The sequence below is a fragment of the Vibrio ponticus genome (assembly GCF_009938225.1).
Taxonomy (GTDB): Bacteria; Pseudomonadota; Gammaproteobacteria; order Enterobacterales; family Vibrionaceae; genus Vibrio; species Vibrio ponticus.
This window is the reverse complement of the sequence record NZ_AP019657.1, coordinates 1,845,490-1,903,160: the sequence shown is the minus strand read 5'-3', so window position 1 is coordinate 1,903,160 and position 57,671 is coordinate 1,845,490. Positions and strand designations below refer to the sequence as shown.

The window sequence follows — 57,671 nt, the reverse complement described above, 5'->3', positions numbered from 1 at the left end:
CCTCTGTACATTAATGCCCATATGTCTTGCTTCTGCTTCGCCGAGTAACATGGCATTGAGTTTGTCAGCGTCGCGTTGGTAGCAAACAAACAAAATAAATAGGGTAGTGAAAGCCAGCACAATACCTTGCAAATTAGCCCCTGCGAGTGAGCCCATAGTCCATAAAGAAAGGTCTCGCAGAGCTTGGTCATCAGCAAAATAATTGAGCAGTCCCAGCCCCGCGTTAGCGGCTGCAGAGATAGCAATGCCAGCGAGCAACATCATGGTAACTGAGGTACCATTTTGATCAGTGCCGAGACGGTAGACAATAAATGTTACGACGACGCCACCAAGACAAGCGAAAAGAGGCACGGTGCCAATTAGCATCAGTGTAGGGTAATGAGTGGCTAACCCTCCGAGCAGGACAATCGCAATCGCCGCCCCGAGTGATGCTCCAGATGACACTCCAATGATGCCGGGATCAGCAAGAGGATTGCGGAATAATCCTTGTAACACTGCCCCACAAAGCGCCAAGATAGCACCTACAGAAATGGCGAGTAAGGTGCGTGGAATTCGAACCTGTTGGATAATCATTGCAATATGAGTCGGAGTGTCGACACTACTGATTGGTAACATGGATTTGATGCTATCCGTGAAGCTGATATCCATAGGACCAACCGTTATCGAGGCAACGGTTGTTAAGTAAAGCGCTATGGACGAAATAATGCATAGCGTCTTTGTTGAAAGTGATCTCGAACTGTTCATCAAAAGGCACTGCGTTTTAGTTGGTGTGACTGAATTCTTGGTAGAGCTGGTCAGCTAACTCTAGGCTCTCGATACCAAGCCCTCCAATAATGGCACTGCCTTGTACCGCAATGATTTGATTATTTGTTGCAGCTGGCGTGGCAACAAGCAGCGGGTATTCTTGCAAGATACCTTGTTTACCTCCCAGCTTACCCCAGTCTCGGTTACTCACTAAGATGTACTCAGGTTGCATTTCAACGATGGCTTCTTGCGAAAGTGGCTTATAAGACGTCATTGAGCTTTTAGCTGGATTACTGCCTCCGGCGAGCTCAATGATGACATCAATCGTGGTCTCATCACCCGCCACCGTCGCTGATCGACCTTTACTGAGCATGGTAAAGATGACTTTTGGTGCCCTTTGGATCTCTCGCTGTTGCATACTCTCCAGTTTGGCTTTTAGTGACGCTTTGAGTTCGGCTGCTTTAGTTTGTGTGGCGGTAATTTTAGCGACAGCGTCAATACGATTGAACAGGTCTTGTTCAGTATCACCAGATGGCACAGTTTCCACTTTCACGCCGCCATTTTTGAGCAATGTTAGCGTTGCCTCTGGTCCCATTTCATGTGAGCCAATCAGGTGTGTAGGTGAGAGCGCCATCAAGCCTTCAGGAGATAATCTGCGGTGATAGCCGACCACGGGTAGATCACCCTCAGTATTAAAGTGCTTACTGGTAAGGTCGAGTGCCACTAACTGATCTTTTGCACCCAATGCGACCAATAGTTCGGTAATACTGGACCCTGCACTGATAATTCGGTTTTCATTGGTTTGAGCATGAGTAGATGTCGCGCTGACCGTAATCAACATCGCTAACAGGAGAGTGAGGTTTTTCATAGTTGTTGTTCCATAAACAAGATCGATCGCTGCATATCTTTGCGAGAGAGAGTTAAAGCAGCGATCTGTATTCCACTGTTGGTTACAAAAGCTACGGTGTAATGAGTGAGCTAATGTGATGGTTTGAATGGATTAAAAACCGGTTGAGGCGAACACAATGATTGGTGCCAGCTGCCCCTTTTCAATAAATGCTATGTTCCAGATTTACAATAAGATAACGCTTTAAAACCATTCAAATAATAATGATATGAAATATCATTTGCATTATCATATCTTTTGTATAACATAATTTCCACCATTACTATTTACAAAAATATGATTCTAAGTTGCGAATAACAGGAAGAATTTCAGTTACGAAAATGAACAGCAGCGAATGAAAGCAAATCCAGCCGCATTTGCTACAGTTGAATTAAATCGCTGTTAGTTGCCTTTATCGGGATCTCAGTGGAATTAAAAAACAACAAAGAAAACAGGAGAGAGTATGTATACCTCTTGCTCTGAAAGGGAAGTACAAACGTTAGTCGACACGGCTCTTGCTAATGATGATTCGGTGCCTATTTCTGAAATGGCAAAGCAACTGAAACTGAGTGAGGGCGAAATCACATTTGCCTTACCTCATGTGATGCTGACATGTATTGGCGGTGAGCACGCTCAAAGCATTCTTGATCAGATACCTGCATGGGGTAGTGTCACGACTATCGTTCACTCATGTGGTTCTATTTTTGAGACTAAAGCGCCTTTTCCTCGCGGTAAGGTCGCTCATGGGTATTACAACCTAATGGGACGTGAGAGTGAATTGCATGGTCATTTACGCTTAGATGTCATTACGAAAATCGCGTTTGTCAGTAAGCCTTTTAGAGGTAAAGAGAGTCACTATATTGGCTTTTTTACTCAAGAAGGGGAGTGTGCTTTCAAAATCTACTTGGGACGCGACAAGCAGCGCCAGCTGATCCCGCAACAAATTGAAGCATTTAAGCAAATGAAACAGGAGTTTTCCGCATGAATTTAGAAAGTCAGTCGACTGAAATCGATCAGCAACAAAGAGAGGATGTTCGTCGTGAACGGTTACAGAACCGTTTGGAACCAGAGATCCAAGAATTTCGCGATAGCAGAAAAACGTTACAGCTAGCCACGATCAGTGAGCAAGGCATACCTAACGCTACTTACGCGCCTTTTGCGTTTGATAAGCGAGGCTATTACATCCTTGTGAGTGACATTGCCGCGCATGGGAAGAACTTAAAAACAAACCGTAACGTTTCGATTCTTATGATCGAAGATGAGAATGAAAGTAAGCAGATTTACGCGCGTAAACGACTGACTTTTGACACCAAAGCTGAGCTAGTCGAAAAGCAAACCGGTGACTGGCACGAAGGGGTGCATGCACTGAGAGAGCGTTTTGGCGAAATCATTGACAACCTCAGTCAGCTTGGGGATTTCAATCTATATCGCTTGGTTCCAGATTCAGGTCGCTATGTAAAGGGATTTGGTCAAGCATTTGAAGTATCAGGGAATGACCTTTTGGATTTTGTACATTTAACCGAAGGGCATATTCAGCCACAAAAATAAATGAGTAATGTCTAGAGCAATGGAAGCCTCAAAAGACCTGAAAACACAAATATAAGACTCATTCAGGTCATTCACCTTTAAATGGAATAAAAAATGTTAAAGCAAACGCCTTTAGCTCTAGCTATTGCTGGGCTTTTGTCTGCGCCAATTTATGCAGATGACTCTTCATTGCAAGAAACGGTTGTTGTTACCGCCACTCGTACCAATACCCAAGTGATTGATACCGCAGCTTCAGTCACGGTGATTACTGATGAGACGATTGAGCGCGATATGATCACCAGTTTGGATGACCTATTTAAATATACTCCAGGTGTGACTGTCGAAAGTAACGGTCGTCAAGGAGTGCAAAACATCAATATTCGCGGAATTGATGGCAATCGGATTAAAGTGCTAGTGGATGGCGTTGCCCAAGGCAACCAGTTTGAATCAGGCGGCACTTTTGTTAATTCATCGCGAGTAGAAGTGGATACTGACTTACTTAAGTCCGTGGAGATTGTTAAAGGGGCGGCATCATCTTTACAAGGTTCTGATGCGATAGGTGGTATTGTCGCATTCGAAACCAAAGATCCTGCCGACTTTTTACAAGGAAAAGATTTCGGCGGCCATACCAAGTTCAATTACTCATCTAAAGACAATACCTTCAGTGAATCTGTTGCGTTAGCAAATCAGGTTGGTGACCTTGAAACGCTAGTAGCATATACCCGTCGTGATGGTAGTGAGCTGGAGAATTTTGGCGATTTGGATCAACAGGATACAGAGGCGAATAACCTATTAGTGAAGTTGCAGTACCAACTCAACGATGCTCATCGTGTAGAGTTTAACGGTAATTATCTAAAAAACACCGATAAAGCTGATCAAGCTTATTCTGGATACAGCAACGGGACGTCTGAGGATGTCACGGAACAATATCAAGTAGGTATTAAACACATTTGGGATGTTCATGCCTCATTAGCTGACTCGGTGGTGTGGCAATTAGATTATTTAAGCAAAGATGAGAATGGGGTTACCCATCGCACTAAAGATAGTGATTCTAATCGTCAACGCAAAGACTATATCTATAACGATGAAGGTTATCAGTTTGACCTACAGATTGATAAAGAGTTTAGTTTAGGTAATACCGAACACTACGTAGTTTATGGTGGTTCTTTCCAAGACAAAGATATTGAAAACATCAATAAAGAGTACAATAGCGTTGGTGCTGATAAGGAAATTTTCTATATCCCTAGCGCATCCGAGCGCCGTTACGGCATTTTTCTTCAAGACCAAATTTCAATCGGTAACCTAACAGTCACGCCAGGTGTTCGTTATGATTGGTTTGAAACCGATCCTGGTGATACAAGTGATAACCCGAGCAATAATGATGCAAGCGAATATAAGAAATTTAGTGATTCAGCCTTTACCGCTCGTCTTGGTGCTGTGTATCGTTTAAGCCAAGAACATCGATTATTTGCTCAAGTGAGCCAAGGTTTCCGTGCTCCAGATTTCAAAGAGTTGTTCTACTCGTATGGAAATCCAATAATGAGCTATTACAGTAAGCCCAATCCAGATTTGAAAGCTGAAGAAAGTATCTCCTATGAGTTAGGCTGGCGTCATAATACAGATCGCTCTGACACTGAAATTGCGGTTTTCTACAGTGATTACGACAACTTCATTACTAGCGAAACTACTGGGCAATTCATGAACCCGATGAATCCGGCGATTGTGCAGTACAACAATATTGAATCCGCCAAGATTAAGGGTATCGAGTTTTCCAACCAATTGTCATGGGATGGCTTTATGCCCATCGAAGGCTTTAGCTCTCGATTGGCAGCCGCTTATACCGAAGGTGAAGATGGTGATGGCGAACCACTCAATGATGTGAATCCGTGGAATGCTATCGTTGGAGTGAACTTTGACTCGACAGACAATTGGGGCACATCATTGAACTTAAGCTATACCGCAGCTAAGAAGCAAGACGATATCGCCGAGGGTGAGCGAGGCGCGCAAATTCAACCCATTTCAAGCGCTACGGTGGTTGATTTAACCGCCTACTACAAACCAATTAAAGATCTAACACTTCGAGCTGGTGTCTTTAACCTCACGGATAAAGAATACTACAACTGGAATGACGTTAAAGGCGAAACGGTCGAGAACAAAGATCTGACTCAAGCTGGTCGAAACTGGGCTGTGACCGTCAAATATGACTTTTAAATAAATGTATTTGTTTGAGTTACCGAAGGGCACGCACAGTGCCCTTTTTTATGTCACCATTTATTCTTTAAAATCCCGTTTATCAAGCTCATATTTTTGCATTTTGTCGTAGAGGGTTTTTCTCGCCACTTGCAGCTGTTGCATCGTCTCGTTGATGCGCCCTTCATTTGCGGTTAACGCCTGCTCGATCAGCATTTTTTCAAATTCAGCCACTTGCTCTGACAGCGGCTGAATAGCCTTGTCGTGCTGGGGGGGATGAGAAAATTCACCCAATTTCCCGAGCAACACAAATCGCTCAGCGCAATTGCGCAGTTCACGCACATTGCCTGGCCAATCATGGCTTATTAAGCTTTGTAAATCGGCGTTAGGGATAGAGGCGGCGTCTTTGCCATAACGCGCAGCGGCAACCAGTAAAAAATGGTGGAATAGCGCGGGGATATCTTCTTTTCGATGACGTAGAGCGGGTAAATCGAGGGTGACCACGTTGAGGCGATAGTAAAGGTCTTGGCGAAAATCGCCTTCAACAGCGGCTTGGTTGAGATCCACTTTAGTTGCGGCGATTACGCGGATATCGATGGGAATAAGTTGGTTTGATCCTACCCGTTCAATGACACGTTCTTGAAGCACACGTAGCAAGCGGATCTGAGCTTGCATCGGCATCGACTCAATTTCATCTAAAAATAGCGTGCCGCCATTGGCGTGTTCAAATTTACCCACGCGCTGGCTGTCTGCACCGGTAAATGCGCCTTTTTCGTGCCCATATAACTCACTTTCAATTAAGTTTTCTGGTACTGCGCCACAGTTAATGGCGACAAAGTTACTATCACGACGCGAACTCTGTTCGTGTATTGAGCGAGCAACCAGTTCTTTACCTGTGCCTGTTTCACCAAATAACAAAATGTCTGCGTTGGTGTCGGCTATATGTGAAATAGTTTCACGGAGTTGTTGGATTTGGTTGGTTTCACCAATAATACGCGGACCAAGGGTTTGACTGGCTTTGAGACTGCGTTTTAGCGCATGATTCTCGAGCGTGAGGTTGCGTTTATCTATTGCGCGTCGGGTTGTATCAATCAATCTGTCTATGGCGAAGGGCTTTTCAATGAAATCATAGGCGCCTTTGTGTAATGCGTTGACTGCCATTTCGATGTCACCATGCCCGGTGATCAAGATAACCGGTATATCCTCATCTTGATGTAAGACACTGGTGAGCAGATTTTCACCGGATATACCGGGTAAACAGATATCGCTAATCACGACTTTAGGGAGTCCAGATTGCTTGATGGCGATAAGCGCAGTTTCTGCGTCGGCAAAGAAACGCGCTGAGATATCTTCAAGCTCAAAGCTCTGTTCAATTGCAATGCGAATATCGCTTTCGTCATCGATAAAGAATACGTCTTCCATTACTGATCCTTAAACTGCAAGGTGATAGTAAATCGCGCGCCGCCGAGTGGCGATTCACTTATAGTTAATTGCCCATCCATGGCTTGAAGTATCTGCTGAGAGATAGAAAGCCCTAAGCCCAGTCCATTTTTCTTGGTGGTATAGAAAGGCTCAAACAACTTTTCGCGTTGTGCTGCGGGGATACCTTCTCCGCTATCATCGACATGAATCATGACGAGAGATGGTTGTAACTCAACCGTGAGCTGTATTTCTCGCGTTGGTTGTTCGCTCACGGCTTGAATCGCATTACTGAGTAGGTTAACCATCACTTGCTCAAGCTGAATTGGGTTGACGATGACATGAATTGGCGTATCGGGCATTGAGATCGTCAACGTCGCTTGCTGTGATTTTATCTGCGGCGCAATAAGTTCTTTTACCGACGTGATCATAGGTGCCAAGGCGAGTTTTTGCTTTTCTTGAGTATCGGATTTACGCGTAAATGACTTCAGCTGTTCGCTAATTTTTGCCATGCGCTCAGTTAATGCAGATATTCGCGCAAGGTTTTCATCGACGCGATCTGTCTGCTGCTTGGCAAGGAAGCGTCTGCCGTTGTCAGCAAAGCTACGAATGGCCGCCAGTGGGTTGTTGAGTTCATGGCTAATACTTGCTGACATCTGCCCGAGTACCGCGAGTTTTGCCGCTTGGATCAGCTCATTTTGCGTTTGTCTTAGTGCCTGTTCAGTCTTGCTTCTTTCGTTGATTTCAGCATGTAACTCGGCAGTACGCTCCATTACGAGGAATTCGAGTTTTTGCTTGGCTTCAGATTGAATTTGGGTCAATTGCCGTTGTTTTAGTTGCGATTGATGGGCCAATTGAATTGAAAGAAATAGGATGGCAAACAGTAGGACGAGTACCAGAAGGAAACTAAATGTTGACCATAAAATGGTGTGTTTTGGCGTTAAAACGCGAATGGTTAACTGTAAGTCTTCTAGGTGCCGAGAGGTCACAATAAAGTCACCTTGACCACCCACTTTACGCAAATTGGTCAGTTCCGATTGGGCGCTTTCTAAGTCACCGCGCAGACCAAGTGATCGAATGTCAGTATCGAGAAATTGACGACTGCGCAGCACTTGCTGGCGAACCTCTGGCGACAAGTCGGCAAGACTGTGAAATAACCATTTGTGGTTGCTTGACATGAAAATGATGTTGTTCGGATCGGTAGCAACAAAAAAGTTGGTTTCACTTTGCCAATTATCCTCGATCGCAGAGAGATCCATTTTAATCACGATTACGCCGATGATTTCTGCCGCATACACCACCGGATAACTGTAATAATAGCCTCGCTGACCAGAGGTTGAACCGAGCGCAAAATACTGGCTTTTCTCTCCTTGCACAGCTTGAGAGAAATAAGGACGCCAGGCAAAATTTCGCCCGACAAAGCTGCGTTGAATGTTCCAATTGCTCGCCGCAATAGTGGTGCCTTGTGCGTCGAGTAGGTAAGTGTCTGCGGCATTTATGACTTGGTTAACGTCTGCAAGATAACGGTTAGTAATGTCTATTTGAGCCGAGTTATTGGGGTTGAGTACCGCGGAGATAACTTCGCGGTCTTGGGCAAGGAGACGGGGTAAATGGTCATATTTATCAAGCTTTGTGATGATATGACTTGAGAAACGTTCTAGCTGCGCTTGATGTTGATCGAGTTGGTTCTGATAGCTGCTATTCCACACCCAGCGCCCACCAAGGATTGCACATAACATAAACAACGCCAGCAAATAGAGAAAAGTGCGTCGGTTAAGCTGCATAAGGCATCCTTAGTCAAAAATAGAGTGTTCTAGACTAGCGTTTTTTGTTACTAAGGTGTTGTGGCAGGTTATCAAATTGGGCAGGAAAACCGGACTTAGATCTCCTTTTATTACTTGAATTAAAAAAAACGCTAGTTTCTCTTGAAAAACACATTAATGTCCCCATTTCTGACACGGTTAGCGATGATGAATGCTCAAATATGTAGCATTCAGTTGAGAATTTAGGATATTGAGGGATGTAAGCAGGGGTTCGGCTCGACACTGGTTGTCAAGGTCGTTAGAATGCTGCGTCTAAATCTATGTCCTGAGACTAATCGGAGATACCTTTCACCGTTTTATAACGAGAAAAAGATATCGCTAATTAGTTCGATTGCCTCAAAGTAGGTGGTCGATGCTCGAAATTAATAGGTGCTCTTAGAGTACAAACAAGGATGCAGTTACCAAGCCAAGCTTAGGTAACTCATACGCTCAGCCATGCTGAGCCAGTATTGAGGTTAATGAAGAATGCAAGTTACTGTTGAAACGCTAGAAGGCCTAGAGCGCCGTCTAAACATTACTGTTCCAGCTGCAAACATCGAAGACGCTGTAACAGCTGAACTACGCAACATCGCTAAAAACCGTCGTTTCGATGGTTTCCGTAAAGGCAAAGCGCCTCTAAAAATGGTTGCGCAGATGTACGGTAAAGCAGTACGTCAAGACGTGATGGGTGAAGTTATGCAACGTCACTTCATCGAAGCGATCGTTAAAGAAAAAATCAACCCAGCAGGCGCACCTACTTTTGCTCCAGTAGCAACTAAAGAAGGTGAAGATCTAGTGTTCACTGCGACTTTCGAAGTGTACCCAGAGATCGAACTTAAAGGTCTTGAGAACATCGCTGTAGAAAAACCACAAGCAGAAGTTAAAGATGCTGACGTTGAAGAGATGATCGAAACTCTACGTAAGCAACAAGCTACTTGGACTGAAGTTGAAGAAGCTGCAGAAGCTGGTAAGCGTGCAACGATCGATTTCGTTGGTTCTATCGACGGTGAAGAGTTCGAAGGCGGTAAAGCTGAGAACTTCCCACTAGAAATGGGCGCAGGTCGCATGATCCCAGGTTTCGAAGACGGTATCGAAGGTAAAACTAAAGGTATGGAATTCGAAATCGACGTAACTTTCCCAGAAGATTACCACGCTGAAAACCTAAAAGGTAAAGCAGCTAAGTTCTCTATCAAAGTGAACAAAGTTGAAGCACGTGAACTTCCTGAACTGAACGACGAATTCGTTGCTAAGTTTGGTGTTGTTGAAGGTGGCGTTGACGCTCTTAAAGCTGAAGTTCGTAAGAACATGGAGCGTGAACTTAAGCAAGCTGTTAAGAACCGCATCAAAGAGCAAGCTATCGACGGTCTAGTTAACGAAAACAACATCGACGTACCAGCTGCACTTATCGACCAAGAAATCAACGTTCTTCGTCAACAAGCTGCTCAACGCTTCGGTGGCAACCCAGAAGCTGCTGCTCAGCTTCCACGTGAGCTATTCGAAGAGCAAGCTAAACGTCGCGTAGTTATTGGTCTTCTTCTAGGTGAAGTGATCAAGACTGAAGAGCTAAAAGCTGACGACGCTAAAGTTAAGTCTCTAATCGAAGAGATGGCGACTGCTTACGAAGATCCATCAGAAGTTGTTGCTTACTACGAGCAAAACGAGCAAATGATGAACAACATGCGCAATATCGCTCTAGAAGAGCAAGCAATTGACGCAATCATCGCTAAAGCTCAGGTTTCTGAGAAAGAAGTTGGTTTCAGCGAGCTAATGAACCAACCTGCTTAATAAGCAATATCTTGCGTAGAAAAGTTGACTAAGCGTTAACTATTCTGCTAACAATGGTCCGTATGATTTAAATCATCCGGGCCATTTATTTTAGGGACATCAGAATATGAGCTACCAAGACCAAAATACTATTATGAACGCACTCGTGCCAATGGTGGTTGAACAAACTTCCCGCGGTGAACGTTCTTACGATATTTACTCGCGCTTGCTTAAAGAACGCATCATCTTCTTGACCGGTCAAGTTGAAGACAACATGGCAAACCTGATTGTTGCTCAGTTGCTTTTCCTTGAATCTGAAAACCCAGACAAAGACATTTACCTATACATCAACTCACCAGGCGGCAGCGTAACAGCAGGTATGGCAATCTACGATACTATGCAGTTTATCAAGCCAAACGTTGCGACATTGTGTACAGGTCAAGCATGTTCAATGGGTGCTTTCCTACTTGCTGGTGGCGCACCAGGTAAGCGTTTTGCACTGCCAAATGCACGTGTAATGATTCACCAACCGCTAGGTGGGTTCCAAGGTCAAGCATCAGACATTCAAATTCACGCCCAAGAAATTCTTTCAATCAAGCAAAAACTAAACACTTTGCTAGCTGAGCATACTGGTCAGCCAATGGAAGTGATCGAGCGTGATACGGATCGTGATAACTTTATGTCAGCTGCTCAAGCCGCTGAATACGGTATTATTGACCAAGTATTAACTCATCGTAGTTAAGCAAAAATTGACTTTGAGTCCGATTTAGCTGAATTGAGACAAGGTTTCGCTCAATTCACGGGGGCAATTTGCCCTAAATTGATATACACTCAAAGCGTATAGATTTAAGGCTAAGAGGTTAGCGAATGACAGATAAAAGCAAAGAGGGCAGTAGTAGTAAGCTGCTGTACTGCTCTTTCTGCGGTAAGAGCCAGCACGAAGTTCGCAAGCTGATCGCCGGTCCGTCAGTCTACATTTGTGACGAATGTGTCGACCTTTGTAACGACATTATTCGCGAAGAAATCAAAGATGTGCTTCCTAAGAAACAGTCTGAAGCGTTGCCTACGCCACGCGAGATTCGTGAGCACCTTGATGATTATGTGATTGGCCAAGATTACGCTAAAAAAGTGCTAGCCGTAGCCGTTTATAACCATTACAAGCGTTTACGCAATGGTGACACTACGAGCGAAGGTGTTGAGCTAGGTAAAAGTAACATCCTACTAATCGGTCCAACCGGTAGTGGTAAAACTTTGCTAGCCGAAACGTTAGCGCGTTTCTTGGATGTACCATTTACAATGGCTGACGCAACAACCCTGACTGAAGCAGGTTATGTTGGCGAAGACGTTGAAAACATCATCCAAAAACTGCTACAAAAATGTGACTACGACGTAGCGAAAGCAGAACGTGGTATTGTTTACATTGATGAAATCGATAAGATTTCACGCAAAGCAGAAAACCCATCAATCACACGTGACGTGTCAGGTGAAGGTGTTCAACAAGCGCTGTTGAAACTGATTGAAGGTACCGTCGCTTCGGTTCCACCACAAGGTGGTCGTAAGCATCCTCAACAAGAGTTCTTGCAAGTTGATACTTCGAAGATCCTGTTTATCTGTGGTGGTGCATTTGCCGGCCTAGATAAAGTGATTGATCAACGTGTAGCAACAGGTGCAGGTATCGGCTTCGGCGCAGAAGTGCGTTCAAAAGACGAGAACAAGACTGTTGGTGAGCTGTTTACTCAAGTTGAACCAGAAGATTTAGTGAAATACGGTCTGATTCCTGAATTCATTGGTCGTCTACCTGTAACGACGACGCTAACTGAATTGGATGAAGAAGCACTAATTCAAATTCTTTGTGAACCAAAGAATGCGTTGACGAAGCAATATGCTGCACTATTTGAACTAGAAAACTCAGAGCTTGAGTTCCGCGAAGATGCTCTACGTGCGATTGCTAAGAAAGCAATGGAGCGTAAAACAGGTGCTCGTGGTCTACGTTCAATTCTTGAAGCAGTACTTCTTGAGACCATGTATGAACTGCCATCAATGGACAACGTAAGCAAAGTTGTGATTGATGAATCAGTGATTAATGGTGAGTCTGAACCACTGCTGATTTACAGCAATTCAGACAACCAAGCGGCTGGCGCAGAGTCGTAACTCACTAAATAACAATCGTTATCAAAAAAGGAGGCTTTAAGTCCTCCTTTTTTTTATTCCTCCATTGATTCCAACCAATTAGCCCCCATATACTGCTCATAAGACTAAGCGGAAGAGAGAATAATATGAACTTGGAACGTTCCGAACGTATCGAGATCCCCGTACTACCTCTACGAGACGTAGTAGTTTACCCGCATATGGTAATTCCACTGTTTGTTGGTCGCGAAAAATCGATTGCGTGTCTAGAAGCCGCAATGGATGCCAACAAGCAAGTGCTGTTGGTTGCTCAGAAAGAAGCAGAAACCGATGAACCGACGAAAGAAGATCTATTCGAAGTTGGTACCGTTGCGACTATTCTACAGTTGCTAAAACTTCCAGACGGCACAGTAAAAGTGCTAGTAGAAGGTCAACAACGTGCACAAATCCATCAGTTTATTGACAATGAATTCTTCGTTGCTGACGCTGAATATCTAGTGACTAATGAGCTAGATGAGCGTGAGCAAGAGGTGATTGTACGTAGTGCGATCAACCAATTCGAAGGCTTTATTAAGCTAAATAACAAGATTCCACCGGAAGTACTGACTTCACTTAATGGTATCGATGAAGCTGCGCGCCTTGCGGATACAATTGCTGCGCATATGCCGCTGAAATTAGTCGATAAGCAAAAAGTACTAGAAATTCTTGATATTTCAGAGCGCCTAGAGTTCCTGATGGGACAAATGGAATCTGAAATTGATATTCTTCAAGTGGAAAAACGCATCCGCACCCGCGTGAAGAAGCAGATGGAAAAATCACAACGCGAGTACTACCTGAATGAGCAAATGAAAGCGATTCAGAAAGAGCTAGGCGAAGGTGAAGATGGCGTTGACGAATTTGAGACTCTAAAGCAGAAGATTGCCGAGTCGAAAATGCCGCAAGAAGCGCGTGAAAAGACGGAGCAAGAGCTGCAAAAGCTGAAAATGATGTCGCCAATGTCTGCGGAAGCAACCGTAGTCCGTGGTTACATTGATTGGATGCTGGGCGTGCCTTGGAGTAAGCGTAGCAAGGTTAAGAAAAACCTAGCGAAAGCGGAAGAGATCTTAAACGAAGATCACTACGGTCTTGAGCGAGTTAAAGAACGTATTCTTGAGTACTTAGCAGTACAAAACCGTATCAACAAACTCAAAGGCCCGATCCTTTGTCTTGTTGGTCCTCCGGGCGTAGGTAAAACTTCACTAGGTCGTTCTATTGCTTCGGCAACAGGTCGTCAGTACGTACGTATGGCGCTTGGTGGCGTGCGTGATGAAGCGGAAATCCGTGGTCACCGCCGCACTTACATTGGCTCAATGCCAGGTAAACTTATCCAAAAAATGTCGAAAGTTGGCGTAAAAAACCCACTGTTCCTTTTGGATGAAATTGACAAAATGTCGTCGGACATGCGTGGCGACCCATCATCGGCACTGCTGGAAGTACTCGATCCTGAGCAAAATAATGCGTTTAACGACCATTATCTAGAAGTGGATTACGATCTGTCAGATGTGATGTTTGTTGCGACGTCAAACTCGATGAATATTCCGGGTCCACTACTTGACCGTATGGAAGTGATTCGCCTTTCGGGTTACACCGAAGACGAAAAACTGAACATCGCTAAACGTCATTTGGTTGAAAAACAAGTTCAGCGTAATGGTCTGAAACCAAATGAAATCGTTATCGAAGACTCGGCTATCGTCGGCATTATCCGTTACTACACACGTGAAGCGGGTGTACGTAGCCTTGAGCGTGAGATTTCAAAGATCTGTCGTAAAGCAGTGAAGAATATATTGCTGAACAAAGAGCTGAAATCAGTAACGGTATCGATGGATAACCTAAAAGAATACCTAGGTGTACAACGATTCGATTACGGTAAAGCAGATGACAGCAACCGCGTTGGTCAAGTGACAGGTCTTGCATGGACAGAAGTTGGTGGCGATCTATTAACGATTGAAACTGAGTCGATGCTAGGTAAAGGTAAACTAGTTCAAACGGGCTCGCTAGGCGACGTGATGCAAGAGTCGATTCAAGCTGCAATGACTGTGGTTCGTACTCGCGCAGAAAAACTGGGTATTAATCCAGACTTCTACGAAAAGCGTGATATTCATGTGCACGTTCCAGAAGGTGCGACGCCAAAAGATGGTCCGAGTGCTGGTATCGCAATGTGCACCGCACTAGTTTCAAGTCTTACTGGTAACCCAGTGAAAGCTGAAGTGGCGATGACTGGTGAAATTACTCTACGTGGTGAAGTTCTACCTATCGGCGGTCTAAAGGAAAAACTGTTAGCGGCACACCGTGGCGGCATCAAAACGGTGCTAATTCCTAAAGACAACGAGCGTGATTTGGAAGAGATTCCTGAGAACGTGATCGCAGACTTGAAGGTGATTCCAGTTCAGTGGATTGACGAAGTTCTGAGTGTTGCGCTGGAAAGAGACCCGTCAGGCGTTGAGTTTGCTGTAGAAAAATAGTGATGTGCAGCAAAAATAAGTAAAAGATTACGCTGATAAGCCTAAAAGTGCTTGTCAGCGTTTTTTTTGGAAGCTAACGTTAGCCTCTGTAGCTTGAAGCCTTATATAGCAAGGCTTCAAGCTGAATTTTAAAATGAAATGGAACGAAAAGTCGTCTCACAAAATAATAACAGGCGACGTAAAGGGGAATCACCGTGAACAAAACTCAACTAGTAGAAAAAATCGCTGAGAATTCAGACCTATCTAAAGCAGCAGCAGGTCGTGCACTAGACGCATTCATCGAAGCTGTAAGCGGTACGCTTCAGTCTGGTGACCAAGTTGCTCTTGTTGGCTTCGGTACTTTCAGTGTTCGTACTCGTGCAGCTCGCACTGGTCGTAACCCAAAAACTGGCGATGAGATCCAAATCGCAGAAGCTAAAGTACCATCTTTCAAAGCTGGTAAAGCGCTAAAAGACGCTTGTAACTAATCAAACACACTACTTTTTTAAGTAGTTTGTTAGAACCTTTTTAATTTATGCGCATCATACTGATGCGCATTTCTTTTTCTGATATTATCGCGCTACTGAATTTTAATTTAATAATGAACATCGTAGTACCTCGTCCTGAGGTCATTGCGTGTCATACGCGGAGAGTAACAAAAGTATGATGGATCGATTGCGCGAAGGCGTGAATAGCATCGCGGTTAAAATTATCCTTGGCCTGATTATTCTATCTTTCGTATTCGCAGGTGTAGGCAGCTACATCGTTGGCGGTAGCAACAATGTTGCAGCGAAAGTAGGTAATGTCGAAATCAGTCGTGGTGAATTCGAGCAGGCATACCAAAACGAACGTAATCGTATGCAAGCTCAGCTTGGCGACTACTTCTCAAATCTACTAGCTGACCCTAGTTATGTTGCATCTTTCCGCCAGTCGGTTCTAGACCGTATGATTAACGATGCGCTACTAGAGCAACATGCAAAAACCTTAGGTTTGCGTGTAAGTGACGCGCAAGTTCGTGAGTTGCTATTGTCTATGCCACAATTCCAAGTAGACGGTAAGTTCAGCTCAGACGTGTACCAATCAGCACTTCGCCGTGCAGGTTACAGCCCTGAGAGCTTTGCGGAATATCTACGTCGTGATTTAGTTCGCAACCAACTACTGACGGCTGTTCAAGCAAGTGATTTTGCACTACCAGGTGAAGTTTCTGCACAAAGCAAGCTGATCATGCAAACGCGTGAAGTTAAGACAATCGATCTTGCTCTGGCTGATTTTGCTGAAAAAGTACAGCTAACAGATGAAGAGATTGCTGACTACTACAAGCAAAATCCAGATCGTTACACTCGCCCTGAGCAAGCAAAAGTCGCTTACATTGAGCTTTCTGCTGAGGCATTGAAAAACTCAATCACTATCAGTGATGAGCAAGCGAAGCAATACTACCAAGAGCACTTAGACAAATACTCTTCTGAAGAGCAGCGCAAAGTGAGCCATATCCTTATTCAAGGTGATGACCAAGCAAAAGCGCAAGCGATTTTGGATGAACTGAATGCGGGTGCAGACTTTGCAACACTTGCTGAAGAAAAGTCAGAAGATATCGGCAGTGCAGAAGAGGGTGGTTCTCTAGGTTGGATTGAGCGTGGCGTGATGGACCCAGCGTTTGAAGAAGCAGCATTTGCTCTACAAACTCCAGGTGAAGTGACAGGTCTAGTGAAATCAGATTTCGGCTACCACATTATCAAACTTGATGAGCTGAAAGACTCAGTTGCTAAGCCTTACGCAGAGGTAGCAGACACCATCAAGCAAGAGCTTCGTGATCAAAAAGCTGTTGATGAGTTCTACGAGCTGCAAAGTGAACTTGAGCGCGTTGCGTTTGAATACCCGGATTCATTAGATGATGCGGCAGAAGCCGTAAACGCGAAGATCGTTACGACTGACTTTATCTCGCAAGCTGATGCGCCTGAGCTATTGAAAACACCAGCAGTGATGCAGGCAATTCTTAGCCCAGAAGTTCGCGAAGATGGTCTAAACTCGGAAGTGATTGAAGTCGCTCCTGAGCATGTAGTGGTTGTTCGCGTAGAAGATATGCGTGATGAAACGGTTCTGCCTCTAGAAGAAGTGCGTGAACAAGTGGTTGCTCAACTATCTCGTGTGAAGGGTGAGCAAAATGCGATTGCACTAGCAACTAAAGTTGTGGATGAGCTAAAAGCAGGCAATACAGCAATTCTTGCTGAAAACGGCTTAGCATTTGGTGATGTTCAAACTATCGACCGCAGCTCGCCACTGGCTCAAGTGGTATTTGCAATGCCGAAACCAGTTGAAGGCAGCGTAGGTTACGCACAATCTAAGTCATTCAATGGTGATATTGTTGTGGTTGAGCTAGATGCGGTATCTGATGTATTTAATACTCAGTACAACGATCAAATTGCAAGTCAAATGACGCAGATGAATGCGCAACAAGACCTGCAAGGTTTGATTAGCATCTTACGTAAGACGACCGATATTGAGTACTTTGCTGTGACTCAATAAAGGATAGAAATGTAAGTTACATTCTTATCAAAACGGGCTGCTTCGGCAGCCCGTTTTATTTCTAATTGTTGCGTATAACAAAGGCTTTTTGTCCGATGTATGGTGGATTTCCACTTCCCTTTACCAAGGAATCGCAATGAAAATGAAATCTTTACTAATAACACTATTGCTTGTACTCACCTCTACGTTTGCTGTGGCATCGGATCAAGACGTCAAAGATCCCAAATATGATGGGATTGAGATAGTGGTCAACGTTAATCAAGCTTCTGCGCAAGAGATTGCCGATATGCTCAAAGGTATCGGTCTAAAAAAGGCGCAAGCAATCGTTGAGTACCGCCAGCAGCAAGGTCCTTTTAAACAGGTCGAAGACCTGGCTAAGGTGCAGGGTATCGGTGAAGCTACGGTGGCAAAAAATATCGCCAGAATAAAACTGTAGTGTTACGCCCAAGGGCTCATCTCGAGCCCTTGAATCAATTCGTCATACCGCAGTATTTCTTTTCATCTCTGTTAGTTTTAGTTTCATACCTAGGTAAGCGATGTTATCTGTTCTGACAGAGGATTTATTTGCAAACTTCCCTAGAACCTGACTCCATTTAGCTCTATAATTTCACGCCGAAAAAGTCAGAGCCGTTTGCTCTGGTGGCAAGCAACTTGGAGTATTTCATGTCCTCTCATACGCCGGTTATTACCGTAGATGGACCAAGTGGTGCAGGTAAAGGCACGCTTTGTATGCAACTAGCGAACAAGCTCGGTTTTCACTTGCTTGACTCGGGCGCAATCTATCGCGTACTAGCGTTAGCCGCGATTCACCATGGTGTTGACCTTGAGTCAGAAGATGCATTGGTGGCACTAGCGACTCACTTAGATGTTCAGTTCATCGCGGAAGGGGACTTGGTAAAAGTTATCCTTGAAGGCGAAGATGTCTCAGGTGAACTGCGTAAAGAGCAAACTGGTATGGCAGCGTCTAAAGTCGCGGCACTACCACGAGTACGTGAAGCGCTTCTGCGTCGTCAACGTGCTTTTGCCGAAGGTGTTGGCTTAGTTGCTGATGGTCGCGATATGGGCACCGTCGTCTTCCCGCAAGCAGAAGTGAAAATATTCCTAGACGCTAGCGCAGAAGAACGAGCGCAGAGACGCCTTAAACAGTTGCAAGATAAAGGGTTAGATGTTAAATTTGCTGACCTTTTGAGCGAGATCCAAGAGCGAGACGACCGAGATCGTAATCGCCCAGTGGCGCCACTACGCCCTGCAGAGGATGCGCTATTGCTTGACTCTACGTCGATGAGTATCGACGAAGTAGTAGAAAAAGCACTACAATATATTGAATCTAAACTGACTGCGTAATTTACGGGGTCGGCTCAGAGCGTTGGTCGCAAGGATGATGACTGGCGAATTTAATAACCCCATGAGGTAGGATACCCGTGGACGTTTAATTTATTGAAGATTAAATAAATGACTGAATCTTTTGCTCAACTCTTTGAAGAGTTTCTAAACGAGACTGAATTCCAACAAGGTACTATCGTTAAAGGTACTGTAGTAGCTATCGAGAACGGTTACGTTCTTGTTGACGCTGGTCTTAAGTCTGAGTCTGCAATCCCTGCTGAACAGTTCAAGAACGCTGCTGGCGAACTTGAAGTTGAAGTTGGTTCTGAAGTTGATGTTGCTCTAGACGCAGTAGAAGACGGTTTCGGTGAAACTCAACTTTCTCGTGAGAAAGCGAAGCGTCACGAAGCTTGGATCGTTCTTGAGAAAGCTTACGAAGAAGCTGAAACTGTTGTTGGTATCATCAACGGTAAAGTTAAAGGCGGTTTCACTGTTGAACTTAACGGTATCCGTGCGTTCCTACCAGGTTCACTAGTAGACGTACGTCCTATCCGTGACACAGCTCACCTAGAAAACAAAGAACTTGAGTTCAAAGTTATCAAGCTTGACCAGAAGCGTAACAACGTAGTTGTTTCTCGTCGCGCAGTTATCGAATCTGAAAACAGCGTAGAGCGTGATGAGCTACTAGAAAACCTACAAGAAGGCGCAGAAGTTAAAGGTATCGTTAAGAACCTTACTGACTACGGTGCATTCGTTGATCTAGGTGGTGTTGACGGTCTTCTACATATCACTGATATGGCATGGAAACGCGTTAAGCACCCATCAGAAATCGTTAACGTAGGTGACGAAATCCTAGTTAAAGTTCTTAAGTTCGACCGTGAGCGTACTCGCGTATCACTAGGTCTTAAGCAACTAGGCGAAGATCCATGGGTAGCAATCGCTAAGCGTTACCCAGAAGGTCACAAGCTTTCTGGTCGTGTAACTAACCTAACTGATTACGGCTGCTTCGTTGAAATCGAAGAAGGCGTTGAAGGTCTAGTTCACGTTTCTGAAATGGATTGGACTAACAAGAACATCCACCCATCTAAAGTTGTTAATGTTGGCGACGAAGTTGAGGTTATGGTTCTTGAGATCGACGAAGAACGTCGTCGTATCTCTCTAGGTCTAAAACAGTGTAAAGCTAACCCTTGGCAGTCTTTCGCTGAAGCGCAAGCTAAAGGCGACAAAGTTACTGGTAAGATCAAGTCAATCACTGACTTCGGTATCTTCATCGGTCTAGAAGGCGGCATCGACGGTCTAGTTCACCTATCTGACATTTCTTGGAATGTTGCTGGCGAAGAAGCTGTACGTGAGTACAAGAAAGGCGACGAGATCTCTGCAGTTGTTCTAGCAGTAGACGCAGAGCGTGAGCGCATCTCTCTAGGCGTTAAGCAAATGGAAAATGACCCATTCAATGCTTACGTTGCAGAGAAGAAGAAAGGCGTTCTAGTTAACGGTACTGTAACTGCAGTAGACGCTAAAGGCGCAACTGTTGAGCTAGAAGAAGGCGTTGAAGGCTACATCCGTGCATCTGAAGTTGCACGTGACCGCGTAGAAGACGCAACTCTAATCCTAAGCGTTGGTGACAGCGTTGAAGCGAAATTTACTGGTGTTGACCGTAAGAACCGCGTAATCAACCTATCTATCAAAGCTAAAGAGCAAGAAGCAATGGCATCTATCAACAAGCAAGATGACGCTGCATTCGGTAACGCTATGGCAGACGCTTTCAAAGCAGCTAAAGGCGAATAATTTAATTCCCTTTAAGCAAAAAGGAGCCGAAAGGCTCCTTTTTTATTTTTGTGGGCTAATACCAATTTCTGCAACTGGTTATTATGAAAGCGATTCATAGTTGCAAAAACTGTGCAAATTTTGACTAAAATTTTTAGCAAGTGTTTGTTGGAATTGGTATTAGTTACTATAATAAATGACAAATCACTCTACGAGGGAAACTATGACTAAGTCTGAATTGATTGAAAGACTTTGCGCTGAGCAAACTCACCTTTCAGCTAAAGAAGTCGAAGATGCGGTAAAAGACATTCTTGAGCATATGGCATCAACACTTGAGAACGGTGATCGTATCGAAATTCGTGGTTTTGGTAGCTTCTCACTACATTACCGCGAACCTCGTGTCGGTCGTAACCCGAAAACGGGCGACAAGGTTGAACTTGAGGGTAAACATGTTCCTCACTTTAAACCAGGCAAAGAATTACGCGAACGTGTAAATATTGGCTAACATTGTGAAATTATATTGACAGAAAATGTAATTTCTTCGACCTGTCGACAAACGGCACTCAGATTGAGTGCCGTTTTTTTATGCAAATAATCTCCAAATAACCCTTTAACTGCTGCTTTATTATTCAAATTCGCTAATTAAGATTTCACCCATTTCCGACAAAAATTATTGATGAATTTGACAATTTATATTGAGTTGTTATGATTTTTCGCGCTTAAATTCGGAATTAATCTTGAATTCCATCGGTAAAGTCCTGCATTTCTGTATTTAAATAGTCATTTAACTTATTCGCTAAATTTCATAAGCGCAGCGAGCAGAAAGCGGTGCTTTGTCTTATTTCCGTGCACATTGCACGTCTAAATCTTAATTTCATCTTGGACCGATTTGGTCCTACTCAACATCATAATCCAGAGGTTTAATTTGGAAGTAGTTAACTTTTGTCTGGAAAACTGGGAGATCATTGTCACTAGGACTGTAGAGCACCTTTCTTTGGTTAGCTTAGCAGTCGGTTTAGCCATTTTGACAGGCGTACCTATTGGTATTGCAATCACCCAGAACCAGCGCGCGGCAAACATCGTGTTATACCTCGCCTCTATTGTTATCACTATTCCGTCGATCGCTTTGTTCGGCATCATGATTCCAGCGCTGTCCTTAATTGGTCAGGGTATTGGTTATCTTCCCGCGGTCATTGCGGTATTGCTTTACTCGCAATTGCCGATTATTCGCAATACATACACAGCAATTAATAATGTCGATCCGTCGCTTCGTGAGGCTGCGCGAGGTATTGGGCTGACCAGTATGCAGCGTTTACGTTTAGTGGAAATTCCTTTGGCGATTCCGGTCATCATGGCAGGTGTCCGAATGGCGGTGGTGATGAATATCGGTGTCATGGCAATCGCAACCTATATTGGTGCGGGGGGACTTGGCTCTTTCATTGCGCGGGGCATTAGTCAATCTGACCCACGCCAACTCATCGTAGGGGCACTGGCAGTAAGTTTACTCGCCATTATTGCCGATTTAGGGCTAGCGAAGATCCAAAAGAAATTAACACCAAACGGTGTTGTAGTTTGCAGCTAACCCTGTGTAAGACGACTATTCGAAGAGACAGACTTTATGATCCAACTTGATAATTTGACCAAGATTTTCGAAACGCCTCAGGGTGTGATTACAGCGGCAGACCGCATCAGTATGGAAGTCCCTACTGGAGAAATTTGCGTTTTACTTGGTCCTTCAGGCTGCGGAAAAACCACGACGCTTAAAATGATTAATCGTCTGGTGACACCAACGTCAGGACGCGTGCTCATCAATGGTGAAGATACTACGGATATCGATACCGTGACATTGCGTCGCAACATAGGCTATGTGATCCAGCAAACTGGCTTATTCCCCAATATGACCATAGAAGAGAACATCTCTTTAGTACCTAAGCTCATGGGCTGGGACGTACAACGCTGCAAACAGCGAGCTAAAGATCTGTTAGATATGGTTGCGCTTGACCCCAACACCTTTATGAAACGCTACCCGAACGAATTGTCCGGAGGGCAGCAGCAGCGCGTCGGTGTTATTCGTGCATTAGCGGCTGACGCACCAGTACTGTTAATGGATGAGCCTTTCGGTGCGATTGATCCCATCAATCGCGATGCGATTCAAGAAGAGTTCCTCAAGATGAATCGCGAGCTCAATAAAACCATTATGTTCGTTTCGCATGATATTGATGAAGCAGTGAAGATGGCTGACAAAATCGCCATCTTCCGCGATGGCAAGTTGGAGCAATTCTCTAGCCCTGACCGCCTGTTAGCGAAACCCGAAACGGATTTTGTTGCCGATTTTGTCGGTAATGATCGCACGCTCAAACGCCTTCAATTAGCCACAGCGGCAGATGTGATGGAAACTCATGTTCCCGTTGTCACTGCTGGCGAGACATTGCAACAAGCGGCGAAAAAAATGGAAGAGTATGGTCATGGCATGATTGTGAAAGTAAACAAACAACATCAGCCAGTGGGCATTATTACCCGTGAGATGTCGCTCTCTTATCGAGGTCTTTGCGGTGAACATTATGCAGGGATTCAACTGGTGATTCAGCAAGACGAAGATTTACGCGCCGTAGTATCCAAAATGTTTGCCTATGACTTGTCTTGGTTGCCAGTGGTTGATGCTCAAGGTCGATTGTGTGGCGAGGTGTCGCAACGCGGCATTACTCACCACTTGGGCGCGAAATATCAAACTAAGGGGTAAGTTGTGAAACAGGAACAAATTCGCAATGCTTTGCTGTTTGCTTTAGTCCTGAGTGCCTTTTTGCTTGGTGCGACGCTTCAAGCGAATGGCTTTATTGAAGAGTTCATGTACTACAGCGAAGACATTGTTTACTTAGCGGGTGAGCATATAAAGCTGACCCTGATCTCCGGAACAATCGCGATCGTGATTGCGATACCTGCGGGTATTTTAATCAGCCGTCCGTCAATGCGCCGTTACTCAGAGCCAGCGATGCAAGTGTTTAATATTGGCACCACAGTGCCAACACTCGCGGTATTGGCGTTGTCGATGACACTGCTGGGTATTGGTAACGTGCCGGCGATTTTTGCTCTCGCCATAGCGACGATTTTACCGATTGTGCGCAACACCTATACCGGATTAATAGCGGTACCCGAGTACTTAAAAGAAGCCGCAACCGGTATGGGGTTAACACCCACTCAGCAGCTTTTTCGTGTTGAGTTACCCAATGCCATGTTTGTCATCATGGCGGGGATACGCACCGCATTTGCTATCAACATTGGTACCGTGCCATTGGCGTTTTTAATCGGCGGTACCGGGTTAGGTGAGCTGATTTTTACCGGCATTGATTTAGATGAGCTAAGCATGATGCTGGCAGGTGCATTGCCAACGGCTGGGTTAGCGGTCGTGGTTGATATGTTACTGGGTATGCTGACTTTTGGGGTTGTCAGTAAAGGGGTTAACCCTTTGCGACACTAGTTCGCATACTGATATGAATTACATTAGCACGCAAAAACTACAACAGATAGGAATGGAATAGAATGTCTAAACTTACAACTTTATTTGGTGCAACGATGCTTGCGTTGACCGCAACTTTCTCTCACGCTGCGGACTTAGTGGTTGGGGGCAAAGGCTTTACCGAGCAATTAATTGTTGCGTCGATGACCGAGCAATACCTGGCGGATCAGGGCTACGATGTGGACAAGCGCGATGGCATGGGCTCGACAGTACTGCGTAAAGCACAACACAACGGACAAATCGATCTTTACTGGGAGTATACCGGTACTTCATTGATCACGTTTAACAAGATCAAACAACCGATGTCAGCCGATCAAGCCTACGCCAAAGTAAAACAACTCGATGGTGAAAAAGGACTGGTTTGGCTCGAGCCATCAAAGGCAAACAATACCTATGCGCTTGCGATGCGAGCAAAAGACGCAGCAGCAAAGAACATAGTGACGATCTCTGATTTTGCCGACTACGTAAAAGCGGATGGTGATGAGCTATTGTTTGCCTCTAACGTCGAATTTGCCGCTCGCCCTGATGGCCTAAAGCCATTACAAAAGAAGTACCAGTTCAAATTGGCGCGTAAAAATCTGAAAAAGATGGATTCGGGTCTGACTTACCAAGCACTCAAAACTGGCAATGCTGATGTGGCATTAGTTTTTGCAACCGATGGTCGAATTAAGGCGTTTGATTTCGTGGTACTTAAAGACGACAAAGGCTTTTTCCCAAATTACGCATTGGCACCGGTTGTGCGTCAAGAGACGCTCAATAACAACCCTAAGCTTGCCGCGCAACTCAATACGCTTTCGGCTCTTTTGAATGATGAAGTGATGGCGACGTTAAACGCTAAAGTGGATGTTGACGGTCAAAGCATTGAAAAAGTCGCCAAGCAATTTTTAATCGATAATCAACTTATCTGATTCATTCAATGACTTGATTACTGCGAGTGACGTTAACTGTCACGGCTTTAAGTAAGGGGCAACAAACACGTTGCCCCTATTGATTGCAAGGTTTGGAATACCATGAAACAAAAATTAAAGGTAGCCATCGCGCAAATTGCCCCAGTGCTTGCCGATGTGGCACAAAACACCACGAAACATATTGAGTACATTAGCCAAGCGAAGCAGCAAGGCGTTGATGTATTACTTTTTCCTGAGTTGTCTCTTACTGGTTACAGTCTGTTTGCCAGTGTTCCGCGCGTAGCTTTACCACGGGTAAATGAGATATTCGAACGCTTATCGAACGTTGCTCCAGAAATGGTGATTGCGGTAGGTTTTGTCGAACAAGCTGCACCGGGTGAATTTTATAACGCGCAAGCTTTGCTAACTAAGGGGAAAGTGATTCATGTGCACCGTAAGCTAAATCTGCCAACCTATGGTGGTTTGGAAGAAGGCAAGTGGTATGGACAAGGCGAAGCGCTAGTAATGTGTGAGCATATTGACGGCTGGCCAATCCATACCTTGATTTGCGCCGATTTATGGAACCCGGCACTGCCTCATTTGGCAATGCTCGATAGACCATCATTACTGCTAGCTCCTGTCAATTCTGCCGCAGATATCGTTTCCGATGAGTTTTCGAATCCTAACGGTTGGAAAACTAACACCGACTTTATTGCTATGACCTATGGTGTACCGTTGTTGATGGCAAACAGCTGTGCGGTAGAAGGTAACAGTCGATTCTGGGGGGGGTCGCGTATATTAGATGCGTTTGGTCAGGTACTGGTAGAGGCTGGTCAAGAAGAGCAGTTGCTCGTCGCGCAGTTACAACTTGAAGATATCAACAGCGCAAGATTTCAGTTGCCGACGATCAGAGATGCAAATAATTCACTGGTTGCTAAATTGCTTAGTGATCGGTTATAGAGTTAATGCTCTAAATTTTGTGAGCAACCAGTGATATTCACTACAATGCTCGAGTAAGAGACTTTTACTTACTTGGATATAAGATAGCCATATCACACTGAAATTTGAGAATATCGTTAATATCCGTGGTCTGAATGGTGATTTTGCTGCATAATCTTACCAGTCGATTTTAAGATGGGTAATGGAATATGAAAATTATAAAAATCGTTATCGTACTGGCTTTGTTCCTTGTAGCTTTAGCGTTAGGTTCTCAAAATCAAGCAGTTGTCACTTTTAACTATCTGCTGGCTCAGGGCGATTTCCACTTATCTACATTGTTAGGTGTAGTGTTTGTGACAGGCTTTGTTATTGCATGGATCATATTCGGTAGCCTACACATGAAATCAAAACTGCAAATTCGAAAACTTAATAAGCAACTTAAAAAGCTAACTCCAGCTACCTCGACTGAGGTCGAACAAAGTAAAGCATAATCGAGTTAGGTAGGCCTTTTTCTCAATGCTAGAAATACTCTTCTTGTTATTGCCGATCGCTGCAGCCTATGGCTGGTACATGGGTAATCGTAGCGCCCAGCAAGACAAGCAGAAGCACTCAAACCAGATCTCTCGTCAGTATGTGACGGGTCTAAACTTGCTGCTTTCAGATCAGTCTGACAAAGCGGTGGATCACTTTATTGAGTTGCTTCAAGTTGATGATGACACCATAGATACGCATCTAGCATTGGGTAACTTATTCCGATCGCGTGGTGAAGTTGATCGCGCAATTCGTATCCACCAAAACCTCATTTCACGATCTGGTCTCACCATTGACCAAAAAAACATCGCCCTGCAACAACTTGCCAAAGACTATATGGCGTCGGGCTTTTTAGACCGTGCGGAAAAGATTTTTGAGCAGTTAGTTGAAGAGCCAGATCACCGCGAAGCGGCTCTGCACCAATTAGTTGCTATCTATCAGCAAACTCGCGAATGGCAAAAAGCGATCTATTATGCTAATCAACTGCTTAAGTTAGGTCGCAAGCGCATGCGAGTCAGTATCGCTCACTTCTACTGTGAAATGGCGATGCAAGATCAAGCTGACGGTGACCGTAGCCAAGCGATTAGCCACTTCAAGCGAGCTTTAAACGAAGATCCTAAGTGTGTTCGAGCAAGTATTGCATTAGGTAAGTTGTACTTAGATAGCGAAGATTACCTTCATACGATTAAGTACATGACGATGGTATTGGATCAAGACACTGACTTTGTTAGTGAAGTTTTGCCCATTCTAGCCGATTGTTATCACCACCTTGGCCAAGAAGATGAGTTGCTTGATTTCTTACGTCAATGTATTGCGAGTAAAGCGGGTGTATCAGCAGAACTGATGTTGGCACAATTAGTCGCTCAGCATGACGGCTCTGAAGCCGCACAAGAACTACTTACGCGCCAACTAGTGAAAAATCCAACCATGAAGGGCTTCTTCCGCTTGATGGATTACCATTTGATGAACGCAGAAGAAGGTCGCGCGAAAGAGAGTTTGGCGACGCTGCAAAAACTGGTTGGTGAACAGTTAAAAGTAAAACCTCATTACCGTTGTCGTAAGTGCGGTTTCTCAACGCACTCTATGTACTGGCACTGTCCTTCATGTAAAGGGTGGGGAACGATCAAGCCAATCCGTGGTTTAGACGGCGAATAAACTATTTTTCAATGCAGCTAATTTATTAGCTGCATTTTTTTAAGCACAACAAAGTTGATAGAGATAAGTTAATTAGGAGATGAGATGATCGACCAAAAAGTCATCGTAGCACTGGATTATGACAATAAAGCGGATGCCTTAGCTTTTGTTGACCGTATTGACCCTGCGTCATGCCGTTTGAAAGTAGGCAAAGAGATGTTCACTCTGTTTGGTCCTGATTTCGTCAAAGAGCTTCACCAACGTGGTTTCTCGGTATTCCTAGATCTGAAATTCCATGATATTCCAAATACATGTTCTAAAGCGGTACGCGCAGCGGCTGAGATGGGTGTTTGGATGGTTAACGTTCACGCCAGTGGTGGTGAGCGTATGATGGCAGCATCTCGTGAGATTCTAGAACCTTACGGTAAAGACCGTCCACTACTGATTGGTGTGACAGTGCTAACCAGCATGGAACAGCCAGATCTAGCGGGTATCGGTTTGGATATGGCGGCAAAAGATCAAGTAATTCGTCTAGCAAACCTGACTAAGAATGCCGGACTTGACGGTGTAGTGTGTTCAGCACATGAGTCTTCAATGTTAAAAGCTGAATTGGGTCAAGAGTTCAAGTTGATCACACCAGGAATTCGTCCAGCAGGTGCTGATCAAGGCGACCAAAAACGTATCATGACACCAGTAGAAGCGATTCAAGCGGGCTCTGATTACCTAGTTATCGGTCGTCCAATTACTCAAGCGGCAGATCCAGCTGCGGTTCTAGCGGCAATCAACGCGACACTGGCGTAATTAAGCGCTTAAGCTATTCAAAAGGTCAGCAAATGCTGACCTTTTTTCGTTTCCGGAGTGCTGGCTGGTAAAGTGTTGGCTGGTAAAGTGCTGGCTGGTCAACCGTGCACTTTGCTGACTTAAGCCGTCATCGGCACGCCACTATGGAACTTGAAATCCTGATCCGCTGTAGAGATAAGTGCAGCTTCCACTTGTCCGAACATCGCGACGCGGTCCGAGATATCTTTACCCGCGATTTCCTCCGCGAGCACGAGGTAATCTTGATAATGTCTTGCTTCTGAGCGTAGTAGCGAGATATAGAACTTGGCGATATCTTCTTCCATGTATGGCGCTAGCTTCGCAAAGCGTTCACAAGATCGCGCTTCAATATAAGCGCCAATGATCAGCTTATCGATGAGCGTTTGCGGCTCATGGGTTGCCATTTTTGACAATAAACCTTTCGCATAACGGCTAGCAGGAATAGGGTGGTATTCGATTCCACGACTATCCATGATTTCGAGCACTTGGTAGAAGTGATGCAGCTCTTCTTTGATGAGCAGCACCATTTTATCAATCAAATCTTGGCTATATGGTGAATCGGATTTCGCCATAATAGATTTGGAAATGTTGCTTTTACCTTTGAGGGTGGCAAGTGAACCAATGTCCCGGTAAGCGAAGTCTTCGTAAGGCTTAAACCAGTCCAACAGGTTATGAGCACTGCTTTTATCCACGGCATATTTGCGGATTAGGTACATAGCCGATTGACCTGCTTTGAGTTCACAAAGTAAGTGGTCGATCAAAACAGTGGAGAGGTTTTCAGGCTTACGCGCTTCTTCAATCCATTCATCTGGCGTTGAGCATTGCAGAAATTGATTAATGGGTTCGAGTAGTTGTTTGTATTGTTCTAGCATGACTTTACTGGCTAACAAAAAAGGTCGCATGTGCGACCTTTTAACAGGGTTATGGGTATTATATTACCACTTTTTCTTTTCACCAAAGAGCGCATCCATATCTTCTTCACGCTGCTTATCGACAATTTGTTGCTGCTCGGAAGCGCTTTGTGTTTGACGACGTTTTTCAATATCGTCATACATTGATTGCAGCTTGTCACGTGCTTGAATTGAGTAAGGATCGTCTTTAGTGCTCAGTACATGCAACCCTTTACGCAGCAGCTGGATAGCGGTGCCCGGTTGTCCTCGTACGATGGCATCATTCGAACGCTTAATCACGTTTTCAATATTGATACGAATTTGGATGGTTTCGAGACGCGCATTTTCCGCGACATAAGCTTCAGTATCGAAACGACCTTTGTTGTGTTCATTGCGAATGGTATCACGCAGGCGTTTGACCAGCTTTAACATCACCAACGCTTGTTTGTCGTTACTCGGCGCTTTGAAAACCGCACTTTCACCATTCTGAAAGTTCTCTTTCAAGTTTTCTATCTGCTGTTTAACGTGCTCAACACGTTGTTCAAGCTGTTTGTTTTTAGGATCAAGCTCGTACATGTTTTGTACCGCATCTAAGATGCGGTTGTTCAAACACAGTAAAAGGTTTTTACTGTATGGCATGTGATGAGCATGACCGATCAGTTCTTCAGTGGCATCGATAATGGCAATGTATCGCGCACTTTCTTGCTTTTTAGCGGTAGCGATTTTCGCGTTGTATTGCAAAATCATGTTATAGCCCAGTACGAGGACCAACAAAATCGCAACTAGAGCAATGATTAAACCAATATTCATAAATTCCATTATCTTATGTTTACGACGGCTAGCCGATAAGGATACACGATTCTGTAGACTGACGGCACCAAATATTCCTGCATTGAGCCATTATTACTTGTTGGGTCTTTGATTTACATGGAAAACAAAAATTGTGGCTAGAAACTGAGCTTTCGATAGCAAAAATTGTTTTTGTAAAGTCAATTTGCGCTTTGTGTTGCGGCTAAATTACCAATTTTGCTATCAATTTAACTAAAGAGGCGTTATAACTAAATATTATAAACTATGTAATGAAGCTTTTAACTAAATATAGTGCTTATACCCAAGTGACCTTTGATCTCGCGTTTAGTTTTTCGAGGTTGCTTGGGTATAGCCACCTACCAGCATTTCGATAAGGGATTACGAGGCAAAGAATGAAGTTACAACAACTGAAGTACATTGTTGAAGTCGTCAACCATAATTTAAACGTCTCTGCGACGGCGGAGAGTTTGTACACTTCGCAACCTGGTATCAGTAAACAGGTTCGGTTGCTGGAAGATGAATTAGGCATCCAAATTTTTGAGCGTAGCGGCAAGCACCTGACACAAGTGACCTCTGCCGGTGAAGATATTATTCGCATTTCGCAAGAGATCCTGGCACGTGTGGAAAGCATTAAAGCCGTTGCAGGTGAGCACACTCACCCTGAAATGGGCACGTTGAATATCTCGACCACGCATACTCAAGCCCGTTATGCCTTGCCTGATGTTATCAAAGGCTTTACCGCGCGTTATCCAAAAGTTTCGCTACACATGCACCAAGGCACGCCGAGCCAAATGTCAGAAGCGATTGCTAAAGGCACGGCAAACTTTGCTATTGCAACCGAAGCACTCCACCTTTACCAAGATGCTGTGATGCTACCTTGTTACCATTGGAATCGTTCAATAGTGGTGCCGAAAGATCATGCATTGGCGCAAAAAACACAAATCACGATTGAAGATCTTGCCAGTTACCCATTGGTGACTTATGTCTTCGGCTTTACTGGGCACTCTGAGCTTGATACCGCGTTTAATAAAGTGGGCTTAACGCCACGTGTGGTGTTTACTGCTACCGATGCCGATGTGATTAAAACCTATGTACGTATGGGCATGGGGGTTGGTGTGATCGCGAGTATGGCGATTGATAGTGATCAAGATGATGATTTAGTTGCAATTGATGCCAGCCACATTTTTGGTGCGAGTACCACCAGTATCGGCTTCCGTCGCGGTACTTTCTTGCGTTCTTACATGTTCGATTTTATGGAGCGTTTTGCTCCGCATTTGACCCGTCCAGTGGTGGAGCAGGCATTATCGCTAAAATCTAATGCTGAGATCGAAGAGATGTTCAAAGACATCGTCTTGCCAGTACGATAATTTACTACTCAAATGACCTACTTCCTTCTAGAATTGGCGCTCGCTACGCGCGCAGCTAAACTGAGGGAAGTATGCTCACATCATTTCAATTTATTGATTCTTACCTGACTGAACACCAACAATTTTGGCGCTTTGAGCCATTTTTGGTTTCTGAGCAGTCGCAACTTCCTTGGTTATCAGAACAGCCTGCATTATGTCAGTGGTTAGATTCGCTCACGCCTGAACAAATTGAAGAGTATAAGCAGCACTTTGATCGACTCGTATTGGCGTGCCAGCCATTTTTTCCAAGTCTAAATGCCTTTCTTAAACAACAGCAGTTGAATATGTTGCCGTTAACTGGGCTGCAATTAGAGCGCGGAATTGATTCAGGTGTACCGGGGCGCAAGCTTGAGCAAATCGTCGCAATGGGTGAATCTGCTTTACAAGCGGAAAGTGGTAGCGAGTGGCTTGAGTGGTGCTCGGGGAAAGGTTTCCTTGGGCGAATTCTTGCCAGCCAAAGCCAACAAAAGGTCACCAGTTTTGAGTATCAACAAGCACTGTGTGAAGCGGGGCAGATTGAGGCGGATAAGCAAGGTTTGCCAATGCAATTTGTGCAAGGTGATGCGTTTGCTGCTGAATCTGAGCAAGTCTTCAACATCAATCAACATGCGGTTGCTTTGCATGCCTGTGGCGACCTTCATGTCAGCCTGATAAATAAAGCGGTAAAGCATCATTTACCTGCGATGAGCATTTCACCTTGCTGTTACCATCTCATTCAAGCGGAGCGTTATCAAGCCCTCTCGGATGCGGCACAACAATCGGTTTTGAATCTGACGAAACAAGAGTTGCGCATTCCTTTGCAAGAGTTAGTCACTGGCGGTGAGCGAGTTAAACGCCATCGTTTTGAGGAGATGAGCTATCGTTTGGCTTTCGATATCCTGCTGCGCGAAACGCTCGGTTATCAGCACTATCTGCCAATCCCAAGCATTAAGAAGTCGCAACTTGGTGAGGGCTTTGCTGCATTTTGCCTTTGGGCGGCAAAGCAAAAATCAATCGAGTTACCACAGTTTGATGCTGATGAGTATTTAGCTAAAGGTGAGGCGCGCTTTTGGCGCATGGAAAAGCTCAGTTTAATTCAGCAATTGTTTAAGCGTGGTATTGAGCTTTGGTTAGTTCTCGATAAGGCGCTTTATCTCGAACAGCATGGCTATTCTGTGGCTATCAGTGAGTTTTGTAGCCGAGAAGTCTCACCGCGCAATATATTGTTGCAGGCGAAAAAACTGAGTTAAATCGAGAGATAAATTCTTTAGCAGTAAGTGTAGTGAAATGCGCTTACTGCGCTCCAAGTCTCGGTTCTATTCACCATTAGTGGTGTCTCTATCTAGAGTAATTCCCCATCTGAATAACAAAACTACGTTTATTGCTTTCCCACCCCTCTCTGTTGCAAGTCTGCTTTTGTTGCTTTGATGTTAAAACCTACTTCCCATTTGTTTTACGAATTGGTAATAATGGACGAAGTGCACAAAAAGTGTACGTATAAAAATTAAAACTAGCCGTTGCCCACAGGGCGTAGGCAACTCACAACATCCCCCATCATTGCTTAAATCAAGGAGTTAAGATGAAAGCAGGCAAAGCAATTGCAACCGCCGTTCTTGCAGGTGTAGCACTACTATCTTCCAACAGCATTATGGCGAAAACGGCTAAAGTGGCTGTTTCTCAAATTGTCGAACACCCAGCATTGGATGCGACTCGTCAAGGTCTAGTTGATGGCTTAAAGGCGAAAGGGTACGAACAAGGTAAAAATCTCGAGTTTGATTATAAGACTGCGCAAGGTAACCCAGCAATCGCGGTACAAATCGCGCGTCAATATGTGGGCGAAAGACCGGACGTTTTAGTTGGTATCGCGACACCAACAGCGCAAGCTTTAGTGTCGGCAACCCGCGATATTCCAGTGGTCTTTACGGCGGTGACCGATCCTGTTGGTGCTAAGCTGGTGAGCCAAATGGAGCAACCGGGCAAGAACGTGACGGGTCTGTCGGATCTTTCTCCAGTTGGACAGCACGTTGAATTGATTAAAGAGATCTTACCGAATGTGAAATCAATCGGTGTGGTGTTTAACCCAGGCGAAGCCAATGCCGTGACTTTGGTTGAACTATTGAAAGAAAACGCGAAAAAACAAGGTATTGAAGTGGTTGAAGCGACGGCGCTGAAAAGTGCTGATGTTCAATCAGCGACTCAAGCGATTGCGGCAAAATCGGATGTGATTTACGCGCCTACGGATAATACAGTGGCGAGTGCGATTGAAGGTATGATCGTCGCCGCTAACCAAGCGAAAACTCCGGTACTCGGCGGTGCAACTTCTTATGTTGAAAAAGGGGCGATCGCGAGCCTAGGTTTTGATTACTACCAAGTAGGCGTGCAAACGGCAGACTACGTGGCAGCGATTATTGAAGGCAAACAGCCAGGCACACTCGACGTTAAAGTGGCGAAGGGTTCTGATTTAGTGGTGAACACAGGGGCAGCCAGCAAGCTGGGTATTGAGATCCCTCAATCTGTTCTAGACCGCGCAACCAAAAGCGTTAAATAAGTTGTCATCGCTCAACTAGGGCAGCACGCGCTGCCCAGTTATTAAGCAGAAAAGGGAGTTTGTATGTCTGCTTTTGCTTTTTTTGGTGCGCTTGAAATAGGTCTGGTTTATGGCTTGGTCGCGTTGGGTGTTTACCTAACGTTTCGCGTACTTGATTTTCCTGACTTGAGTGTCGATGGCAGCTTCCCAATGGGTGCTGCAGTGGCTGCAACCGCGATTGTTGCAGGTATTGACCCTTGGGTTGCTACAGGCATGGCGATAATTGCTGGTGCGATGACAGGCTGGGTGACGGCGTTTCTTGCAGTGAAATGCGGAATATTGCACCTTTTAGCCTCAATTCTCACCATGATCGCGGCATTTTCTATCAATATTCGTATTATGGGGCGTCCTAATATGGCGCTGCTTGGTGAAGAAACTATCCTTACTCCATTTGAAACCTTGGGTGATCCAGTACTTATTCGTCCGCTGGTGGTTGGTGTATTGGTGTTGAGTTCCGCTTGGTTTGTGGTGCGTCTACTTAACAGTGACTTCGGTTTAGGCTTACGTGCCACAGGCGTCAATGCGCGCATGGTTTCGGCGCAGGGTGCCAGTACTTCTTTCTATACCTACTTTGGCTTGGCATTATCCAATGGTTTCGTTGGTTTTGCCGGTGCGTTATTTGCACAAACTAACAGCTTTGCTGATGTGACCTCTGGGGTGGGGACGATAGTAGTCGGTCTAGCCGCGGTGATCTTGGGTCAAACCTTGATCCCAGGTCGCAAGATCTGGGTTGCTGTTGTGGCGGTTATCGTCGGTTCAGTGCTGTATCGTCTCGCGGTCGCGTTCGCGCTCAGTACCGGAATGTTTGGTTTGCAAGCCTCAGACTTGAATTTAGTCACCGCCGTCTTGGTCGCGTTTGCGCTGATAGCACCTAAGGTGAGGAGCCATCTTCGAGCAAAAAAGCCAATTAAGGTTAGCGCTTCAAATCGTCAAAGCAGTAGCCAAAATAAAGGATCAGGAGAAGCGGTATGATTCGGTTAGAAGATATTCAAGTTACTTTTAATCCCGGTACAATCTTGGAAAATCGTGCGCTAAAAGGCGTCTACTTGGAGGTTCCGGAGCATCAGTTTCTTACCGTTATTGGCTCTAATGGCGCGGGTAAATCGACGCTATTGGGTGCGGTTACTGGAGAGACGCCGATGGTGGGCGGACGAGTACTGATTGATGATCAAGATGTGACTCGACAAACCGTAGCTCAGCGAGCGACACAATGTGCCAGGGTGTTTCAAGACCCTCTTGCGGGTACTTGCGGTGATTTAACCATTGAAGAGAATATGGCGCTGGCTTACATGCGCGGTAAACGTCGTGGCTGGAGTCACTCACTTTCGTCTAAGCGTCGTCAGTTGTTTCAAGAACGCATCAGTATTCTTGGCTTAGGTCTAGAAGATCGTTTGGGTGATAACATTGGCTTATTGTCGGGTGGGCAACGTCAGGCAGTCAGTCTCGTAATGGCGACGCTTTCAGACAGTAAGTTATTGCTACTTGATGAGCATACAGCGGCGCTCGACCCTCGCATGGCAGCGTTTATTATCGATCTCACTAAACGAATCGTGCAGGAGTTTAATCTTACAGTGATGATGGTAACTCACTCAATGAAAGATGCATTAGCTTGTGGTGACCGCACGGTGATGTTGCACCAAGGTGAGATTGTTCTTGATGTTGCCGGTGAACAACGCGCCAATATGGGTGTACCTGACTTGTTAGAGATGTTCTCTAAAGTGCGGGGTGAAGAGCTGGCGGATGATAGTCTGCTGTTGAATTAGATAGTAGTCTATATGCCCGTGACTAAAGACAATAAAGCCCATCGAGTGATGGGCTTTATTTGTTATGCGGCGACGAGTTGATCGCGGTAGCGTTGCAGATGCTCAACGATCGGCGCAGCTTTATTGAAGGTGCGAATTTCGCGGAATAACTCGGCAGCTTCTGGGTATTGGTTACGCAAGTAAGCGAACCATTGTTTAATACGGTTCGGGTAGTAGAGCCCTTTGTCGCCTTTGATTTCGTATTGTGAATAGACCAACATCAATTCGACAACTTCCGACCATGGCATCACCGTGGCGTTATGTTTCACCACATTGCCAAGGTTTGGCACATTGAATGCGCCGCGACATACCATCAGTGAATCGACACCGGTCGTGGCAATGCAGTTCTGACCATCTTGATAATTCCAAATCTCACCATTAGCGATGAGTGGAATAGAGCTGCGTTGACGAATTTGGTTGATGTAATCCCATTTGATTTCACTTGCCTTGTAACCGCCTTCTTTAGTGCGAGCATGCACCGTCAGCTCATTCGCACCTGCTGATTCGATAGCACTTACGATTTCAAAACAGTCATCTGGGTTTTCCCAGCCAAGGCGAATTTTCGCCGTTACTGGAATCGTATCATCCACTGCATCACGACACGCTTTGACCACGCGATGAATTAATTCAGGGTGTTGCAATAGCGCCGCGCCACCTTTGCTCTTGTTCACCAGTTTGGCAGGGCAGCCAAAGTTAAGGTCGATACCTCTCGCACCCAGCTCAGCTGCCATTACCGCATTCTCTGCCATCCAGTGTGGGTCTTGACCAAGCAATTGCACGTGTACAGGTACCCCTGACTTGGTTTGAGAACCTTGGTCGAGCTCAGGGCAAAGACGTTTAAATACGTGTTCTGGTAAACGTTGGTCGACCACGCGCACAAACTCAGTGACACACAAGTCGTAGTCATTGATGTCTGTAAGGATCTCACGCATTAGGTGATCTAAAACGCCCTCCATAGGGCCCAAAACTACTCGCATAAAAAACGCCTCCAATTAGGGAGGCGTGATTTTAATGATTTCTTGCATTGAAGTCACGTTTAAGGGGCAGTGGGAGTATTGTTACGGGTTCTGCCAAAAGTGATATCGCCGGTAATCGGTGAGTAAAACATGCTTGGCATGTGTTCATCCTCGGCAAACCCAGAAGTGTAGTAATAGGTGCATTCATGTTTACCACGGTACCAAGATACGATATCTGTATCTGAAGGTAAGATTACCCCTGTGCCGCTTAAGGATCGGATAGTGAGGTCATTATTTGTTAAAGCATGCCATAAATCTACGCAGTCCTCGCCATTGACCGGGTAATCTGAGTCTGTAGGAGGTTGATTATCCCCTACGGAAATAGGATATCCCGTAATTGAGGGGTGAATATCGTTATTTCCATAATCAACAGTCTCTGTTGGCTCTGGCTCTCCTTGCGTAAGCCATTTTGAATGAAACAATTGGACGGCACTGGCGAAACTTGAAAAAGCACCGTCTGCACGTGCTTCATGCGCTTCACGTGTAAAGCTGGTAAACCTTGGTAATGCGACAACCGCTAATAGCGCTAAGATGACGATAACGACCACTAGCTCGATTAACGTAAAACCAGAATTTTTATTGTTTTTCATAGTAAATAATCAGCAAGAAAGGTAAATGTAAGAAAATATTTCCTGGTTGATTATGCAACAATTGCGAGGCATCTCACAGTGATATTTGTGTCAATTTTGCTGATTCATATTGAATTCATTAACAAAGTGTTAGTTTGAATTGAGGTCAGGGTAGGGGGTGTTACGTATGAGTCGAACTTGTTACTTGGTATTGTCAGTGACCCCAAACCTTTGTCAGGGTATAATCGCCGCCTTAATTTTTTAGATAGATTGCGACATGAATTACCAACTTATTGCTTTAACTGATACACAATGCCAAGAATCTCAGCTGTTTATTGAAGGGGTTACCCTCGCTGCCAATATGGCGACGAAACCTTTGCAGCCAGAAGAGTGGCTAGAGCAAGTGTTTGGTGATAATGCTGAGCAGCTAAATAAGCCAGTGGTTGGACAAATCAATCACCAATACAGTTTTTTAAAACGCAATGAATACTCATTGCTTGATTTAGTTGCCGGTGACAACCAAGCTGAAAACTTAGCGGATTTTGCAGAAGGCTTCATGTCGCTATGGCCTACGATTGAAAATCAGTGGCTAGAGACCAATATTAGTGATGGCACTCTGCGCATGCTGCATGCCATGTTGACGACGTTTATGCTGGCAATTGATGAAGAGCAGACGCGCACTGAAATGCAACAAGCAGGTATCGAAACGCCTCCGACGCTTGCGGATTTTATTGAGCAGTTAGATTTGATGATCAACGAAGTGGCTCAAGCGGCTGATGAAGCTTTAGTTGGTGCGAAAGGTCAAAGTGTTAACCCATATAAAGAAGTTGGGCGTAATGACCCTTGTACTTGTGGTAGCGGCAAGAAATTTAAACAGTGCTGCGGAAAGTAGCTCTGCAACTAAGTTGACTTCGCTCGGTCATAACCTCTTAGATAACAAGATATAAAGTCATAGTCGAACAGATTCAGGAACGAAATTAATGAAGAAAGCACTAGTATTACTTTTGGCGAGCTTTTCCGTCTGGGCATCTCCGCAACAAGAGTTGAGTGAACGTTTACAATTGACCGATGGCTTTAGTGCTGATTTCGCACAGCGTGTCACTAGCCCAGAAGGCGATGTGGTGATGGAAGGTCAAGGCGAAGTCGAAATCGCTCGTCCAAGCTTGTTCCGTTGGACGACAACGCTACCGGATGAGAACGTATTGGTTTCGGATGGCAAAACCTTGTGGTACTACAGCCCGTTTATTGAGCAAGTCAGTATTTACTGGCAGGAGCAAGCGACAGAGCAAACGCCATTTGTTCTGCTGACTCGCAACCGTGCGAGCGATTGGGATAACTACAATGTGGTGCAACAAGGTGACACCTTTACCTTGACGCCAACCGCGGTTGATAGCAATCAAGGTCAGTTTAGATTAGAGATTAACGATAAAGGTGCAGTGAAAGGCTTTAGTGTGATTGAACAAGATGGTCAAACAAGTGCCTTTACCTTCTCTAATATTGATTTAAGTAAACCAAAGGCTAATCGCTTCACCTTTACCATTCCTGAGGGTGTTGAGGTTGATGACCAAAGGAACTAACAAGTGAGTAATTACTCGTTTGATTTTGCAGGGGACGAAGATTTTCGTCCCCTCGCTGCTAGAATGCGTCCACAAACGCTAGACCAATATATTGGTCAGCAACATATTCTCGGAGAAGGGAAGCCGTTACGTCGTGCGTTAGAAGCGGGACATATTCACTCGATGATCTTGTGGGGACCACCTGGAACCGGTAAAACCACCCTCGCCGAAGTGGCGGCGAATTACGCTAACGCGGAAGTCGAACGAGTGTCTGCGGTGACATCAGGCGTGAAAGAGATCCGTGCTGCGATTGAGCGTGCGCGTGAGAATAAGTTAGCCGGTCGACGCACGATTTTGTTTGTCGATGAGGTGCATCGCTTTAACAAATCTCAGCAGGATGCGTTTTTGCCACACATTGAAGATGGTACCGTCACCTTTATTGGTGCGACGACAGAAAACCCATCTTTCGAGCTCAATAATGCACTGTTGTCGCGCGCCCGAGTGTACAAGCTGACCTCTTTGGCTACTGTGGACATCCAACAAGCGCTGCAACAAGCGATAAATGATAAAGAGCGTGGCTTGGGTAATGTTGCCGCTCAGTTTGTTGACAATGTTCTCGATCGTTTAGCCGAGTTAGTTAATGGCGATGCACGCATGTCACTTAACTACCTTGAACTGCTTTACGATATGGCAGAAGACAATGCGCAGGGTGAAAAGCAAATCACTTTGCAATTGTTAGCCGAAGTCGCTGGCGAGAAGGTCTCGCGCTTCGATAACAAAGGTGACATTTGGTACGACTTAATCTCAGCGGTGCACAAATCAATACGCGGTTCTAACCCAGACGCGGCGCTATATTGGGCTGCGCGCATGATTGCCGCGGGTTGTGACCCGCTTTATATCGCACGCCGCTTGCTTGCTATTGCCTCGGAAGATGTCGGCAACGCCGATCCGCGCGCCATGCAGGTTGCATTATCCGCTTGGGATTGTTTTACTCGTGTTGGTCCGGCAGAGGGCGAGCGAGCCATCGCTCAGGCAATTGTCTATTTAGCCTGCGCACCGAAAAGTAATGCCGTGTATACCGCTTGGAAGCAAGCGTTAACGGATGCGCACAATTTACCTGAATATGAAGTGCCTCATCACTTGCGCAATGCACCGACCAATCTAATGAAAGATTTGGGTTACGGAGCAGAGTACCGCTATGCCCATGATGAGCCGGGTGCTTACGCAGCAGGTGAGCAGTATTTACCACCGGAAATGTTAGGAACCCGTTACTATCAGCCAACAAATCGAGGCTTGGAGACCAAAATTGGTGAAAAGTTAGATTACTTGGCTAATTTAGACGCAAATAGCCCACAAAAGCGCTATGAAAAATAGTAATTTTTGGATACATTTGTTCGGTTAATTATTTAGTGTGCACGCATGATGCGAGCACGCGATTTCACAACTCAAAGCATAGGATTAACAATGCTGGATTCTAAATTACTTCGTACAGAGCTGGATGAAACAGCTGCTAAACTAGCGCGTCGTGGCTTTAAGCTAGACGTAGAGACAATCCGTACACTTGAAGAACAACGTAAGTCCATTCAAGTAGAAGTTGAAAATTTACAATCCACGCGTAACTCGATCTCCAAGCAAATCGGTCAAAAAATGGCAGCTGGTGATAAAGAGGGTGCTGAAGAGATTAAGAAGCAAATTGGCACGCTTGGTAGCGATCTAGATGCTAAGAAAGTAGAACTAGATGAAGTGATGGCGAAACTTGATGAAATCACGCTATCTCTACCAAACATCCCTGCGGATGAAGTGCCAGACGGTAAAGACGAAAACGACAACGTAGAAATCTCTCGTTGGGGTGAGCCAAAGTCATACGATTTCGATCTGAAAGATCACGTTGATCTAGGTGAGATGGGTGACGGTCTTGATTTTGCTAGTGCAGTTAAAATCACGGGCGCACGTTTCATCGTAATGAAAGGTCAATTTGCACGTCTACACCGTGCGATCGCTCAGTTCATGCTAGATCTTCACACAGAAGAGCACGGCTACACTGAAATGTACGTGCCTTACCTAGTGAACGCAGACAGCTTGTTTGGTACAGGTCAGCTACCAAAATTTGGTAAAGACCTATTCCACACTGAGCCACTAGTTGAGAAAGTGAACGACGAAGAACCTCGTAAACTATCACTGATCCCAACAGCGGAAGTACCAGTAACCAACCTAGTACGTGACACTATCTCTGAAGAGGCAGATCTGCCATTGAAGATGACGGCGCACACTCCATGTTTCCGTTCAGAAGCAGGTTCTTACGGTCGCGATACTCGTGGTCTGATCCGTATGCACCAGTTCGACAAAGTTGAGCTAGTACAAATCACTAAACCAGAAGACTCAATGGCTGCGCTTGAAGAGCTAACAGGTCACGCTGAGAAAGTTCTACAACTTCTAGAACTGCCTTACCGTAAAGTGGTGCTATGTACAGGTGACATGGGCTTCGGTTCACACAAAACTTACGACTTAGAAGTGTGGGTACCAGCTCAAGAGACTTACCGTGAAATCTCTTCATGTTCAAACATGTGGGACTTCCAAGCTCGTCGTATGCAAGCTCGCTTCCGTCGTAAAGGCGAGAAGAAACCTGAACTTGTACACACGCTAAACGGTTCTGGTCTAGCAGTTGGTCGTACTATGGTTGCTATTCTTGAGAACAATCAAGAAGCTGACGGTCGTATCCGTATCCCAACAGTACTGCAGAAGTACATGGCGGGCGCTGAGTACATCGGCGGCTAATCAGCGATAAATGAATTTAAAAACCGGCTTGCGAGCCGGTTTTTTTGTAGCTTGGTTCTAATATTGTTAATTGTGTTATTTAGCGAGCGATTGCACGCAGGAAAGAAAATATGACCGAATTTGAAAAGATGGTAGCGGGTTTGGCATTTGATGGTGGTGATGAGTCTATCAATCAAATTCGTGATCGCGCCGCGCTGTTATTGGCGGATTTAAACAAAGCTACCGCTGAGGATTGCCGTGAAGCACTCTATCAAGCGCTGTTTGCTCAGTATGGTCAAGGTAGTATTATTCGCTCACCGTTCTCATGCGAGTTTGGTCAAACGATTAAAATTGGTGCAAAAACCTTTATCAACATGAATGCGACATTCCTAGATGGCGCGCCAATTACCATTGGTAATCATGTGCTGATTGGACCCAATGCCCAATTTTATACTGCGGGGCACTCATTGGATTATATGAGTCGCCGTAACTGGGAAACATTCTGCAAACCAATTGTGGTCGAAGATGATGTTTGGATTGGTGGCAACGTGGTGATTAACCAAGGCGTAACCATTGGTGCTCGCTCAGTCATTGCGGCTAACTCGGTAGTGACAAAGGACGTTGAGCCCGATTGTCTTTATGGCGGCACACCTGCAAAATTGATTCGTCGTTTAGAATCTGGTGAGTAATAATTTCGAGTTGGTCACGTTATAGTTGCATTGTTTCTCAACTGGTGAGAATTTTAATGGGACCTAGCTCGCGCATGTTTGGTTGAAATGGCATCATTTCTAGCACGACCTCATTCTATTGGTCACTGGCGTTACTCAGTCAGTGACTCCGCAAAAATAAAGAGCAACCGATAGTGAAATCAGAACGAAAAGCCGCGACCATTTTAATTCTGGCGACCATTTTGTCGGCTTTTGGTTGGATCTTTTCTAAAGAAACCATTCAAGGTTTACCGCCTTTTGGATTTGTTGGACTGCGCTTTTTGCTCGCGTCGTTATGTTTGCTGCCATTTTGTATTGGCGCACTCAAGCGTGCCAGTTGGCGAGATATTCGTTCTGCGGCGATGGTGGGGTGCTTACTTGCTACGGCATTAATGAGTTGGATTCACGCCATTTCAATCAGTGATACGCTGGGGGAAGGGGCATTCATCCTTAGCCTCTCGATGTTGATGGTGCCCTTTGTCGCTTGGATACTATTTGGGCAACGACCGAAGCGTATTTTCTGGGTGTCATTGCCCGTTGCGATAAGTGGCTTAGCGTTTCTTTCGCTAAAAGATGGTTGGCAGAGTTCAACCAGTCAATTGTGGTTTCTTTTCAATGCTGTCGTGTTGGCATTGCACTTCAATGTAAACAGCAAGTATTCACAAACTTTACCGATTCTGCTGCTTACCTGTATTCAATTGTTTGTTACGGGTGTTATTGGTTTGACTGCCAGTGCGATTTTTGAATCGGTCCCTGTACACGTGGAACCCTCGATTTGGGGATGGTTTGCTGCCAGTACGATTTTAGCCACGGCATTGCGTTATGTGATGCAAACCACGGCACAGAAACAGATCATTCCGGGCAATGCCGCCTTAATCATGATCCTCGAACCTGTTTGGACGGTTTTCTTGAGTATTGCTTGGTATGGTGAACAAATTTCGTTGAATAAGATGATTGGCTGCGGTTTGATTTTATTCGCGCTGATCCTCTACCGCACCGATGGTAAGTTTGCCACATTGTTTCGTCGCAGTTAAAAATCGATTTTTTTGGCTGCACGGTTAGCGCAGCTTTTAAGTCCCACCTCTTTCGCTTCAAAGTTATTTCTCCCGGCTAAATAAGTTCAGCTGATATTTAAAGCTAACATTCCGATGTTAGTTGGAATTCTATCTGGCAATAGTGTGATGCACATAAAATACGCATTACATGATTGTTGCAATATTTGCAGTGCTAAGTGATCAATGTTTTATTGTGATGTTTGAGTTGTGAGTGAAAAGTGAACAATTGATTTCCATCAAATTTGTAGGGTTTTGCTGTGTTAAGTTGGTCGCAATTAGCACTTATTTGCATGCACAAGGCAGTGGTGTTTTTTCATGCAATTAAGACTAAAAACACGCCCTACAAGGAAATAACAATGAAAAAAGCAATAATCGGTTTAGCCGTACTTACAGCCCTCACTTCAGCCTCAGCATTTGCCCATAAAGAAGGCGATTTTATCGTTCGTGCCGGTTTGGCGTCGGTTGTACCCAATGATGATAGTGGTTCGGTTGCAGACGTGGATGCGTTTGGTCTAGAAGTTGATTCTAATACGCAGTTTGCATTTACGGTTGGCTACATGTTTACTGACAATATTAGTTTTGAAGTCTTAGGTGCCTCACCTTTTTCACATGACATCTCTGCCAATTCAGCTCTTAGTGATGCATTGGGCGAAGGCAAAATAGCAGAGACAAAACATTTGCCACCGACGTTCATGGTTCAATACTATTTTGGTCAGGCTGACAGCAAACTACGACCTTATGTTGGGGCTGGTATAAACTACACCGTCTTTTTCGATGACAAGTTTACAAATAGTGCAAAAAGTAAAACCTTAAATAATCTATCGTTGGATGATTCATGGGGATTAGCGGCTAATGTAGGGCTAGACTACATGTTGAATGATGATTGGTTTATTAATGGCTCTATTTGGTATGCAGATATTGATACCGAAGCTAGTTATGATTTTGGCGGGACTAAGTACACTACTGACGTCGACATCGACCCATGGGTATTTATGATAGCTGGTGGTTACAAGTTCTAAACGCTTTTACCGGTAATCCAATTAAAAAGCCGACATTGCTGTCGGCTTTTTAGTGATTAGTCTTGGTGATTACGTGCGTTAAATACTCATTTCACCGCGTAGGATTTGCTGCATTTTCTCTTTGATCTGCTCATAGCTTAGATCTTGGCTGAGTAAGTAATGCAACTTCGCCAGTGCCGCTTCCGGTGTCATGTCATAGCCACTGATCACGCCTGCTTCCGCGAGTGCACAACCTGTTGCGTAGCCGCCCATATTGACTTTACCCGCTAAACATTGGGTTAAGTTCACCACAATCACGCCTCGTTCAGACGCTTCTTTTAGGTGCGCAAGTAGCTCTGGGTTTTGCGGAGCATTACCCACACCAAAGGTCAGCAAGATCATCGCATTAACGGGTTGCAGCAGCGTGTTGCGGATCACTTCATGTGAAATGCCCGGGTACATGGTGATCACGCCAATTGGCTGCGGTGTAATATCATGGACTTTGAACTCACCTTCTGGCTCTTCGCCAACCGTGACATGATTGCTCACTTGAATGTTGATACCTGCTTCAAGCAGTGGTGGCAGGTTTGGTGACGTGAAGGCATTGAAGCCGTCAGCGTGCGACTTAGTGCTGCGGTTGCCACGCATCAACTTGTTGTTGAAGAACAGCGTAACTTCATTAATTGGGTAGTTCGCCGCAAGGTGTAGCGCATTGAGCAAGTTAGCTTGACCGTCAGAACGTAGCTCTGCTAATGGGATCTGCGAGCCTGTAATGATGACCGGCTTACCTAAGTTTTCCAGCATAAATGACAGTGCCGATGCTGTATACGCCATGGTATCAGTACCATGTAAGATCACGAAACCGTCGTATTTATCGTAGTTATCACGGATATCGTCGGCGATCTGTTGCCAATCTGCAGGCGTCATGTCAGAAGAGTCGATCAGTGGATCATACTCATGGATAGTGTATTCCGGCATCTCTGGACGATGGAATTCTGGCATGCTTGCTAACTGTTTCTCCATGAAACCTGCCACCGGTACGTAGCCGTGGTCATGGGATTTCTGCATACCAATGGTACCGCCAGTGTAAGCGATGTAGATGTGTTTTCTTGCCATTGCTTGAAACCAGTTTTGTTGTAGGGGGGAACAGAGGCGGGGATTATAACCCTAAGTAAACAATAGATGCTATATGGAATAAAAAGGGGCATCTGCTAATCAGATGCCCCTAGGCAAGAATAATTACAGCTTAACGCTGCCTATTAGCGCGTTTAAACACTAGTAAACTTGGCAATTTAGACAGAACGTATATTGACCTTTTGGATCGTTAAAGCTCTGTAGCAAGCTCATGTCTTGCGTGATTTGTTTGGCGGCTGGTTGCAGTGCCGTTGGTACAAATGCTGAGATATCCAGCCCTAATGACGCGCGTACTTGATTCATGAAATCTTGTACAAATTGCTGTGCAGGCGTCAGCGGTTCCTCAACCCAATAGATATTGTAACTATCCAGCTCGGCAAGTTCTGCGGCTAAAGCGATCGCGTCATCAAAGTCGCCCATTTTGTCGACTAAACCAAGATTCATGGCATCTTGACCTGTCCATACGCGACCCTCTGCAATCCCTTCCATCTTGTCTAATGAGATATTACGGTTATTACTCACCAAGTTGATAAAGCGGTTGTAGCCATGTTCAATACCAAGTTGAATCGCATCTGCTGCTTTGTCTGGAATACCTGTTGTCATACCAATGCCAGACAGTGGCGAAGTGCCAATTCCGTCGGTATAAACACCAATATTGTTGAGTCCTTTTTCAAAGGTTGTGATGACACTGAAGATGCCAATTGAACCGGTGATCGTGGTTGGTTGTGCAACAATTTGGTCAGCGCCCATCGCAATCCAGTAGCCACCCGATGCGGCAACACTCGACATTGATACCACCACAGGTTTACCGGCTTGTTTCAGTGCTTCAACTTCGTTACGAATCACTTCTGATGCAAAGGCGCTGCCTCCAGGGCTGTCGATACGCAATACGACAGCTTTGACTTTATTGTCATTGCGCGCTTCACGTAGAAGTGAAGCCACGGTATCACCACCCACAGTGCCACGAGGCTGAGAACCATCCATAATGGCGCCGCTTGCAACCACTACAGCCACATCGTTGTCATTAATATCGAAGCTCGGAGGAATTGATGCCATGTAGTCGTAGTAACCGACGTAAGGGTAACTGTCTTCACCATCGCTACCAAAAGCTTCAATCATTTCGCTGCGCACCTGCTGGCGCGTCGCCAACTCGTCAACCAGACCTAATTGAAGCGACAGTTTTGCTAGGTCGCCATCGGCACTTTTGACCAATTCGACAAATTGAACCATATCTGGATTAAGCGTTTTTGCGTCAATCGAACGGTTAGTTGCGACATCATCAACGAACGCGCCCCAAAGCTGTCCTAACCAACGTGACGCCGACTCTTTTGCTTCTGCTGACATGTCATCACGGATAAACGGTTCAATAGCCGATTTGTAGGTACCAACACGGAACACATGAGTGTTTATGTCTAGCTTCTCAAGTAGCGTTTTGTAATACATCGAGTAAGCGCTGTAACCTTTAACCATAACCGCACCATCTGGCGCGAGATAGATTTTGTCAGCGTAACTGGCGAGATAGTATTGGCTTTGGTTGTAGAAATCACCGACGGCAAACACAGGCTTGCCTGAGGCTTTGAACTCATTAAGCGCTTTGGCGATATAACGTAACTTGGTCAGACTGGTTTCTGGCATATCACGCAAAGCGAGCACGATGCCAGTAACGTTGTCATCGTTTTTGGCGTGACGAATGGTACTAACGATATCGTATAGCGCATTTTCGCGAGGTAAGTCCTGTCCGAAGAGGGAACCTGTCAGTGAATCCATAGGGTTCTGATAACTGGATTGCTCAACAATTGGACCAGAAATATTAAGGATTAATGCAGATTTTTGAGGTGCCGGTGGAGTGACGACTGTGTCAACGCTGGTGTAAGCGAAATACACTAAACCAACTAACGCTAAAAAAATCAGGTTGGCTAAAGCGACGCGAACAAAAGTGATGGTTTTCCAAATGCCTTTGAAAAACAGTCCTATGTATTTGAATATGGTTTTCATTCTTTCTCCACTGTGTTCCCCACAGGTTCTAACGACTAACCTCACATCCTACTGAATCTTAAGGATTATCACCAGAGCCTTTCATCCTATTCACTATTAAATCTAGCCAAAGCTGGTTACTAGCGCTGAACTTTTACGGTGTGTGAGTGAATTTGCCATGATCGTTTGGATTCCGACAATATTCTATTCTCACAAGAATATTTACGTCTCAGATAAGAAAAGTGAGCATTGTTGCGAATATGTAAACGCATGTTTGATTTTTGTGTAATTAGAACGTAGTCTGGTCAGACCACAACAACAATAATGAAGTGATGTCTGCCATGTACCCAAATTTACTTAAACCGTTAGATTTAGGTTTCACCCAATTGAGAAATCGCGTGTTGATGGGCTCAATGCACACTGGGCTGGAAGAAGATAAACAAGGACTTGGAAAACTTGCCGCGTTTTATGCTGAACGTGCCAAAGGCGGCGTGGGGCTGATTGTGACCGGTGGTTTTTCACCTAATTTACGCGGTCGCCTACATCCCTTTAGCGCCGAGTTTAGTAAGCCAAAGCATGCGCAGGCACATAAGGTGGTTACCCAAGCTGTTCATGACAATGGCAGCAAAATTGCTCTGCAGTTACTTCATGCTGGTCGCTATGCGATGCACCCTTTCGCGCAAAGTGCGTCAGCGATTAAAGCGCCGATAGCGCGTTTTTCTCCAAGCGAGATGAGTGTTAGACAGATCAATAAAACCATTAAAGCATTTGCCAACAGTGCTTCACTCGCACAACAAGCCGGCTATGACGGCGTTGAGGTGATGGGCTCCGAAGGTTACTTAATCAACCAATTTATCTGTCAGCGTACCAATACTCGCTATGACGAATGGGGTGGCAGTTACCAGAACCGTATTCGTTTAGCATTGGAAATTGTTAAATCGATTCGTCATGAAGTGGGTGAGCAATTTATTATCATCTTCCGCTTATCGATGCTGGATTTGGTTGAGCAAGGTAGCACCTTTGACGAAGTGATTGAGCTGGCACAAGCGCTTGAGAAAGCAGGTGTGACGCTAATCAATACCGGTATTGGTTGGCATGAGGCGCGCATCCCAACGATAGCGACGCAGGTGCCGCGCGGTGCCTTTACGTGGGTGACCGAAAAAGTTCGCCCTCATGTTTCGGTACCCATCATTACTTGTAATCGCATAAACATGCCTGAAGAAGCAGAGCAGATTCTTGCTTCCGGTCAGGCTGATATGGTGTCGATGGCGCGACCTTTCCTAGCGGACCCGTATTTCGTTGCCAAAGCTGAGCGGCAACAATCTCGTTTAATCAACACTTGTATTGGTTGTAACCAAGCGTGTTTAGATAATGTATTTAAAGGCAAAGCTGCCAGTTGCCTGGTCAACCCTTATGCATGCCGTGAAACAGAATTAGTCGAAAAACCCGTTCATCAAAGCAAAAACATTGCGGTCGTTGGCGCTGGACCCGCAGGGTTAGCGTGTGCGACAACGCTTGCCAAGCGTGGACATCAAGTGGATCTGTTTGAGCGCAATGATCGTATCGGCGGTCAGTTCCGCTTAGCGATGCAAATCCCAGGCAAAGAAGAGTTTCGCGAAACCATTCGTTACTTTGCTAATCAAATCGACGAAACCGGCGTGAAGCTGCATCTCGAAACCGAAGCGAATTTTGACCTACTCAAAGAGTACGATGAAGTGATCATGGCTTCAGGGGTTGAGCCGAGAAAAATTGAGCTTGAAGGCAGCAAAGATTCGAAAAAAGTGATTGATTATCAGACGTTAATCAAAGAAAAGACTTACTTAGGTGACAAAGTGGCGATTGTTGGTGCTGGTGGTATTGGTGTTGATGTCGCGACAATGATCACCGAACCCGTCGATCAGCAATTGGACGATTGGCTGCATGAGTGGGGTATTGATAAAGACATTGCCCATCCAGGGGGGTTATACCCTTATCCTGATTCGCTCAGTGATAAAGAGGTTTGGGTGTTGCAGCGTCGCCAAGGACGCGTTGGAAAAGGTCCTGGCAAAACCACAGGTTGGATCCATAAACGTACTCTGGAGAAACGTGGCGTCAATTTACTTGGTGGAGTTGAATACCAGGGCGTGACTGATGAAGGGCTGAAAATTAAGTATGAGGGTGAATCGACCACCATTCATGCCGACAGTATTGTCATTTGTGCCGGACAAGTCTCAGTAAGACCGTTTGAAGATAAATGGGCACAACTTGGCGACAAGTTACATGTGATTGGGGGGGCAGATCATGCTGGTGAGCTTGATGCGGTAAGAGCGATTCGCCAAGGGGTCGAGTTGGGGCTTAAGTTATAACCTAGTCCTTAGCAGGTAAAGAAACAGCCCTCAAGTATAGAGGGCTGTTTGTTATCAATTTCGCGAGATTTCTAGGCTAAATTACGCTTATTTCGCTAGCTCGTAGTTCTCTTGCATTTCTTGCGGTGCAATGCCGTACTCGTAATCAGCAAGGTAACCGTCTTTGTAAACCTTCATGCCTTTGTCGTCCCAGCTCACTTTGATCACTGCAGTTTTACCGTCGGTCGAGCCAAGTAGTTCTAGCATTTCAGCGTCGATCTTAATCGCTTTGATGGTCGCGATACGCTTGAAAGGTTTAAATTCCGTTGATGTTGGTAGCTCACCGTAAGTGCCTGTCCAAACATCTTTAGGCACTAGCCATTGGTTGTAAACATCACCCACAATTGGTTTATGCATGCTTGCCACAACCACATTGTCTGTCATGACATTGTTGGTCTCTAACGAGTAGCCACCTTTACCATCAGATACGTAAGTCGGAAATTGTTGACCTAATTCTTCCTGTTTTGGCAAGCGACCTAGCGTCGGCGCTTTTTTTACGTACAGTTCAGCTGAATCAAACTGCTGCATGATTTGTGGGATTTTTTGAAATTCGACTGGGTCTGCAGCTGATGCGAAAGTTGGGAAAGCAAACGCTGCAGAGATAGCAGCCAGTAGCAATGTTTTTTTCATGTTGTTGCTCGTTATTGTCGTTAATCAAACTTGGTGAGTCACCAAGCTAGGTCACTCTATAGAGACCTAATTCGCTAGCGAATAGTTTGTATCACATGTGAGACTAGCATCACGAGCGGCAATAATAAGGAGAGAACGCAATCGTTTCACTAACTAAATGCAATTATTTCTCTTGAGATGAAAAAAAGCTGATCCCGAATCGGAATCAGCTTAGTGAGCAAAGCGTTGAGCTTACAGAATGACCGTTTTGTTACCGTAAACAAACACGTGATCGTTAACCACTTTATTGAGCGCTTTACTCAATACGTTTTTCTCCACGTCACGCCCGGCTTGCGCCATGTCTTTGGCAGTAAAAGTGTGGTCTACCGGGATAACATCTTGCTTGATGATCGGACCTTCATCCAAATCATTCGTCACAAAGTGGGCTGTCGCACCGATGATTTTAACACCTCGGTCAAAAGCTTGTTGATAAGGTTTTGCCCCGATAAAGGCAGGCAAGAAGCTGTGATGAATGTTGATGATCTTATGGTGGTACTTTTCGACGAAACCAGGCGTTAATACACGCATGTATTTCGCCAATACCAGATAGTCGGCTTGGTATTGATCAATCACCGTGAGCATTGCTTGTTCATGCTCTTCGCGTGATAAGTCTTCATGGCTAACATAGTGATAAGGAATATCAAACTTCTCGGTTAACCCCTGCAGCGTGTCGTAGTTGCCTACCACGGCGGCAATTTCAATATCGAGACTCCCATCGTAAGTCTTCATTAGAATGTCACCTAAGCAGTGCGCTTCTTTAGTGACAAGAATCACCACGCGTTTACGGCTTGAATCGACCAGCTTGCGCTTAGCACCGGTTGGTAGTGCCTGATCCAAATCTGCGAGGAAGGTATGATCATTGAAATACCCTTCTAACTCAGTGCGCATAAAAAAGTGACCACTTGAGTTATCGACGTATTCACTGTTGTGAATGATGTTCAATTGATGTTTGTAACAGATATTGGTGATCTTGGAGATGAGACCTGGGGCATCAGTACAGTGCGTAAGCAGTGTTTTCTTTTCCATTTTGTATTTACTTCCGTGAATTATTTTTTTCGTATTCTGAAATTTTTCGACCCTTTCGAAGGGTGAGCTGTCCCGCAATAATAGGCTAACAATTAAACTAATATCGAACTGAATTCAACAAAAAATCTACTTAAAACAGAGTCGATTATCCAATGTTGATGTTTTCTTCCCTCATTGAGCGTCTTAAGGTGGTTGTTATGGATAAAGAACTATTAGCCCGTAAACTTTACAGCGAGAGAGTGACAAGCCTGCTGGGTGATTGTCAGCTAGATGAATCTATATTGACTGAAATGTGGGAATCGAAAGCGTCACCAAGCGATGCAGCGCAGGCAATACTTGATAGTAAGAATGAGTTTGATGGTCCGGCTTGGCTAGCGCGTTATCTGCATAAACGCTGATTCGCAGCAATAGCATGAATGTTAGCGCGACTCTTCAAAGTCGCGTTTTTTGTTTGAAAAAGGGTATAATCGCGCTTTAACCCAGCTCAATCCTGCACTTAATGATCACAAAAACTTTTTCACAAGACGGGGCTCTCGGTAAAGCGATTCCCGGATTTCAGCCGCGTCAGGCTCAGCTTGATATGGCAGAGGCGGTGCGCAAAGCCATTAAAGATCAGAGCCAGTTGGTGATCGAGGCGGGAACAGGTACCGGCAAAACTTTTGCTTACCTAGTCCCTGCATTATTAAGTGGCAAAAAAACCATCATCAGTACCGGTTCAAAAAACCTTCAAGAGCAGTTGTTTCACCGCGACCTTCCATTAATGACATCCGCACTGGGCTTTTATGGGCAAGTGGCGCTCTTGAAAGGGCGAGCAAACTATCTCTGTATTGAAAGACTGGGTCGGCAGATGATTGAAAGCCATGGCACGCACACCGATCCGACGTTGCTGACTCAATTGGTCAAAGTGCGCTCATGGGCATCAGAGAGTAAAACCGGTGACTTGGGTGAATGTGACGCGATCGCAGAAGATAGCCCAGTGATTCCGACCATCACTTCGACCAACGATAACTGTTTGGGTAAAGATTGCCCTAACTACACCGAATGTTTTGTTCTGAAAGCACGTAAGAAAGCCTTAGATGCTGATGTGGTGGTGGTTAACCATCACCTGTTTATGGCTGATTTGGCGATTAAAGAGACTGGCTTTGGTGAGCTTATTCCGGAAGCGGAAGTGTTTATCTTTGATGAAGCGCACCAAATTCCCGATATAGCCAGCCAATACTTTGGACAGTCGGTTTCAAGCCGCCAGATTCAGGAGCTTGCCAAAGATATTGAAATTGGCTACCGCACTGAAGCGAAAGATATGCGTCAACTACAAAAAGTGGCGGATAAATTGGTTCAGTCGGCAGGCGATTTGCGTGTTTGTTTGGGAGAACCGGGTTTTCGCGGTAACTGGCGTGAAGCGATCAACTCGCCTTCTATTGCCCGAGAAGTCGAGCGTGTGCGCGAAGCGATAGATTTTGCGATAGAAGTGCTCAAGTTGGCACTGGGGCGCAGTCAATTGCTCGATGTGGCGTTTGAACGCGCTCATACCATCAAAGGGCGTATTGATCGCGTGTGTGATGTCTCGATTACCGGATACTCTTATTGGTTTGATACCACGCCACGCCATTTTAGTTTGCATATTACGCCACTTAGCGTGGCGGATAAGTTCCACGAGCAGATCGAGCTCAAACAAGGGACATGGATTTTCACGTCGGCAACCTTGGCGGTTAATGATGACTTTGGTCACTTTACCTCTCGCTTAGGGCTGAAGCCTTCGGCGCAATTTTCCTTGCCAAGCCCGTTTGATTATCAAACTCAAGCTCGCTTGTGTGTGCCACGTTATCTGCCTGAGCCAAACAGTGCCGGGCTGGCGGACAAGCTCGTCACTATGCTAGCGCCGGTCATTGAACAAAACCAAGGGCGTTGTTTCTTCCTTTGTACCTCGCACAGCATGATGCGTGAGTTAGGCGAACGCTTTCGTGAAGTGTTGAGCGTGCCTGTTTTGATGCAAGGTGAAACCAGTAAACAAAAGACCTTAGCCGAATTTATGGAGCTGGGTAATGCCTTGCTGGTGGCGACTGGTGCATTCTGGGAAGGGATTGATGTTAGAGGTGACACCCTGAGCTGTGTTATTATCGACAAATTACCATTTACCGCACCCGATGACCCGCTGTTAAAAGCGCGCATCGAAGATTGCCGCTTGAAAGGGGGCGATCCATTTGCTCAAGTACAATTGCCCGACGCGGTAATTACCTTAAAGCAAGGGGTGGGGCGATTGATTCGTGATAAGAAAGACAAAGGCGCGCTGATCATCTGTGATAACCGATTAGTGACACGTGAATATGGCGGAGTATTTCTTGCCAGTTTACCCGCCATACCTCGTACTCGGGATTTAGGAGTGATCGAGGACTTTCTACACCAAATTTCAGTAACAAATAATCAAGATTAGAGACTTCAATGAGCGCAAAGATTCTTGCCCTAGATACATCAACTGAGAACTGCTCAGTTGCACTACTTGTCGACGACCAAGTATACGCACGTAGCCAAGTGGCACCGCGTGACCACACTAAGTTGGTTCTACCAATGGTCGATGAAGTGCTTAAAGAAGCGGGTGTAACCCTAGCAGAGCTTGATGCTTTGGCATTCGGTCGCGGACCGGGCAGCTTTACTGGTGTGCGCATTGGTATCGGCATTGCGCAAGGCTTAGCATTTGGTGCTGATTTACCTATGATTGGTGTATCAACATTAGAAGCAATGGCGCAGGGTACTTACCGTGTAAATGGCGCAACCCATGTGGCGGCGGCGATTGATGCGCGTATGAATGAAGTATACTGGGGTCGTTACAGCCGCCAAGAGAATGGCGAATGGCTAGCGACTGATGCTGAATGTGTGATCCCGCCAGCAACACTGTGTGAGCAAATTGCTGCTGATGAGCTGCAATGGACGACAGCGGGTACAGGTTGGGATGCGTATCAAGATGAGTTGTCAGCATTGCCATTAACGCGCGCAGCAGGCGATGTGTTGTTCCCAGATGCACAAGATATCGTGCAGGTAGCCAAGCACATGTTTGCCAAAGGTGAGACAGTACCAGTAGAAGAGTCTAGTCCAGTTTACCTACGTGACAATGTGGCATGGAAAAAGCTGCCGGGTCGTGAGTAACGGATTAGCTCATTCATAATCTACGGATGAGAGGTGAATAGTATGGTGTCAATTAACGGATTACCTCCTGCTATACCTGGCTCGGGTAAAACCAATCGAGTCGGGAAAAAGAATGAGGTAAAAAAAGCCCAACAGAAAGGGGATGTTTCCCAGCCTTCTAAGGTGGCGAATGCCGTTGCCCATACTATTCGACATGTACAAGAATCTGACATTCATAAGGCGCAAATCCAATACGATCTTCCTGAAGGTCGTGGTCGTAAGGCGATGGAAGAGTACATGCGGGTAATGAATCAGGCAAAGCGTGACGAACTGATTCAGATGCTGGGTGTCGATATCTATATATAAGCTTTGCTTAACGAGTTTCGTGATTCGCTTCGCTATACTTTAGATAACCGATCAGATGAGTAGACCCAAACGATGAAAAATCTGCGTTTTATTAAGTCAGCCCTTTGCGTGACTGCTTTGCTAGCCCTTACTGCTTGTTCATCACTTCCGGAACAATTAGCCTCCGATAATCCCAATCTAATTACCGATTACGCCACTTGGCAGCAAACGCCTAATGTGAATACAGACGTGCGCTTAGGTGGGGTGATTGCCAGTGTTGATAATCAAGCCGACCGCACCCGTATTGAAGTGGTTAATTTACCCATCGATTCGGCAGGCAAACCCGATATTGATCAAGAACCGAAAGGTCGCTTTGTCGTCTACTTACAAGGTTTTGAAGATCCAGTGGCATTTGCACCAGGACGCTTAATCACCTTCTTAGGTTCATCGAATGGTACGGAAGTCTCACCCGTTGGCGAATTTGATTACGACTTTCCAGTAATGAACGCGCAAGGCTACCGTTTATGGAAAATTGAAGAGCGCGTCATCGTTAATGAAACGGGCAGTTACATTTATCCTTGTCGTGGTATCTATTGTCGTGATTTGCACTACAGCACCCGTCAAGGTCGCATCATTCAAGACGTCAAATAATGTTTCAAGACACTCACTATCAACTGCTGGATGTTCGTCTCGCGGCACGGGAGATTGGGCACGCTAACCAAGCCGATGTCACGGTCGTTTACTTGCATGGCTGGCTAGATAATGCTGCCAGCTTTGAGACGGTGATGTTAGAACTACACCAGCTTGCACCTAGCATACATCAGTGTGCGATTGACTTACCTGGGCATGGTTTGTCCGAACATAAGTGTGATGGCAATTACTACCCATTTCATGACTATATTGATGACCTTTATCAGTTTTTGCTTAATCTTTCGCCAAACAAGTTAGTGTTAGTAGGACATTCGCTTGGTGCTTTGATTGCAAGTTGCTATAGTGCCGCCTTTCCTGAGCAAGTCTCTGCTTTGGTGCAGATTGAAGGCAACGGTCCGTTGGCTGAAGCGAGTGAGAAAACCGTGCAAAGGCTGCGTGACGGTGTGATTAAGCGGCGTCGAATTCGCAACAAACCAGCGCGCGAGTTTTCGTCGATTGACGAGATCATTGAACGCAGAGCTGCGGTAAATCATGTCACAGCAGAGCAAATTGCTCCGATAGTGTGGCGTGGCGGTGAAGCGAGCCCAAAAGGGTGGCGCTTAAGACATGATATTAAGTTGCAAAGTGACTCTTTGTATCGCATGTCATTTCAGCACGCTGAGCAAATCCGTCAGCAAATTGTGTGTCCTAATTGGCTAATTTTAGGTGAGCAAGGCTATTCTCACTTAACGCAAGATAGCGACAACTTAGCCAACGTTGTCTACATCGCAGGTGGACATCATTGCCATTTGCAGCAACCTGCGTTAACAGCGCAACAGATTTTTGCTTTAGTTAACAAAATTTAAACAAGTGTTTGAGCTTTAGGTGCTCGAACACTCAGCCTGTGTTGTAATACAGCATGAATGACGTGCCATAAAAAGCGTCGTAACCCGTTGTGCAATATTGTGATATTGCACAGTGGTAAGGCGTGCTGACTTATCGATTATGTGGCACCGTTACGGCAATAAAGTAACGTATTACAACACCTGTCTAATTCGAGGAGTAGTATCGTGGATAAACCTTGGTTATCTCGTTATCCAAGCGAAGTGCCTGAGCACATCAACCCAGACCAATATCCATCACTGGTAGAAATGTTTGAGCAGTCAGTACAAAAATACGCTGATCAGCCTGCATTTATGAATATGGGTTCGGTAATGACCTTCCGTAAGTTGGAAGAGCGCAGCCGAGCTTTTGCCGCGTACCTACAAAACGATCTTAAACTACAAAAAGGCGACCGTGTTGCCCTGATGATGCCAAACTTGCTGCAATATCCGGTAGCGCTGTTTGGTATCTTGCGTGCTGGTCTTATTGCGGTAAACGTCAACCCGCTATACACGCCACGTGAGCTTGAGCATCAATTGAATGACTCTGGCGCAAAAGCGATTGTTATCGTTTCTAACTTTGCCAATACCCTTGAGCAAATTGTTGATAATACGCCAGTTAAGCACGTCATTCTGACTAGTCTTGGTCAAATGCTACCTCGTGCAAAAGGGACCATCGTCGATTTCGTGGTGAAATACGTTAAAGGTATGGTGCCTAAGTACGATCTACCGGGTGCAATTTCAATGCGTAAAGCACTGCACAAAGGTCGTCGTCTACAGTACGTGAAACCATTTATGACTGGCGATGATATTGCCTTCTTGCAATACACCGGTGGTACAACAGGTGTTGCTAAAGGGGCAATTTTGACGCACCGCAATATGGTAGCAAACGTACTTCAAGCGAAAGGGGCTTATGGTCCTGTATTGTCTGAAGGTCGTGAGCTTGTGGTAACTGCGTTGCCGCTTTACCACGTTTTCGCACTAACAGTGAACTGCTTACTGT

53 protein-coding genes (2 of these 53 only partly in view) are annotated in these 57,671 nt (G+C 45.3%); 41 read left to right on the top strand and 12 right to left on the bottom strand.

Features of this window, described 5'->3' with window-relative positions:
* Together GZN30_RS08255 and GZN30_RS08250 are read right to left on the bottom strand one after the other, a co-directional pair.
* Positions 1-744: the 5' portion of a FecCD family ABC transporter permease gene (locus GZN30_RS08255; protein WP_075649227.1), read on the bottom strand. The gene continues 297 nt to the left of window position 1, outside the view; 744 of the gene's 1,041 nt are visible here — the first part of the coding sequence; the start codon lies at positions 742-744; the stop codon falls past the left edge of the window.
* Between the two features lie 16 nt (positions 745-760).
* Positions 761-1,612, bottom strand: coding sequence for a heme/hemin ABC transporter substrate-binding protein (locus GZN30_RS08250; RefSeq protein ID WP_075649226.1), 852 nt, complete (start codon positions 1,610-1,612; stop codon positions 761-763).
* Positions 1,613-2,093: 481 nt separating this feature from the next.
* Here GZN30_RS08250 and hutX point away from each other — a divergent pair, with 481 nt between their 5' ends.
* From hutX to GZN30_RS08235, 3 genes are all read left to right on the top strand, one after another.
* Complete coding sequence (hutX, locus tag GZN30_RS08245; RefSeq protein WP_075651301.1) at positions 2,094-2,615, top strand: heme utilization cystosolic carrier protein HutX; 522 nt, start codon at positions 2,094-2,096, stop codon at positions 2,613-2,615.
* Positions 2,612-3,178: a heme utilization protein HutZ gene (gene hutZ / locus GZN30_RS08240; protein WP_075651303.1), complete on the top strand. Its 567-nt coding sequence runs from the start codon at positions 2,612-2,614 to the stop codon at positions 3,176-3,178. Before hutX ends, hutZ begins: the two co-directional genes overlap by 4 nt.
* 93 nt (positions 3,179-3,271) lie before the next feature.
* Positions 3,272-5,368, top strand: a complete 2,097-nt coding sequence (locus GZN30_RS08235; protein ID WP_075651305.1) for a TonB-dependent hemoglobin/transferrin/lactoferrin family receptor — start codon at positions 3,272-3,274, stop codon at positions 5,366-5,368.
* A gap of 60 nt (positions 5,369-5,428) precedes the next feature.
* Here the strand turns inward: GZN30_RS08235 and GZN30_RS08230 are convergent, their stop codons facing one another.
* A complete protein-coding gene (locus GZN30_RS08230) occupies positions 5,429-6,769 on the bottom strand; it encodes a sigma-54-dependent transcriptional regulator (protein ID WP_075651307.1) in 1,341 nt (446 codons plus the stop codon).
* Positions 6,769-8,550, bottom strand: a complete 1,782-nt coding sequence (locus GZN30_RS08225) for a sensor histidine kinase (RefSeq protein ID WP_075651309.1) — start codon at positions 8,548-8,550, stop codon at positions 6,769-6,771. The genes GZN30_RS08230 and GZN30_RS08225 overlap by 1 nt, the downstream gene beginning before the upstream one ends.
* A 504-nt stretch (positions 8,551-9,054) precedes the next feature.
* Here GZN30_RS08225 and tig point away from each other — a divergent pair.
* The 18 genes from tig to pyrF all read left to right on the top strand — a co-directional run bounded on the left by tig (position 9,055) and on the right by pyrF (position 28,358).
* Positions 9,055-10,353 (top strand): trigger factor, encoded by a 1,299-nt coding sequence (gene tig / locus GZN30_RS08220; protein WP_075651311.1) that lies wholly within the window; start codon positions 9,055-9,057, stop codon positions 10,351-10,353.
* A gap of 106 nt (positions 10,354-10,459) precedes the next feature.
* Positions 10,460-11,074 (top strand): ATP-dependent Clp endopeptidase proteolytic subunit ClpP, encoded by a 615-nt coding sequence (gene clpP, locus GZN30_RS08215; protein WP_075651313.1) that lies wholly within the window; start codon positions 10,460-10,462, stop codon positions 11,072-11,074.
* 125 nt (positions 11,075-11,199) lie between these two features.
* Complete coding sequence (clpX, locus tag GZN30_RS08210; protein WP_075651315.1) at positions 11,200-12,483, top strand: ATP-dependent protease ATP-binding subunit ClpX; 1,284 nt, start codon at positions 11,200-11,202, stop codon at positions 12,481-12,483.
* Positions 12,484-12,608: 125 nt separating this feature from the next.
* Positions 12,609-14,960, top strand: a complete 2,352-nt coding sequence (gene lon, locus GZN30_RS08205; protein WP_075651317.1) for an endopeptidase La — start codon at positions 12,609-12,611, stop codon at positions 14,958-14,960.
* Between the two features lie 194 nt (positions 14,961-15,154).
* On the top strand, positions 15,155-15,427 hold the full coding sequence (locus tag GZN30_RS08200; RefSeq protein ID WP_075651319.1) for an HU family DNA-binding protein: 273 nt from the start codon (positions 15,155-15,157) through the stop codon (positions 15,425-15,427).
* Positions 15,428-15,602: 175 nt separating this feature from the next.
* Complete coding sequence (ppiD, locus tag GZN30_RS08195; protein ID WP_075651321.1) at positions 15,603-17,462, top strand: peptidylprolyl isomerase; 1,860 nt, start codon at positions 15,603-15,605, stop codon at positions 17,460-17,462.
* Positions 17,463-17,598: 136 nt separating this feature from the next.
* Complete coding sequence (locus tag GZN30_RS08190) at positions 17,599-17,898, top strand: ComEA family DNA-binding protein (RefSeq protein WP_075651323.1); 300 nt, start codon at positions 17,599-17,601, stop codon at positions 17,896-17,898.
* A gap of 227 nt (positions 17,899-18,125) precedes the next feature.
* On the top strand, positions 18,126-18,806 hold the full coding sequence (gene cmk / locus GZN30_RS08185) for a (d)CMP kinase (protein WP_075651325.1): 681 nt from the start codon (positions 18,126-18,128) through the stop codon (positions 18,804-18,806).
* Between the two features lie 108 nt (positions 18,807-18,914).
* A complete protein-coding gene (gene rpsA / locus GZN30_RS08180; RefSeq protein WP_075651327.1) occupies positions 18,915-20,573 on the top strand; it encodes a 30S ribosomal protein S1 in 1,659 nt (552 codons plus the stop codon).
* Between the two features lie 202 nt (positions 20,574-20,775).
* A complete protein-coding gene (gene ihfB / locus GZN30_RS08175) occupies positions 20,776-21,057 on the top strand; it encodes an integration host factor subunit beta (RefSeq protein ID WP_075651329.1) in 282 nt (93 codons plus the stop codon).
* Positions 21,058-21,477: 420 nt separating this feature from the next.
* Entirely contained in the window at positions 21,478-22,134 is a 657-nt protein-coding gene (locus GZN30_RS08170) for an ABC transporter permease (RefSeq protein ID WP_075651331.1), read from the top strand.
* A 36-nt stretch (positions 22,135-22,170) separates the two neighbouring features.
* Complete coding sequence (locus tag GZN30_RS08165; RefSeq protein WP_075651333.1) at positions 22,171-23,292, top strand: ABC transporter ATP-binding protein; 1,122 nt, start codon at positions 22,171-22,173, stop codon at positions 23,290-23,292.
* A 3-nt stretch (positions 23,293-23,295) separates the two neighbouring features.
* The gene (locus GZN30_RS08160; protein WP_075651335.1) at positions 23,296-24,027 is read left to right on the top strand and encodes an ABC transporter permease; all 732 of its coding nucleotides are present in this window, start codon (positions 23,296-23,298) and stop codon (positions 24,025-24,027) included.
* 62 nt (positions 24,028-24,089) lie between these two features.
* Positions 24,090-24,974, top strand: a complete 885-nt coding sequence (locus GZN30_RS08155; RefSeq protein ID WP_075651337.1) for a glycine betaine ABC transporter substrate-binding protein — start codon at positions 24,090-24,092, stop codon at positions 24,972-24,974.
* 102 nt (positions 24,975-25,076) lie between these two features.
* Positions 25,077-25,913 (top strand): nitrilase-related carbon-nitrogen hydrolase, encoded by an 837-nt coding sequence (locus tag GZN30_RS08150; protein ID WP_075651340.1) that lies wholly within the window; start codon positions 25,077-25,079, stop codon positions 25,911-25,913.
* A 188-nt stretch (positions 25,914-26,101) separates the two neighbouring features.
* Positions 26,102-26,383 carry a LapA family protein gene (locus GZN30_RS08145; RefSeq protein ID WP_075651342.1) on the top strand — a complete coding sequence of 94 codons (282 nt, stop codon included), beginning with the start codon at positions 26,102-26,104 and terminating at the stop codon, positions 26,381-26,383.
* Between the two features lie 25 nt (positions 26,384-26,408).
* Positions 26,409-27,578, top strand: a complete 1,170-nt coding sequence (gene lapB, locus GZN30_RS08140; RefSeq protein ID WP_075651344.1) for a lipopolysaccharide assembly protein LapB — start codon at positions 26,409-26,411, stop codon at positions 27,576-27,578.
* An 84-nt stretch (positions 27,579-27,662) separates the two neighbouring features.
* The gene (pyrF, locus tag GZN30_RS08135; RefSeq protein WP_075651346.1) at positions 27,663-28,358 is read left to right on the top strand and encodes an orotidine-5'-phosphate decarboxylase; all 696 of its coding nucleotides are present in this window, start codon (positions 27,663-27,665) and stop codon (positions 28,356-28,358) included.
* Between the two features lie 119 nt (positions 28,359-28,477).
* Here pyrF and miaE read toward each other — a convergent pair whose 3' ends face one another.
* The gene (gene miaE, locus GZN30_RS08130) at positions 28,478-29,278 is read right to left on the bottom strand and encodes a tRNA isopentenyl-2-thiomethyl-A-37 hydroxylase MiaE (protein WP_075651348.1); all 801 of its coding nucleotides are present in this window, start codon (positions 29,276-29,278) and stop codon (positions 28,478-28,480) included.
* A gap of 33 nt (positions 29,279-29,311) precedes the next feature.
* Positions 29,312-30,076, bottom strand: a complete 765-nt coding sequence (locus tag GZN30_RS08125) for a DNA repair protein (RefSeq protein WP_075651351.1) — start codon at positions 30,074-30,076, stop codon at positions 29,312-29,314.
* 392 nt (positions 30,077-30,468) lie between these two features.
* On the opposite strand from GZN30_RS08125, the gene cysB reads away from it, so the two are divergent.
* From cysB to GZN30_RS08100, 5 genes are all read left to right on the top strand, one after another.
* The gene (gene cysB, locus GZN30_RS08120) at positions 30,469-31,443 is read left to right on the top strand and encodes an HTH-type transcriptional regulator CysB (protein ID WP_075648773.1); all 975 of its coding nucleotides are present in this window, start codon (positions 30,469-30,471) and stop codon (positions 31,441-31,443) included.
* 71 nt (positions 31,444-31,514) lie between these two features.
* Positions 31,515-32,711 carry a methyltransferase gene (locus GZN30_RS08115; RefSeq protein ID WP_075648772.1) on the top strand — a complete coding sequence of 399 codons (1,197 nt, stop codon included), beginning with the start codon at positions 31,515-31,517 and terminating at the stop codon, positions 32,709-32,711.
* Positions 32,712-33,040: 329 nt separating this feature from the next.
* On the top strand, positions 33,041-34,009 hold the full coding sequence (locus GZN30_RS08110) for an ABC transporter substrate-binding protein (RefSeq protein WP_075648771.1): 969 nt from the start codon (positions 33,041-33,043) through the stop codon (positions 34,007-34,009).
* A 63-nt stretch (positions 34,010-34,072) separates the two neighbouring features.
* The gene (locus GZN30_RS08105) at positions 34,073-35,020 is read left to right on the top strand and encodes an ABC transporter permease (RefSeq protein ID WP_075648770.1); all 948 of its coding nucleotides are present in this window, start codon (positions 34,073-34,075) and stop codon (positions 35,018-35,020) included.
* Positions 35,017-35,811, top strand: a complete 795-nt coding sequence (locus tag GZN30_RS08100) for an ABC transporter ATP-binding protein (RefSeq protein WP_075648769.1) — start codon at positions 35,017-35,019, stop codon at positions 35,809-35,811. The genes GZN30_RS08105 and GZN30_RS08100 overlap by 4 nt, the downstream gene beginning before the upstream one ends.
* Positions 35,812-35,873: 62 nt before the next feature.
* On the opposite strand, the gene dusC is transcribed toward GZN30_RS08100, so the two are convergent.
* The gene (gene dusC / locus GZN30_RS08095) at positions 35,874-36,827 is read right to left on the bottom strand and encodes a tRNA dihydrouridine(16) synthase DusC (RefSeq protein WP_075648768.1); all 954 of its coding nucleotides are present in this window, start codon (positions 36,825-36,827) and stop codon (positions 35,874-35,876) included.
* A gap of 59 nt (positions 36,828-36,886) precedes the next feature.
* Positions 36,887-37,456: a type II secretion system protein gene (locus GZN30_RS08090; protein WP_075648767.1), complete on the bottom strand. Its 570-nt coding sequence runs from the start codon at positions 37,454-37,456 to the stop codon at positions 36,887-36,889.
* 256 nt (positions 37,457-37,712) lie between these two features.
* Here GZN30_RS08090 and GZN30_RS08085 point away from each other — a divergent pair, with 256 nt between their 5' ends.
* From GZN30_RS08085 to ompW, 7 genes are all read left to right on the top strand, one after another.
* Positions 37,713-38,327, top strand: a complete 615-nt coding sequence (locus GZN30_RS08085; RefSeq protein WP_075648766.1) for an SEC-C metal-binding domain-containing protein — start codon at positions 37,713-37,715, stop codon at positions 38,325-38,327.
* Between the two features lie 88 nt (positions 38,328-38,415).
* On the top strand, positions 38,416-39,012 hold the full coding sequence (gene lolA / locus GZN30_RS08080; protein ID WP_075648765.1) for an outer membrane lipoprotein chaperone LolA: 597 nt from the start codon (positions 38,416-38,418) through the stop codon (positions 39,010-39,012).
* A gap of 3 nt (positions 39,013-39,015) precedes the next feature.
* Positions 39,016-40,365 carry a replication-associated recombination protein A gene (locus GZN30_RS08075; protein ID WP_075648764.1) on the top strand — a complete coding sequence of 450 codons (1,350 nt, stop codon included), beginning with the start codon at positions 39,016-39,018 and terminating at the stop codon, positions 40,363-40,365.
* A gap of 90 nt (positions 40,366-40,455) precedes the next feature.
* Entirely contained in the window at positions 40,456-41,766 is a 1,311-nt protein-coding gene (serS, locus tag GZN30_RS08070; protein WP_075648763.1) for a serine--tRNA ligase, read from the top strand.
* Positions 41,767-41,876: 110 nt separating this feature from the next.
* Entirely contained in the window at positions 41,877-42,434 is a 558-nt protein-coding gene (locus tag GZN30_RS08065; protein WP_075648762.1) for a sugar O-acetyltransferase, read from the top strand.
* A gap of 173 nt (positions 42,435-42,607) precedes the next feature.
* The gene (locus GZN30_RS08060) at positions 42,608-43,486 is read left to right on the top strand and encodes a DMT family transporter (protein WP_075648761.1); all 879 of its coding nucleotides are present in this window, start codon (positions 42,608-42,610) and stop codon (positions 43,484-43,486) included.
* Between the two features lie 377 nt (positions 43,487-43,863).
* Positions 43,864-44,526 (top strand): outer membrane protein OmpW, encoded by a 663-nt coding sequence (gene ompW, locus GZN30_RS08055; protein ID WP_075648760.1) that lies wholly within the window; start codon positions 43,864-43,866, stop codon positions 44,524-44,526.
* A 78-nt stretch (positions 44,527-44,604) separates the two neighbouring features.
* Here ompW and ansA read toward each other — a convergent pair whose 3' ends face one another.
* Both ansA and sppA read right to left on the bottom strand, forming a co-directional pair.
* Positions 44,605-45,621 (bottom strand): asparaginase, encoded by a 1,017-nt coding sequence (ansA, locus tag GZN30_RS08050; RefSeq protein WP_075648759.1) that lies wholly within the window; start codon positions 45,619-45,621, stop codon positions 44,605-44,607.
* Positions 45,622-45,780: 159 nt separating this feature from the next.
* Positions 45,781-47,634 carry a signal peptide peptidase SppA gene (gene sppA / locus GZN30_RS08045; protein ID WP_075648758.1) on the bottom strand — a complete coding sequence of 618 codons (1,854 nt, stop codon included), beginning with the start codon at positions 47,632-47,634 and terminating at the stop codon, positions 45,781-45,783.
* 311 nt (positions 47,635-47,945) lie between these two features.
* Between sppA and GZN30_RS08040 the strand changes: the two genes are divergently transcribed.
* A complete protein-coding gene (locus tag GZN30_RS08040; RefSeq protein ID WP_171972054.1) occupies positions 47,946-49,958 on the top strand; it encodes an NADPH-dependent 2,4-dienoyl-CoA reductase in 2,013 nt (670 codons plus the stop codon).
* Between the two features lie 87 nt (positions 49,959-50,045).
* Here the strand turns inward: GZN30_RS08040 and GZN30_RS08035 are convergent, their stop codons facing one another.
* Both GZN30_RS08035 and purU read right to left on the bottom strand, forming a co-directional pair.
* Positions 50,046-50,627 (bottom strand): hypothetical protein, encoded by a 582-nt coding sequence (locus GZN30_RS08035; protein ID WP_075648757.1) that lies wholly within the window; start codon positions 50,625-50,627, stop codon positions 50,046-50,048.
* A gap of 231 nt (positions 50,628-50,858) precedes the next feature.
* Complete coding sequence (purU, locus tag GZN30_RS08030) at positions 50,859-51,692, bottom strand: formyltetrahydrofolate deformylase (protein ID WP_075648756.1); 834 nt, start codon at positions 51,690-51,692, stop codon at positions 50,859-50,861.
* A 197-nt stretch (positions 51,693-51,889) separates the two neighbouring features.
* Between purU and GZN30_RS08025 the strand changes: the two genes are divergently transcribed.
* The 7 genes from GZN30_RS08025 to fadD form a co-directional block, all read left to right on the top strand.
* A complete protein-coding gene (locus GZN30_RS08025) occupies positions 51,890-52,090 on the top strand; it encodes a hypothetical protein (protein ID WP_075648755.1) in 201 nt (66 codons plus the stop codon).
* 101 nt (positions 52,091-52,191) lie between these two features.
* On the top strand, positions 52,192-54,123 hold the full coding sequence (locus GZN30_RS08020) for an ATP-dependent DNA helicase (RefSeq protein ID WP_075648754.1): 1,932 nt from the start codon (positions 52,192-52,194) through the stop codon (positions 54,121-54,123).
* An 8-nt stretch (positions 54,124-54,131) separates the two neighbouring features.
* Entirely contained in the window at positions 54,132-54,833 is a 702-nt protein-coding gene (gene tsaB, locus GZN30_RS08015) for a tRNA (adenosine(37)-N6)-threonylcarbamoyltransferase complex dimerization subunit type 1 TsaB (RefSeq protein WP_075648753.1), read from the top strand.
* 42 nt (positions 54,834-54,875) lie between these two features.
* Complete coding sequence (locus tag GZN30_RS08010; protein ID WP_075648752.1) at positions 54,876-55,178, top strand: chromosome partitioning protein ParA; 303 nt, start codon at positions 54,876-54,878, stop codon at positions 55,176-55,178.
* 72 nt (positions 55,179-55,250) lie between these two features.
* Complete coding sequence (locus tag GZN30_RS08005) at positions 55,251-55,808, top strand: Slp family lipoprotein (protein WP_075648751.1); 558 nt, start codon at positions 55,251-55,253, stop codon at positions 55,806-55,808.
* Positions 55,808-56,653: an alpha/beta hydrolase gene (locus GZN30_RS08000; protein WP_075648750.1), complete on the top strand. Its 846-nt coding sequence runs from the start codon at positions 55,808-55,810 to the stop codon at positions 56,651-56,653. Before GZN30_RS08005 ends, GZN30_RS08000 begins: the two co-directional genes overlap by 1 nt.
* A gap of 204 nt (positions 56,654-56,857) precedes the next feature.
* Positions 56,858-57,671: the start of a long-chain-fatty-acid--CoA ligase FadD gene (gene fadD / locus GZN30_RS07995; protein WP_075648749.1), read on the top strand. The gene runs 890 nt beyond the window's last position; the window shows 814 of its 1,704 coding nt (coding positions 1-814); it begins with the start codon at positions 56,858-56,860; the stop codon falls past the right edge of the window.

Coding starts and splice junctions, on each gene's coding strand:
- GZN30_RS08250 (WP_075649226.1), bottom strand. CDS start 1,612: ATGAAAAACCTCACTCTCCTGTTAGCGATGTTGATTACGGTCAGCGCG.
- hutX (WP_075651301.1), top strand. CDS start 2,094: ATGTATACCTCTTGCTCTGAAAGGGAAGTACAAACGTTAGTCGACACG.
- hutZ (WP_075651303.1), top strand. CDS start 2,612: ATGAATTTAGAAAGTCAGTCGACTGAAATCGATCAGCAACAAAGAGAG.
- GZN30_RS08235 (WP_075651305.1), top strand. CDS start 3,272: ATGTTAAAGCAAACGCCTTTAGCTCTAGCTATTGCTGGGCTTTTGTCT.
- GZN30_RS08230 (WP_075651307.1), bottom strand. CDS start 6,769: ATGGAAGACGTATTCTTTATCGATGACGAAAGCGATATTCGCATTGCA.
- GZN30_RS08225 (WP_075651309.1), bottom strand. CDS start 8,550: ATGCAGCTTAACCGACGCACTTTTCTCTATTTGCTGGCGTTGTTTATG.
- tig (WP_075651311.1), top strand. CDS start 9,055: ATGCAAGTTACTGTTGAAACGCTAGAAGGCCTAGAGCGCCGTCTAAAC.
- clpP (WP_075651313.1), top strand. CDS start 10,460: ATGAGCTACCAAGACCAAAATACTATTATGAACGCACTCGTGCCAATG.
- clpX (WP_075651315.1), top strand. CDS start 11,200: ATGACAGATAAAAGCAAAGAGGGCAGTAGTAGTAAGCTGCTGTACTGC.
- lon (WP_075651317.1), top strand. CDS start 12,609: ATGAACTTGGAACGTTCCGAACGTATCGAGATCCCCGTACTACCTCTA.
- ppiD (WP_075651321.1), top strand. CDS start 15,603: ATGATGGATCGATTGCGCGAAGGCGTGAATAGCATCGCGGTTAAAATT.
- GZN30_RS08190 (WP_075651323.1), top strand. CDS start 17,599: ATGAAAATGAAATCTTTACTAATAACACTATTGCTTGTACTCACCTCT.
- cmk (WP_075651325.1), top strand. CDS start 18,126: ATGTCCTCTCATACGCCGGTTATTACCGTAGATGGACCAAGTGGTGCA.
- rpsA (WP_075651327.1), top strand. CDS start 18,915: ATGACTGAATCTTTTGCTCAACTCTTTGAAGAGTTTCTAAACGAGACT.
- ihfB (WP_075651329.1), top strand. CDS start 20,776: ATGACTAAGTCTGAATTGATTGAAAGACTTTGCGCTGAGCAAACTCAC.
- GZN30_RS08165 (WP_075651333.1), top strand. CDS start 22,171: ATGATCCAACTTGATAATTTGACCAAGATTTTCGAAACGCCTCAGGGT.
- GZN30_RS08155 (WP_075651337.1), top strand. CDS start 24,090: ATGTCTAAACTTACAACTTTATTTGGTGCAACGATGCTTGCGTTGACC.
- GZN30_RS08150 (WP_075651340.1), top strand. CDS start 25,077: ATGAAACAAAAATTAAAGGTAGCCATCGCGCAAATTGCCCCAGTGCTT.
- GZN30_RS08145 (WP_075651342.1), top strand. CDS start 26,102: ATGAAAATTATAAAAATCGTTATCGTACTGGCTTTGTTCCTTGTAGCT.
- lapB (WP_075651344.1), top strand. CDS start 26,409: ATGCTAGAAATACTCTTCTTGTTATTGCCGATCGCTGCAGCCTATGGC.
- pyrF (WP_075651346.1), top strand. CDS start 27,663: ATGATCGACCAAAAAGTCATCGTAGCACTGGATTATGACAATAAAGCG.
- miaE (WP_075651348.1), bottom strand. CDS start 29,278: ATGCGACCTTTTTTGTTAGCCAGTAAAGTCATGCTAGAACAATACAAA.
- GZN30_RS08125 (WP_075651351.1), bottom strand. CDS start 30,076: ATGAATATTGGTTTAATCATTGCTCTAGTTGCGATTTTGTTGGTCCTC.
- cysB (WP_075648773.1), top strand. CDS start 30,469: ATGAAGTTACAACAACTGAAGTACATTGTTGAAGTCGTCAACCATAAT.
- GZN30_RS08115 (WP_075648772.1), top strand. CDS start 31,515: ATGCTCACATCATTTCAATTTATTGATTCTTACCTGACTGAACACCAA.
- GZN30_RS08110 (WP_075648771.1), top strand. CDS start 33,041: ATGAAAGCAGGCAAAGCAATTGCAACCGCCGTTCTTGCAGGTGTAGCA.
- GZN30_RS08105 (WP_075648770.1), top strand. CDS start 34,073: ATGTCTGCTTTTGCTTTTTTTGGTGCGCTTGAAATAGGTCTGGTTTAT.
- GZN30_RS08100 (WP_075648769.1), top strand. CDS start 35,017: ATGATTCGGTTAGAAGATATTCAAGTTACTTTTAATCCCGGTACAATC.
- dusC (WP_075648768.1), bottom strand. CDS start 36,827: ATGCGAGTAGTTTTGGGCCCTATGGAGGGCGTTTTAGATCACCTAATG.
- GZN30_RS08090 (WP_075648767.1), bottom strand. CDS start 37,456: ATGAAAAACAATAAAAATTCTGGTTTTACGTTAATCGAGCTAGTGGTC.
- GZN30_RS08085 (WP_075648766.1), top strand. CDS start 37,713: ATGAATTACCAACTTATTGCTTTAACTGATACACAATGCCAAGAATCT.
- lolA (WP_075648765.1), top strand. CDS start 38,416: ATGAAGAAAGCACTAGTATTACTTTTGGCGAGCTTTTCCGTCTGGGCA.
- serS (WP_075648763.1), top strand. CDS start 40,456: ATGCTGGATTCTAAATTACTTCGTACAGAGCTGGATGAAACAGCTGCT.
- GZN30_RS08065 (WP_075648762.1), top strand. CDS start 41,877: ATGACCGAATTTGAAAAGATGGTAGCGGGTTTGGCATTTGATGGTGGT.
- ompW (WP_075648760.1), top strand. CDS start 43,864: ATGAAAAAAGCAATAATCGGTTTAGCCGTACTTACAGCCCTCACTTCA.
- ansA (WP_075648759.1), bottom strand. CDS start 45,621: ATGGCAAGAAAACACATCTACATCGCTTACACTGGCGGTACCATTGGT.
- sppA (WP_075648758.1), bottom strand. CDS start 47,634: ATGAAAACCATATTCAAATACATAGGACTGTTTTTCAAAGGCATTTGG.
- GZN30_RS08040 (WP_171972054.1), top strand. CDS start 47,946: ATGTCTGCCATGTACCCAAATTTACTTAAACCGTTAGATTTAGGTTTC.
- GZN30_RS08035 (WP_075648757.1), bottom strand. CDS start 50,627: ATGAAAAAAACATTGCTACTGGCTGCTATCTCTGCAGCGTTTGCTTTC.
- purU (WP_075648756.1), bottom strand. CDS start 51,692: ATGGAAAAGAAAACACTGCTTACGCACTGTACTGATGCCCCAGGTCTC.
- GZN30_RS08025 (WP_075648755.1), top strand. CDS start 51,890: ATGGATAAAGAACTATTAGCCCGTAAACTTTACAGCGAGAGAGTGACA.
- GZN30_RS08020 (WP_075648754.1), top strand. CDS start 52,192: ATGATCACAAAAACTTTTTCACAAGACGGGGCTCTCGGTAAAGCGATT.
- tsaB (WP_075648753.1), top strand. CDS start 54,132: ATGAGCGCAAAGATTCTTGCCCTAGATACATCAACTGAGAACTGCTCA.
- GZN30_RS08010 (WP_075648752.1), top strand. CDS start 54,876: ATGGTGTCAATTAACGGATTACCTCCTGCTATACCTGGCTCGGGTAAA.
- GZN30_RS08005 (WP_075648751.1), top strand. CDS start 55,251: ATGAAAAATCTGCGTTTTATTAAGTCAGCCCTTTGCGTGACTGCTTTG.
- GZN30_RS08000 (WP_075648750.1), top strand. CDS start 55,808: ATGTTTCAAGACACTCACTATCAACTGCTGGATGTTCGTCTCGCGGCA.